The following is a 57,488-nucleotide window of genomic DNA, read 5'->3' on the forward strand; positions in this document are numbered from 1 at the left end:
GGCTCGCCCCGATACGCCCAGTATCGGGGCGACCCTCCGCCTTGCGATCGCACGCACCAGACGCCGCCAGGCCCGCCCTACGGGCGGACGACGCTCCTTTCGAAACACGCACTAGTCCTGCCGGCTCCGCAGCTCCTGGGTGCAGCACTTCACGCTGCCGCCGCCCTTGAGCAGCTCGCTCAGGTCCATCGGGACCGGTTCGAAGCCGCGCACCCGAAGCGGGTCGAAGAGGCCCGCGGCGCCCTGCGGCACCAGCACGTGGAGCCCGTCGCTGACGGAGTTCAGGCCGAACGCGGCGGCGTCCGCCTCCTCGGCGATCAGTGCGTCGGGGAAAAGCCGCCGCAGCACCGACCGGCTGCCCGGCGAGAACGCGCCCGGGTAGTACATGATCTCGTCGCCCGCCTCGTCGAGCACGCAGAGGGCCGTGTCCAGGTGGTAGTAGCGCGGGTCCACCAGATCGAGGCCGATCACCGGCCGGCCGAAGAACTCCTGTGCCTCGTTGTGCGAGAGCGGACTGGACCGGAAGCCGCGCCCGGCCAGGAGGTACGAGGAGGTGACCGCGAAGTCGCCCTCGCCCTCGTTGACATGGTCCGGCTCACGGATCTCGGTGAAGCCGCGGTCCCGGAACCAGTCCCGGTGCGCCTCCGCCTCCGCGTACCGCTCCTGGTAGGCGAACCGGGCGCCCAGCACCCGCCCGTCGACGACGGTGGCGCCATTCGCGGCGAAGACCATGTCGGGGAGCTCGGGGCGCGGGGTGAGCAGCTCGACGGTGTGGCCGAGCGCACGGTAGCGGTCGCGCAGGTCCTCCCACTGGGCCTGCGCCAGCGGCAGATCGACCGGCTTGGTCGGGTCCATCCACGGGTTGATGGAGTAGGTGACCTTGAAGTGGGCCGGGGCGCACATCAGGTAGCGGCGCGGCGTGGCTGTACGGGGCGCCGGAGCGGTGGCTTCGCGAGGCAAGGGGACGGCGGCTTCACGAAGCGAGGAGGGTGTGGCTTCACGAGGCAATGAGGGCTCCTCACGGACGGCAGGGGTTGCCTGCAGGGTGCCGGGGCTCGCACGGGTCTGTGCGTGAGCTCATGGTGCGCCGTTCGGAGCTACCGCGCAGTGAACCGATCGGGTGGTTCTGCGGGATGCTCCGTGACGTCTATGGAGAGATACGGAGACGATACGTCTCGCCTCGCTCCGCTGCTACCGTGACGGGCATGGCAGAAAACCGGCCGCCCGACCCAGGCCGCCGCAGCGAGCGCTCCCGCCGGGCGATCTACGACGCGGCACTCGGCCTCGTCGGCGAGGTCGGCTACCCGAGGACGACGATCGAGGCCATCGCCGCCCGCGCCGGTGTCGGAAAGCAGACGATCTACCGCTGGTGGCCCTCCAAGGCCGCCGTCCTGCTGGAGGCCTTTGTCGACCTCGGCAACCGGGCCGCCGAGCAGGCCGGAGCGGCAGGGTACGCCATCCCGGACACCGGCGACCTGGCGGCCGACCTGAGGACCGTCCTGCGGGCCACCGTCGACGAGCTGAACGATCCGGTGACCGAGGCACCCACCAGGGCGCTGGCCGCCGAGGGGATCGTCGACGCCGCGCTCGGCGCCGAATTTGTCGAGAAGCTGCTCGAACCGCAGCTGCAGCTCTACGTCACCAGGCTGCGCGCCGCCCAGGAGGCGGGCGACGTACGCGCCGAGATCGACCCGAGGATCGCCCTCGAGCTCCTCGTCGCCCCGCTCACCCACCGCTGGCTGCTGCGGACCCGGCCGCTCACCCACGCGTACGCGGACGCGCTCGTCGACTACGCCCTGCACGGTCTGGCCGCCCGCTGAGTCACGTCGCGCGACACAGTCACACCGAGCCGACCACGGCCACGCCTGTCATTCCCGGACAAAAGATCACAAAGATCCCTGCTCAGGGCATCGATCGACGCCCCCGCTTCAGGACTCTGGCCACCCGGGGCGCAGGATGGTGGGACCATAGGGGCAGGGGCAACGCTGAGGTAAGGGGATAGATGGGCGCCGATTTCGGCCGTTCTCGCGGCACAGAGAGCAAGTTTTCCCAATGGCTGCGCCGGCGACCCAAACCGCAGCAGCGCGCGGTCGACGACACCGCCCGGGAGGCGCTGCTCCTGGCCGTCGCCGAGGCCGGAATGCCGATCGCGCCCGCCGCCCACCCGATCGGCTACCGATGTTCGTGCGAACGCATCGGCTGTCCCACTCCCGCCAGGCACCCCGTCTCCTTCGCCTGGCAGACGCAGTCCACCACCGACCGTGCCCAGATCGAGCGCTGGGCCCGCAGTCAGCCGCAGGCCAACTTCATCACCGCGACCGGCATGATCCATGACGTCCTCGACGTGCCGTTGACCGCGGGCAGCCAGGCACTGGAGCGGCTCATTGCCGCGGGTATCGACGTCGGCCCGGTGGCCGTGTCCGGCGAGGACCGGATGCTCTTCTTCACCGCCACCCGCGGCACCCCCGAGGACGAGGACGAGTGGTGGCCCTGCGAGCTGGACTGCCACCCCGAGACCATGGACGAGCATCCGGGACTGCGCTGGCACTGCCGCGGCAGCTACGTGCTCCTGCCGCCCGCCCTGCTCCCCGGTGAGCTGGACGTGCACTGGGTCCGCGGGCCGGAGAACCCGCTGCCGGACCCGCTGACGCTGCTGGAGACGCTCACCGACGCCTGCGCGCAGTACGCCGATGCGGCGGACCAGAGCGATTTCGACCACGGGTCGGTGGCCTGGCCGCTCAGCCGCTGAAGCCGGAGCGCGGGGCCTGACGAGCCCTGCGCCCTTGTTTCCCGGCTCACGGCCACCGGATCGCGGGGCCCGGCTCCCGGGCCCACAGCGTTACGGCGTCACGAGCCCTTCGCCGCCGTGAGCCCCGGCAGTCGGTTCAGCATGATCACCTTGGCGCCGTTCGTGGCGCCCTTCTTCGGGACGTACACCAGCTGGCTGGAGACGCGCTCCTTGGTGAGGGTGGTCTTCACCTCACCGGTCAGCAGCGCCTGCACATCCGCGTTGACCGGCGGACGCAGCCCCTTCGCCGCGGTCTGCTGTTCGAAGTGCTTGCTGCTGAAGAAGACCAGCGCCCCGCCGTCCTCGGTTTCGAGGCCGAGCGGACCGAACGCACCGCTGTCCAGCGGCTGGTCGATGTACTGGTACGAGAAGCCCGCCTGGCGGGTGGTCCTGCGCGCGTCCCGCCAGCCCGAGGTGGCGACGCCGGGGGCGAACACGTCCGGCGTGCCCTTCTGCAGATACTCCGTGTACTGGGTGCTCAAGTCCTTGGGCGCCACGGAGAGTTCACTGCTGTCCGTGGCCACCGGCCGGGCCCGCCCGTCGCTGTCCTTCGCGAAGGCGGGCACCGCGGCGGGCGCCACGACCGACAGATAGGCGGCCCGCCACCCGGCGTCGGGCCCGGACCGCAGGAAGACGATCAGCCAGCGGGTGTCCTGCTTCCCGCTGTCCTGGTCGCGGTTGGAATCGGTGTCCGCGACGAACCAGCGCGGCCAGTCTGCCTTCTTCGGGATGACGTAGGTGGCGTCGGTCAGCTCCAGCGGCCTGTGGTTGGCATTGCCGCCGGGGTAGTTCTTCTGCCGCGCCTTCAGGCCGGCCTGGTTGATCGCGCCGAGCGAACCGGTCACCCGGTCCGCGTCGAGCGCGGGATCGTAGGCCTTGTCCGCCGCGTTGTACGCGGCGGTGAAGTCCGCGAGGGCCTTCGCGGCCTCAGACTTCGTCGCCGCCGGTACGACTTCCAGCTCGCCGTGCACCGTCATGCACCCGCTCGCCGTCATGCTCAGCACTGTCGCTGCCGCGAGCCCCGTCGCCAGCCGAATCGGCCTCAGGCTTCTCATCCGTTGCTTTCTGCGCCTTCTGATCCGTCGCCCCCACTGACCGTCCGAACCCTACCGGGGCCAGGAACAGTGCGAGCGTGGGGATCAGATACAGCGCCCACACCGTGACTTGAAGAACGGTCGGGTCGGGCTGGAAGTTGAAGGTGCCCTTCAGCAGCGTGCCGTACCAGCTGTCCGGCGGAATCGTGGCGCTGATGTCGAACGCCTGGTTGTGGATACCGCCCAGGAACTCGGCCTCCTGCAGGTCGTGGACGCCGTACGCGAGCACACCCGCCGCGACGACCACCAGCATGCCGCCGGTCCAGGTGAAGAACTTCGCCAGGTTGATCTTCAGCGCACCTCGGTAGAACAGCCAGCCCAGCACCACGGCGGCGGCGAGCCCGAGGAACGCGCCGATCACCGGATGCCAGCCGTCGCCCGCGGCGTGCACGGCGCGCCAGACGAACAACGAGGTCTCGAGCCCCTCCCGGCCGACCGCGAGCAGCGCCGTCGCGACCAGCGCCCCGGTGCCCATCGCGAGCGCCGCGTCCAGCTTGCCGTGCAGCTCCTTCTTCAGATGCCGCGCGGTGCGCCGCATCCAGAACACCATCCAGGTGACCAGACCCACGGAGATGACCGACAGTGAACCGCCGAGCGCCTCCTGCGCCTTGAACGTCATCTCCTGCGAGCCGAATTCGAGACCGGCGCCGAACGCCAGGCTGACGACGACCGCGATGCCGACACCGACCCAGATCGGCAGCAGTTTGCTCTTGTTGCCGGTCTTCACCAGATAGGCGATGAGGATACAGACGACCAGGCTCGCCTCAAGGCCTTCGCGCAGGCCGATCAGGAAGTTGCTGAACACGTTTCGGTTCTCCTTATGTCCGCTTCGAGTCCCGTTACGAGAACAGCGCCCGGCCCCACCAGTCGTCCTTGTCGCGGACGCCCGGCGGGACGGCGAAGTGCGCCGAACCCACGTGCTGGATGTACTCGTTGAGTGCGTCGTGTGCCGCGAGGCGGCGCTGCAGCGGAATGAACGCCTTACGGACATCGCGCTGGTAGGCGAGGAAGAACAGCCCGGCGTCGAGCCGGCCCAGACCGTCCGTACCGTCCGTGAAGGAGTAGCCGCGGCGCAGGATCGTCGCACCGTCGTTGCTGTCCGGGTGGGCGAGCCGCACATGGGCGGTCGGCAGCATCGCCTTGAGGAACGGCTCGTCGCGTTCCTTCGCCTTGCCCACCGGGGCACCCTCGCCCTTGTCCCGGCCGAAGACGTCCTCCTGCTCCTGGAGCCCGGTCCGGTCCCAGGTCTCGATGTGCATGCGGATGCGCCGGGCCACCAGGTACGAACCCCCGGTCATCCAGCCCGCGTTGTCCTTCTCGCCGACCCACACGTGCTTGTCCAGGGCCGCGGTGTCGGTGCCGGATATGTTCCGGGTGCCGTCCTTGAAGCCCATCATGTTGCGCGGGGTCTGGGCGTCGGGCGTCGTCGAGGATGTCTTGCCGAAGCCCAGCTGCGACCAGCGGATCGCGGTGCGGCCCATGCCGATCCTGGCGAGGTTGCGGATGGCGTGCACCGCGACCTGCGGGTCGTCCGCACACGCCTGGATGCACAGGTCGCCGCCGCTGCGGGCCGTCTCGAGGTTGTCGCGGGGGAACGTCGGCAGATCGACGAGCGCCTCCGGGCGCCGGTCCTCAAGACCGAACCGTCCCTTGGCGAACAGCGAGGGACCGAAGCCGATGGTGAGGGTGAGCCGGGACGGCTTGAGCCCCAGCGCCTCGCCCGTGTCGTCCGGCGGGGCTTCGGCGAGGCCACCGTATGCGCCGTCGCCGACCGCATGACCGGCCGTCATCCGCTCGGCCGCCCGCGTCCACTCCTTGAGCAGCGCGATCAGCTCGGCCCGGTCCTTCGTCGTCACGTCGAACGCGGCGAAGTGCAGCCTGTCCTGGACGGCGGTGGCGATACCGGCCTGGTGCACACCGTGGAACGGCACCGCGGCGCCGCTGTCCGCGGTCGGCACGGTATCGCTCTTCGGGCGCACCGCGGCGACCGCGCCACCGGCCGCGACCGCGCCGAGCGCCAGCCCGGCACCGCCCCAGCCGAGCAGGGCGCGGCGGGACGGGGCACGTCCACCGGCCGCGGCAGCGGCCTCTTCGCCGTCGACGGTGTTCTGCGTCTCCTCGGACATGTGCGAAACCTCCCCGCTCGTTACTTCGTCACCGCGGCAGCGAGCTGCGACAGCGGCTCGGCCAGGGCGTTGACGGCGTCCGACAGTTCCTTGCGGTCCGCCTTGCCGACCTTCTCGTACGAGGTGAACTCGTAGGAGGTCTTGTCCGCGCGGTACTTGTCCAGCAGTGTGTTCAACGACGCGAACTGCTTGTCCAGGGAGGCGGTCAGCGCCGGGTCGTTCTTCGACGCGATCGGCTTCAGCAGCTCGTACGACTTCTGCGCACCTTCGACGTTGCCCTTGAAGTCGATCAGGTCGGTGTGGCTGTAGCGCTCCTCCTCACCGGTGACCTTGCCGGTGGCTACCTCGTCGAGGAGTTCCTTGGCGCCGTTGGCCATCGAGGTCGGGGTGATCTCCGCCGTGCCGACCCGCTTCTGCCAGTCGAGCAGGTCCTTGTAGAGGACCGGGGCGAGAGCCTTCTCCTCGGCGCCGAGCTTCTTGTCGTGCCACAGCGCCTTTTCCAGCCGGTGCCAGCCGGTCCACTTCTGGCCGGCCTCCAGGCCGTCCTCGCGGAGGTCGACCTTCGGGTCGATGTCACCGAAGGACTCGGCGACCGGCTCGGTGCGTTCCCAGCCGATGCGGGACTCGGCGTACGCCTTCTTCGCGGCCTCGATGTCACCGGCGGCGACGGCGTCCGTGAAGACCTTGGCCTTCGGCAGGGTCTCGTCGGCCTGCGCCTGCACATAGGTGCGGAACTCGGTGACAGCCTTGTCCATCTCGGGGCTGCGCTTGGCCCCGGTGCCGCCGGTGACCTCTATCCTCTGCCGGTAGCCGGCGCCCTTCATGCCGGGCTTGCAGACGATGTCGTAGGAGCCGGCCTTGACCTCGGCCGTGATGGTGGCCTTGGTGCCGGGGCCGATGTTCTCGCGCTCGGCGGCGATGCGGGCATCCGGGAAGAGCAGGTAGACCTCGGTGACCTTGGAGCCCTTGTTCTCGACGGCCAGTTCGACGTGGCCGGCCGGGAGCTTCTTCTTGGACACCGTGCAGGAGTCGTCCTTCGCGACGACGCTCAGAGCGCCCTCGCCCTTGCCGTCACTCTTCTCGGCGCAGCCCGTGACGGCGGTCAGGGCTGCCACGGTGGCGGCAGCGGTGACTACGGAGAGACGAACGGCTCGCATACGGGCTCCACACAGGCTGAAGAGAGAAAGGACTCGAACGGGACAAAGGCAGGACAGGTGAGGCGAACCTAACTTAACCTAGGCTTGCCTGACTGATGCCCACTCGTGCAGTGATTCAGCTCTCACTTGGGGTGCGGGGGAACGAGGTGATCACGGGCGACCCATGGGTGACCCAAGGGATGGTCAAGTAGCCGGGTTTCTTCTCGGCGTGCAGGTCGAGGGCGGTGGTCGGCGCCCGCGCGGTGCTTGAATGCGCACGTGAATGACTTCGACGTACCCGCGGGCATCGACGTACTGCGGGTGTTCTGCGGCCCCGACGGCCGGCACGGCAACGCCCTCGGGGTCGTACGCGACGGGAGCGCGTACCCCGACGAGGCGTCCCGGCAGTTGCTCGCCGGACAACTCGGTTTCAGCGAGACCGTGTTCGTCGACGACCCCGAGCGGGGGCGCATCGACATCTACACGCCGGGACTCCGGCTGCCCTTTGCCGGGCATCCGCTCGTCGGTACCGCCTGGCTGCTCGATCTGGAGATTCTGGAACTGCCGGTCGGGGAGATCTTCGCCCGCCAGGACGGTGAGTTCACCTGGATCACCGCACGCCCCGAGTGGGCGCCGCCGCGCACGCTGGAGCGCTACGCATCCGTCGCCGAGGTCGAGGCACTGACCGGACCGCCGCCCGGGGAGGGCTGGCTCTACGTCTGGGCGTGGGAGGACGAGGCGGCGGGGCGGGTCAGGGCGCGGGCGTTCCCGCGGCGCGACGAAAGGATCGTGGAGGACGAAGCGACGGGCGCCGCGGCGTTGCTGCTCAGCGCGCAGCTGGGCCGCGCCCTCAACATCACCCAGGGGTGCGGCTCCCAGATCCTCACCGCACCCGCACCGGACGGCACGGTGGAGATCGGGGGCCGCGTCCTGCTGTCCACCCGCGGCTGAGCGTCCGGCGGAGCGCAGACCTCCGGGTCGCCGCGGGCTGGGCGGGAAGGCCTCTCCCGGCTCCCGGAACACCGCTGACCGGTGGGAAAGATCGCGTACGGGGGCTACGGAAGGGTGAGGATCTCCGCGCCCGTCTCCGTCACCACCAGTGTGTGCTCGAACTGGGCGGTGCGCTTGCGGTCCTTCGTCACCACGGTCCAGCCGTCGTCCCACATGTCGTACTGGTGCGTCCCGAGCGTCAGCATCGGCTCGATGGTGAAGGTCATGCCGGGCTGCATCACGGTGGTCGCGTGCGGGCTGTCGTAGTGCGGAATGATCAGGCCGGAGTGGAACGAGGAATTGATCCCGTGCCCGGTGAAGTCCCGGACCACGCCGTACCCGAAGCGCTTGGCGTACGACTCGATGACCCGCCCGATCACATTGATCTGGCGCCCGGGGCGGACCGCCTTGATGGCGCGGTTCAGGGATTCCTCGGTGCGCTCCACGAGCAGCCGGGACTCGTCGTCCACATCGCCGCAGAGATAGGTGGCGTTGTTGTCGCCGTGCACACCGTTGATGTACGCGGTGACGTCGAGGTTCACGATGTCGCCGTCGCGCAGCACCGTGGAGTCCGGGATGCCGTGGCAGATGACTTCGTTGAGCGACGAGCAGAGCGACTTGGGGAAGCCGCGATAGCCGAGCGTCGACGGATAGGCGCCGTGATCGCACATGAACTCGTGGGCGACCCGGTCGAGTTCGTCCGTCGTCACGCCCGGGGCGATGTGCTTCGCGGCCTCCGCCATCGCCTGTGCGGCGATCCGGCCCGCGATGCGCATGCGCTCGACGGTGTCGGCGTCCTGGACCTCCGGGCCGGTGTACGGCGTGGGAGCGGGCTTGCCCACGTACTCGGGGCGCCGGATGTTTCCGGGTACGGAACGGATGGGAGTGATCTCCCCTGGTACGAGGAGCGACTGGCCAGACATATCAGCGAGTCTAACCAGCGCGCTTGGGGCAGCATGGCCCCGAGGAAAGGAGTCGATGATGGCCCTGTTCAAGAAGCGCACGGTCGGCAAGCCGGGCGAGTGGTACTACTGCCTGGAGCACAAGAAGGTCGAGGAGGGCCCGGAGTGCCCGGCGAAGGACCGGTTCGGGCCGTACACCACGCCCGAGGAGGCCCGGCACGCCATGGAGACGGCGCAGGAGCGGAACCTGGAGTGGGAGAACGACCCCAAATGGCACGACCGCTCCGAGCCTCCGGAGCCCGACGCGTAGGCCCGGCCCCGGGGCTCCGCCCCGGACGGCGTTTCTCACGCGCCGGAGGGGCTTGACTGTCCGGACGCCGGGTGACCGGACGCTCTCGCCTGCCGCCGCCGTTCGGCGTCCTCGTCCGTCCCGGAGTCGTACGTGAGCAGCTTCGGCAGCGCCGCCGCCAGCAGCGCGACCGAGGCCACGCACGCCACCCCGCCCGACCAGATCGCCGAGCGGGTGCCCGTCCAGCCCGCCATGGCGCCCGCCCGCACCTGACCCAGCTGCGGCCCGACGCTGTACGACAGCACCTCGATGCCCGCCAGCCGCCCGCGCAACTCCTCCGGGATGGTCTGGTTCCAAATCGTGGAGCGGCCGAGCCCGCTGAGCATGTCGCCCGCGCCCGCCGCCGCCAGGCAGCCCAGCACCAGCCACACATTGCTGAACCATCCCGCCGCGGCGATCGCCAGCCCCCAGGCGGCCGCACCGAAGACCACGAACAGTCCGTGCCGTCGCACCCGTGAGGTCCAGCCGCTCGTCAGCCCCAGCACCAGGGACCCGACCGACCCCGCCGCGTACATCAGCCCCAGCGACCACTCGGCGTGCAGCTCGTCCGCGAGGAACGGGAAGATCGTGTTCGGGAAGGCGAAGAACATCGCGGCCAGATCGATCGCGTACGTCCCCAGCAGCACCGGCCGGCTCCACGCGTACCGCGCGCCCTCCGCGATCCCGCGCAGCGACGGCTTCCGCGCGTGTTCGGCGGGCGGTGCGGGCGCCAGCCGCAGACACAGCAGCACGGAGACGGCGAACGTGACCACCGTGACCGCGTACGCCGTGGCGTGCCCGGCATAGGCCACCACCAGACCGGCCACCGCCGGCCCCGTGATCGCGCCGAACTGCCAGCGCAGCGAGTTCAGCGCGGCGGCCGCGGTGAGCTGGTCGTGCGGCACGATCCTGGCCATCAGCGAGTCCAGCGCGGGCCGCTGCAGCCCGGCGAGCGCGGAGACACCGCCCGCGACGAGATAGAGCGGCCAGAGCGCGGGATCGGGCAGCGCGGCATTCGCCAGCAGGACGACGGCGAGCAGCCCCAGCCCCGCCTCGGTGCCCAGGATCACCTTGCGGCGGTCCGCGGAGTCGGCGAGTGCCCCGCCGTACAGACCGAAGACGACCAGCGGCACCAGCTCGACCGCACCCATCGCGCCGACGGCGAGCGGCGAACCGGTGAGCTCCTTGATCTGGAGCGGCAGCGCGATCAGCGCCATGAAGCTGCCGAAGTAGGTGATCAGGCCCTGGACCCACAGCAGCCGGAAGTCGGCCGAGGACCGCCAGGGCGAGAGGTCGGGCAGCAAGGCGGAGAGCCGGGCGGGCAGGGCGGAGGTCACGAGGGGTCATGATCCGGTGCCGTATGTGCCGCCTGCAACCGGTTTTGGCCGCGGTGCGCGGCCCTTCACCACCTCGGTGGCGGTGGCGCGGTCAGCTGGTCGGCGAGCCGGGACAGCCGGTCCCGGAAGCCGCGCCGACCGCGCGGCGCCGGGGCGCTGTTCTCGCCGGCCGCCGCGCTCACCAGATGCTGCACGGTGTCCAGGTCCACATCGTCGGTGCCGGTCACCGCGAGCGTCTCATGGGCCAGCCCGCCCACCTCCGGGTCACCGTCGTCCAGCGACAGCACCGTCGCCCCGGCCCGGCGCGCATCGTGCACCCGCTCCAGCAGCCCGGCCCCGGGCCGCTCCGGGGCCACCAGGAGCAGCGTCTCACCCCGCCCGGCCGCCTCGATCCGGCCCAGACCGACGGCCAGATGCGCCGGATCGCCCGGTCCCACCCGGTGCCGCACAAGCGTGGGAGTCAGCTCCGGCAGCCCGGACCAGGTGGACTCGTCGACGAGATGGGCCGCCACGTGCCACGGCTCGTACGCCGCCGTCCCCACCAGCAGCAGCCCGCCGCCGTGCGCAGCGACGGACGAGCGCAGCGTGCCCGCGAAGCGCCGGGCCGCCGCGGGCCACTCGGTCCCGGCGAGCACTTCTCGGAGCAGGGCGACGCGTACGGCATCCATGGCCCGGCATCATGCCGCAGAGCCCGTCCCCGGCACCGGCGAACGCCACCGAACCAGCCGAACGGGGCCCGAGCTCCTCTGAGTGACGGATGTCGCAGGAGATCGACCTGGCCTTCCCTTCCAGGGCGGGCAGTAATGTCGGCGCCATGACTACGAACGACAGTGGCAGCGCGCCCAAGCCCCCCGCCAAGGACCCCTGGGACCTTCCCGACGTATCCGGGCTGACCGTCGGGGTGCTCGGCGGCACCGGTCCGCAGGGCCGCGGTCTCGCCTACCGGTTCGCCCGCGCCGGGCAGAAGGTGATCATCGGCTCGCGCGTCACCGACCGCGCCCAGGCCGCCGCCGGCGAGCTGGGCCTCGGCATCGAGGGCGCGGACAACGCCGACTGCGCCCGGCGCAGCGACGTCGTGATCGTCGCCGTGCCGTGGGACGGCCACGCCAAGACCCTGGAGTCGCTGCGCGAGGAGCTCGCCGGGAAGCTCGTCATCGACTGTGTCAACCCGCTCGGCTTCGACAAGCAGGGCGCGTACGCCCTGAAGCCCGAGGAGGGCAGCGCCGCCGAGCAGGCCGCCGCCCTGCTGCCCGATTCCCGGGTCACCGCCGCCTTCCACCACCTCTCGGCGGTACTGCTCCAGGACGAGGCGATCGAGGAGATCGACACCGATGTGCTGGTGCTGGGCGACGCCCGCGCCGACACCGACCTCGTCCAGGCGCTGGCCGGCCGGATCCCCGGCATGCGCGGCATCTTCGCGGGCCGGCTGCGGGGCGCCCACCAGGTCGAATCGCTCGTCGCCAACCTGATCTCGGTCAACCGCCGCTACAAGGCGCACGCAGGCCTGCGTACCACCGACGTCTGAGCCGGCGGACGCCCACGGACGCACCCTGCGGAGAGCGGAACGGGGCATGAGGGACACTGGACGGGACCGTGCACCGCCCCGGACAGGAGCTGCCCCCATGCCCCGCCTCGCTCTCTACGCCCTCGCTGTCTGCGTCCTCGCCGTCGGTGCGGCCGTGGCCTCCTTCGTCCAGGGCAGCTGGCTCGGGATCGTCTGGGTGCTGCTGGCCGGGCTCTCGTCCAACATGGCGTGGTACTACCTGCGCAGGCAGCGCGCCGGGGCCGCGGGCTGAGGGCTGTCCTCGGGGGACAGCCCTCAGGGCCTGTCGACGGCGCAGGCCGGATTCGCCGTGCTCCAGAACTGGTAGGCATCGCGTCCGCAGTACGTCCTGAATTCACTCACGCCCAGTGACTGCAGCAGGCTGTGGATCGCGTCGAAGAACACGTGGTTGATCTCCGGGATCCACAGCACGCCGAAGACCGCGATCAGTCCGAACTGTGCGAACGGCTCGACCTGACGGCGAATCCGGTACGACAACCAGGGCTCGATCACCCCGTACCCGTCCAGGCCGGGGACCGGCAGGAAGTTCAGGATCGCCGCGGTGACCTGAAGCAGTGCCAGGAACGCCAGCGCGTACCGGAACTCCCTCGGGACCCCGTCCAGGGCGTGCAGCCAGAACGGTGCCGTGCAGACGAGCGCGAACAGTACGTTCATCAGCGGGCCCGCCGCGGAAATCAGGCTGTGCTTCCAGCGGCCGCTGATCCGGCCCCGCTCGATGAAGACCGCGCCACCGGGCAGACCGAATCCACCCATGATCACGAACAGCACCGGCAGGACGATGCTCAGCAGCGCATGCGTGTAGGCGAGCGGGTTGAGGGTGAGATAGCCCTTCTCCCCGATCGAGATGTCCCCGCTGTGCAGTGCGGTGCGGGCGTGCGCGTACTCGTGCAGACAGAGCGAGACGACCCACGCCGCCGTGACGAAGAGGAAGACCGCGAGCCCCGGGGTAGACCCGAAGTCCGTCCACACCGCCCAGCCCGATACCGCCATGACGGCGACGATCCCGAGAAAGACCGGGCTGATCCGCCGGTCGCTCCGGGCTGCTGCAGTGGTCATCAGCGGACTCCAGGTGGCTGGGTGCGGGGAGTGCGTCAGGGCAGGCGCGAGCCCCGACCGTACCGGTGGCACGGAGGAAACGTCTCGCGCCGACGCGGTGGTTCCGGACAGGGCGGGGACACGGCAAGCAGGGCGCGCACCACATGGACCGCGCGCACCACATGGACCGCGCGCACCACGGAGCGAGACCTCTCTTCGGACAGGGGAGCAGTCAAGGAGAATAGGCGCGTGCGCTACAGCATCCTCGGCACCACACAGGCACTCCGTGACGACGGCACGGCCGTCGTCATCGGTGGGGCGCGGCTGCGCGCCCTGCTGACCGTTCTCGCGCTGCGCCCCGGCCGTACCGTCCCGGCCACCGTGCTCGTCGACGAGGTGTGGGACGGCGATCCGCCCGCCGACGCGGTCGGTGCCCTGCAGGCGCTCGTCGGCAGGCTCCGCCGCGCCCTCGGCCATGAGGCGATCACCTCGGCGGAGAGCGGCTACCGGCTCGCCGCCGACCCGGACGCGGTCGACCTGCACCGCTTCGGGCGGCTCGCCGGGGACGGTACGCGAGCACTGGAGGAGGGCGATCCGGCGAAGGCCGTGGCGGTCCTCGACGACGCCCTCGCCCTTTGGCGCGGACCGGTTCTCGCCGATCTGCCGGACCGGGGCGCCGTCGCCGCCCGCTGGACGGCCCGCCGCCTGGACGCCCGCCGCGCCAGGCTGACCGCGGCGCTGGCGCTGGGCCGGGCCGATGAGGTCCTGCCCGACCTGGTCGCGCTCTGCGCGGACCACCCGATGGACGAACCCCTTCAGGCGCTGCGGCTGCGGGCGCTGCGGGACACCGGACGTACGGCGCAGGCGCTGGCGGCGTACGAGGAGGTGCGCACCGTGCTCGCCGACCGCCTCGGCGCCGACCCGGGCCCCGAACTGCGCGCACTGCACGCGGAGTTGCTCCATCAGGAGCCGGTGCGCAGACCGCCGGGACAGGAGCCGGCCCACGGCACGGACCGGACGCCTGCTCCGGGCCGGGCGCCTGCGCAACCGGCCCGCACCCACACCCACCACGCCCACGGCAACCTGCGCGCCAGGCTCACCAGCTTCGTCGGGCGCGAGGACGACATCGACGCCATCCGTGACGACCTCGCGCAGGCCCGGCTCGTCACCCTTCTCGGGCCCGGCGGCGCGGGCAAGACCCGGCTCTCCCAGGAGGCGGCCGAATCCGTCGCGCGCGCCTGGCCGGACGGTGTCTGGCTGGCCGAACTAGCCCCCGTCGACGACCCGGAAACCGTGCCCGAAGCCGTACTGACCGCGCTCGGTGCCCGCGAGACCGTGCTGCGCGGCGCCGGTGCCGAAGAGCTCCGGGCCGCCGAGCGCGGCGCGGGCGACCCGCTCGTCCGGCTCACCGAGCACTGTTCCCGGCGCCGCATGCTCCTCCTCCTCGACAACTGCGAGCACGTCGTCGAGGCCGCCGCCGCGCTCGCCGACCATCTGCTCGCCCACTGCCCGGACCTCACCGTCCTGGCTACCAGCCGCGAACCCCTCGGCGTACCCGGCGAGTTCGTCCGCCCCGTCGGCCCGCTGCCCGACCCGATGGCGCTGCGCCTGCTCGCCGATCGCGGCGCCGCCGCGAAGCCGGGGTTCCGGACCGACGTGGACGAGGAGACCGCGGCGGCCGCCGCCGAGATCTGCCGCCGGCTCGACGGACTGCCGCTCGCCATCGAACTCGCCGCCGCCCGGCTGCGCATGCTCAGCCCGCGCCAGATCGCCGACCGGCTCGACGACCGGTTCCGCCTGCTGACCAGCGGGGCCCGTACCGTGCTGCCGCGCCAGCAGACGCTGCGTGCCGTCGTCGACTGGTCCTGGGATCTTCTCGACCCGTCCGAACGCGCCGTCCTGCGCAGGCTGTCGGTCTTCGCGGGCGGCTGCACGCTCGTCGCGGCCGAAGCGGTCTGCGCGGACGGGCCGCAGGACGCGCGCGAGGTCGCCGGACTGCTCGGCTCACTCGTCGACAAGTCCCTCGTTGTCGCCGCACCCGCCGACGACGGCGAAATGCGCTACCGGTTACTGGAGACCGTCGGCGAGTACGCCGCCGAGCGGCTCGACGAGGCCGGGGAGCGGGCCACCGTCGAGCGGCACCACCTGGTGCACTTCCGGGAACTGGCCCGTACCACCGACCCCGAACTCCGAGGTGCCGGACAGCGGGCCGCCATCGACCTCCTGCAGCGTGAGTACGAGAATCTGCGCACCGCGCTGCGCCACGCCGTCGCCGCCCGCGACGAGCAGGAGGCGCTCTGCATGGTGCTCTCGCTCTCCTGGTACTGGCAGATGCGCGACCTGCGGGCGGACGCCCTGCACTGGGCGGACGCCGCCGCCGCGCTGGGCCCCGACCCCTTCACCTCACCCGCGACCCCCGCACCGTCGATCCACGAACGCTGCACCGACGCGCCGCCGCCCATGTCGCCGGAACTGCTCGAGGAGGCCAGGCGCGAGGTGGCGCTGGTCCAGCTGGTCAGCATGGACCACGCCATGGACGAATGGACCAACGAGGCGAGCATGGCGCGGCTCCGTGTCATCGCCGACACGTATCACCCGGGCCAGCCGCAGACCTGCCGCGCTCCGGCATCACTCTGGTTCTTCGCGGTCATGCTCACCGGGGACATGGGCGAGCTGCGCGAGCTGCTGGACGAGACGGTCCGCTCCTGCCGCGAGCTGGGCTACGACTGGGAACTGGCCGCCGCGCTCCAGATGCGTGCCAATATGCTGGCCAACCGCCCCAGTTGGTCGGACGAGGCGCGCATCGACGCCGACGAGAGCCTGGAGATCTTCAGCCGGCTCGGCGACGACTGGGGCGCCGCCGAATCACTCTCCTCGCGGGGCGAGGCGAACGAGCGGTGCGGCGAATACGCCCGCGCCGCCGAGGACTTCCTGGCCGCGATCGGCTATGCCGAGAAGCTCGGCGCGCAGTCCCAGGTGGCGGTGCTCCGTACCCGCTACGCCTCAGTGCTCACCGAGCTCGACCGCGGCGCGGAGGGCGAACGGATCCTGCGGGACGTGCTCTCCCAGGGACCACAGGCGGGCCACGAGACGATGCCCACAGCCCGGCTCTTTCTCGCCATGTGGCTGGGCCGCTCCGGCCGGACGGCCGAGGCCCGCGAGCATATGCTCACCCTGCTTGACCACTTCCGCTCGGAGACCATGGCCATCTTCGAAGGCTTCGTGCTGGGAGGCATGGCCTGGCTGGACAACGAGGAGGGGCTGTACGCCGATGCGCTGGCCCGCGGCAGGACGGCGCTGGCCCGGTCCGGTGACCCGCTCTCGCAGATGGTCGCGCCGCAGATGACCGTCATCCATCTCGTCACCGTGGCCCGGTCCCTGGCCGGACTCGGCGACGAACGGGCGGCCGGGCTCGCCGCACGGCTGCTGGGCGCGGGCTCGCGACTGTTGCCGGCCGGACATGTGCCGACGTCGGTGGAGCGGGACAACCTGGCGCGGGCAAAGGCCCTGGCCTCGGCGGTCCTCGGCGAGGCCGCGTACGACTGTGCGTACGCCGAGGGCGACGGCCTCGCACTGGAGGAGGCCGTCGCCCTGGTCGACGCGTACCGGGAGTGAACCGGGCGCGTCAGGTCCTCTTGCGGAACTTGGCGACCGCGAGCGGCGCCGTCACCAGGGTGATGGCTGCGGCCCAGCCGAGCGTCAGCCACACCGAGTGCGCCACTGGACCGCCGAGCATCAGCCCGCGCGCGGCGTCCGCGAGATTGGACAGCGGGTTGTAGTCGGTGAACGACCGGAGCCAGCCCGGCATCGTCGTCGGCGGCGCGAAGATCGAGGAACCGAACTGCAGGGGCATCATCACCAGGAACCCCATTCCCTGAACCGCCTGGGCCGTTTTCAGGGACAGCCCCAGCAGCATGAAGATCCACATGATGGCGACGCCGAACGCCGCCGAGAGACCGACAGCCGCGAGCAGACCGAACACCGAGGTCTTGAGCTGCATGCCGATCAGGAAGCCCATCCCCAGAAGGATCATCGTGGCGACCATCATCCGGCCGAGCTCGACCACGATCTTCGCGATGAGCACGGAGGAACGGGCGATCGGCATTGTCCGGAACCGGTCCATGACGCCCTTGCGGAAGTCGTCATTGACACCGGTGCCGACCGCCATGGCGATGTTCATGCCCATCATCGCCATCAGCCCGGGGATCACGTAGTTGATGTACGTCTGCCGGTCCCCGCCCAGGCTCGCGCCGACGGAGCCGCCGAAGACGTACACGAACAGCAGTGTGAAGACGATCGGCATCAGGAGCGCGTCGAACATCGACTCCGGGTCCTGCTTGATCTGGAGCAGATTGCGCCGCACCAGCGCGCCGATGTGCCGCAGATTGCTGCGCAGCCCGATCCGGCCCTCGTCGGGGAGGACCTTTGCCGGTGCGGAGCCGGTCGGGGCGTCGGGTGTCAGAGTCGCCGTGCTCATGCCGGGACCTCCTCGGGGATCGTGTCGGTCACGGACGGCGCGGTCTTCTCGCCGGTGATGGCGAGGAACACCTCGTCCAGGCTGGGCAGCGCGGTGGCGATGTGCGCGATGGAGAGACCGCGGCCGGCGAACAGGCCGATAACGGCGGTCAGTTGGTCGTCGCTGAGGATCGGCACGTACAACATGCCCTCGTCCGGGACGGCCTGTGAACCAGCCACCCCGTCGAGACCGGCCTCGGCGAGCGCCCGGGCCATGGCGGGCAGTTGGCCCGGGTCCGTGGGCCGGATCTGCAGGGTACGGCCGCCGACCTTCGCCTTGAGCTCGTCGACCCCGCCGCTGGCGATGATCCTGCCCTTGTCGATGACGGTGAGCTCATTGGCGAGCTGCTCGGCCTCTTCCATGTACTGGGTGGTGAGCAGCACGGTCGCCCCCTCCGCGACCATCCGCTGCACCTCGTCCCAGACCTCATTGCGGGTCCGGGGGTCGAGCCCCGTCGTCGGCTCGTCCAGATACAGCACGGCCGGGCTGCCGATCATCGAGGCGGCCAGGTCGAGCCGGCGCCGCATGCCGCCGGAGTAGTTCATCGCGGGTCGCTTGGCCGCGTCGGTGAGCGAGAACCGCTCCAGGAGCTCGTCGGCCCGGGACCGGGCGGTCTTGCGCGGCAGGTCGAGCAGCCGCCCGATCATGTAGAGGTTCTCCCAGCCGGAGAGCTTCTCGTCGACCGAGGCGTACTGGCCGGTCAGGCCGATGATGCGGCGCAGCTGCCGCGGCTGCTTCACCACGTCGTAGCCCGCCACGGTGGCGTGTCCGGCATCGGGAACGATCAGTGTGGACAGGCAGCGTACGAGGGTGGTCTTGCCGGCGCCGTTGGGGCCGAGCACACCGAGGACGGTGCCCTCGCGCACATCGAGGTCCACGCCGTCCAGAGCCTTGGTCGAGCCGTAGTGCTTGACCAGCCCCCGCACCTCGACGGCGTTGCCGCCGCTCCTGGGGTTCTTGTCGATTCGCGTCATGTCCACCATGGGACCAGCCGCCACCGACAGCCCACCGACATTCTGCCGACAGGGCCGCCTACAGAACGCCTGCAGCGGCCGGCACACGCCGACAGCCCGCCGATGGGGGAAGTCGGCGGGCTGTCGTTGTGCGGGCAGTGGCCAGTGATCCCCCGGAGGGGACCGGTCATGTCCTGGGGCCTCTCGTCCGGAAGGCCTTAGTGGAAGGTGTGCTCCGGCTGCGGGAACGTGCCGCCGACGACCTCGTCCGCGAACTCCTTCGCCGCGTCACCGAGCACCTTGCGCATGTTCGCGTACTGCTTGGTGAAGCGCGGGACCTTGCCGCCGGTCAGCCCCACCATGTCGGTGTAGACCAGCACCTGGGCGTCGGTGTCGGGACCGGCGCCGATGCCGACGGTCGGGATGTGCAGACTGCGGGTGATCTCGGCGGCGACCTCGGCCGGTACGAGCTCCAGGACGACGGCGAACGCCCCCGCGTCCTGCGCAGCCTTGGCGTCCCTGATCAGCCGGTGGGCGGCCTCGTCGCTGCGCCCCTGCACCCGGTAGCCCATGGTGTTCACGGACTGCGGGGTCAGACCGAGGTGCGACATGACCGGGATGCCGGCCGAGACGAGCAGCTCGGTCTGGGGGAGCGACCGCTCGCCGCCCTCCAGCTTGACCGCCCCGACGCCGGACTCCTTGACCAGCCGGGTGGCGTTGCGCAGGGCCTGGACGGGCCCTTCCTGGTACGCCCCGAAGGGCAGGTCGCCGACGATGAGGGCGCGCTTGGTGCCCCGTACGACGGCGGCGGAGAGGATGGCGATCTCGTCCATCGTGACGGGCACGGTGGTCTCGTAGCCGAGGTGACAGTTGCCCATGGAGTCGCCGACGAGCATGACCGGGATGCCGGCCTCGTCGAAGACGGACGCGGTCATCGCGTCGTAGGCGGTGAGCATGGGCCACTTCTCGCCGCGCTCGGTGGCGGCGGCGATGTCGTGGACGGTGATGCGGCGAGTGCTCTTGCCTCCGTACAGCGCCTTGTTGCTGTCGGCAGGGGCCCCCGCGGGGGTTGCGGGCTGGTTCTGCGCAGCCTGAAGCGTCATGGTCAACGGCTCCTTCGTCATCTCGAGGCGCCCTGACGGCGTCCCCGGATCCCGTCCATGGTGGCATCCCGGGCCGTCCACGGGAAGTGGACACGACTGGGCAAAGACTTTCCAATACGAGACGGTCTCGTATCGAAATGAGATACGCTCGCCGCCATGTCAATACCGTCCGGCCCTCCGGCCGCCGTGCCCCGTGTTCCCGAGGCGATCCACCGTCGCCGTTGGGTGATCCTCATCGTTCTGATGTTCAGCCTGCTCATCGTGGTGCTGGACAACTCGATCCTGAACGTCGCGGTCAAGACCATCGCGAGCCCGTCGCCCACCGGGCTCGGAGCCACCCAGAGCGAGCTGGAGTGGGCGATCAACTCGTACACGCTGGTCTTCGCCGGACTCCTCTTCACCGCCGGTCTGCTCGGCGACCGCATCGGCCGCAAGAAGGTCCTGCTCTTCGGCATCCTGCTGTTCGGTATCGGCTCGGCGCTCGCCGCGATGTCCGGTTCGCCCGGCGAACTCATCACCTGGCGCGCCGTGATGGGCTTCGGCGCCGCGTTCGTGATGCCCGCCACACTCGCGATCCTGATGAACGTCTTCGAGCGTGACGAGCAGCCCAAGGCGATCGGCATCTGGGCCGGCAGCGTCGGCCTGGGCATCGCCATCGGCCCGATCACCGGCGGACTGCTGCTCGAACACTTCTGGTGGGGTTCGATCTTCCTGGTCAACGTGCCCGTCGTCGTCATCGCGCTGATCGCGATGGCGGTGCTGGTGCCGGACTCCCGGGACCCGAAGCCGGGCCGGATCGACCCGCTCGGGGTCCTCCTCTCCATCGTCGGTCTGGTCCTGCTGGTGTTCGGCATCATCCGCGGCGGCGAACTCGCCGACTTCGGCGACGCCGTCGTGCTCCTCTCGATCTTCGGCGGTCTCGTCGTCCTCGCCGGATTCGTCTGGCACGAGAAGCGGAGCAGCCACCCGGCCATCGACATCACGTACTTCAAGAACGGCGCGTTCTCCGCCGCCGTCGCCGCTGTGGCGCTGGTCTTCTTCGCGCTGATGGGCGTGACCTTCTTCTCCGCCTTCTACCTGCAGAGCGTGCGCGGCTACAGCGCCCTGCAGTCCGGACTCCTGATCGTGCCACTGGCCGCCGCGCAGATGATCTTCGCGCCGCGCGCCCGGCTGGTCGTCGAGCGGTTCGGCTCCCGTGCGGTGTGCACCGCCGGCATGCTGCTGGTCGCGGTCGGACTGTCGGCGTTCGCACTCTTCGACGCCACCACACCCATCTGGGTGATGTGTCTGGTCTTCTTCGTCCAGGGCACCGGCATGGCGCATGTCATGCCACCCGTCACCGTTGCCGTGATGCAGGCGCTGCCGCGCGAGAAGGCCGGCTCCGGATCGGCCATCAACAACACGTTCCGGCAGGTCGGCGGGGCGCTCGGGATCGCCGTCCTGGGCTCCGTGCTGTCCACCGTCTACCGCGGTGACATCGAGGGCCACCTCGGTACGCTCCCGGCCGCGGCCAGGGACGCGGCGGGGGAGTCGATCGAGGCGACCCTCGGCATCGCGGAGAAGCTCGGTCCGGCGGGCGCGCCGCTGGTCGGCGCGGCCAACGACGCGTTCGTCAGCGCCATGCACGTCACCGCACTCGGCTCCGCGTGCGTCGCCCTGGTCGGTGCGCTCGTGGTCGGAATCTTCCTGCCGGGCAAGCCGCCCGCCGGGCAGCGGTCCGAACAGGGCGACGACGACCGGGCCGTGCCCGCGGGCGCGCGCCGATGACACCATGACGGCCACGGGCCCGGACGGCTGACAAGCCCCGCCCCGGTCACCCCGGACACACCGGGCCGGCCGGGGCGGGGAGCAGGACACCGCCCGGTCGGTGAGAATCGGGACAGGGACCGTACGGGCGCGGCGAAGAGGTGGAGCCAGGTGCAGGCGCAGGCGCAGAACGAGGACCAGGAACCGCGGCGCGGCCGACCGCGCAGTGCGGCGGCGGAGCGGGCGATCCTGGACGCCGTCGTCGAACTCCTGGAGGCCGGCGAACCGCTCGCCGGGCTGTCCATCGAGCGCATCGCCCGGACCGCAGGCGTCGGCAAGGCCACCATCTACCGGCGCTGGAGCGGCAAGGAAGAGCTCTTCGTCGATGTGCTGCGCGACATCGAACCCCCGGAACCGAAGATCTCCGGCACCGCCGGGCTCGGCGACCTCCGCGTGATGCTGGAGTCGCTGCGCAGGCGCGGACTCGCCCAGCGCTCCTCGGTCCTCCTCCACAACGTCTTCGCGCAGATGAAGAGCCACCCCAAGCTGTGGGCCGAGTACCAGTGCACGGTGATAGCACCGCGGCGGGTCGCGATGGTGGCGGCCGTGCGGCGGGCGGTCGAAGCGGGCGAACTCCGGGGGGACCTGGACGTGGAGCTGATGGACGACCTGTTCGTCGGTCCCATGCTCGTACGGACCGTTCACCGGCCCGACGCGCCACTCCCGGAGGACCTCGCCGACCGGATCATCCGGACGCTGGTCGAGGGCCTGGCGCCGCGCCCGGCATCCGACACCACCCCGGTCCCCGCCCGGGCAACCGCCCCCGCCGCCCTTCTGTCCGGCAAAAGCGCAGGCCAGGCATGACATGCCCGGCTCTGCCCGAGTGTGAGCGTTGTGTCACAACGCTCCACAAGATCCCTCCGGCCGGAACTCGCCGGACCGCGTCCTTCGTCCTCGTGACAGTACGGCCGCCGTGGGCGGCAGGAAAGGCGTTGCTCATCGCCTAGGGTCGGGGAGCGCGGCGATGGGTACGGCGAAGCAGTGAGGACGGCGCAATGGTGCAGGCGTACAGGGCGGACACCGGGAACGGCAGCGCGGGACCGCAGCGCACCGGGTCCCGCTTCCGGAGCCTGCGCGACAGATGGACCAGTGGCAAGGGGATGTGGCGGCGCGGCATCGTCCTCGCCGCCTGCGCGGTGATCCTCACTCTCGTGATGGCGTTCCACGCGGAGATCCCGAACACCATCGGCAACCTCGGCAGCCTCAGCGAGACGTTCCTGCCGTGGTTCGGCGTGTTCGTGCCGCTGCTGCTGATCCTGGGCCTGGTGCGTCGCTCGGCGACCGCGCTGATCGCCTTGCTGTTGCCGGTCATGGTCTGGCTCAACCTCTTCGGCGGGCTGCTCACCGACAAGTCGGGCAGCGGCGGCGACCTCACCGTGGCCACCCACAACGTCAACGCCGACAACCCCGACCCCACGGGCACCGCCCGGAAGGTCGCGGGCTCCGGCGCCGACATCATCGCCCTGCAGGAGCTGCCGAGCGGCCAGGTGTCGACGTACGAGGCGGCGCTCGCCGACCGCTTCCCGTACCACTCGGTGCAGGGGACCGTCGGCCTGTGGAGCAAGTACCCGATGAGCAGCACCCGGCCGGTCGACATCAAGATGGGCTGGACCCGGGCGATGCGTTCCACGGTGACGACGCCCAAGGGCGAGGTCGCCGTCTACGTGGCCCATATGCCGTCCGTACGAGTCAAGCTGCACGCCGGATTCACCGCCAACCAGCGCGACGACAGCGCGGACGCCCTGGGTGAGGCCATCGCCCACGAACGCCTCGGCAAGGTGATCCTGCTCGGTGACCTCAACGGCACGATGAACGACCGCTCGCTCAACGAGGTCACCTCGCAGATGAGGTCCACCCAGGGCGCGGCCGGCGACGGCTTCGGCTTCAGTTGGCCGGCGTCGTCCCCGATGGCCCGGATCGACCAGATCATGGTGAAGGGGGTCGAGCCGATGTCGTCGTGGACGCTCCCGGCGACGGACAGCGACCACCTCCCGATCGCCGCCCGCGTCGAACTGTGAGACCTCCCCCGTCCGGGGCTTGTGCAGGGTGAGCATAGGGCGAAGGGGGCGTGGAGGTCGCGGATAATATTGCCCTCCGTGTCCATAAATACTGCACTCATCGAGTGGAGCTTCTCTGTCGTCGAACGGCGTGCGGATCGGCTGAGCAAGTACTTCTACGCCCACCTGTTTCACCACAACCCTGGCATCCGCCACATGTTCCCGGAGCAGATGGACGAGCAGCGGGACCGGCTCTTCGCCGCCCTCACTGCGGCAGCCATGAACGCCGCCGACCCCGAAGCCCTCGTGGCGTACCTGCGCCCCCTCGGCTTCGACCACCGCAAGTTCGATACCCGTCCCGAGCACTACCCGGCCGTGGGCGCCAGCCTCATCGCGACGCTGAAGGTGTTTGCCGGCGATGCCTGGACGCAGGAGGTCGAGGAGGCGTGGGTCGCGGCGTACGGCCTCATCTCGCAAGTGATGATCGCTGCGGCCGAAGAGGTCCCCGCGTCGACGCCCCGCTGGTGGGACGCGGAGGTCGTCCACCACGAGCTGCGCACCGAAGACATCGCGGTTCTCACGGTGCGCCCGCACCTTCCCTATCCCTTCGAGGCCGGTCAGCACGCGGCGCTGACCGTGCCCGAGGCGCCCCAGGTCTGGCGCCCGTACTCGATCGCCAACGCTCCGCGCACCGACGGCACCTTGGAATTCCATGTGCGCCGCGTCGAGCGCGGCCGACTGAGCACCGCACTGGTGGACCGGGTCCGCTCCGGAGGCAGCGTCCGTCTCGGCCCCGCGATCGGCAGCATGACCCTGCCGCCCGATTCCGGTCACGGTCTGCTGTGCGTGGCCGGGGGTACCGGCTGGGCGCCGGTGAAGGCGATCATCGAGGCGGCCGCGGCCCTGCCCCGGCCGGGCGAAGTGAGGCTCATCCTCGGCGCCCGCACCGAGCGCGAGGTCTACGACCTCGACGGCCTGGAGCGGTTGGCCAAGACGTACGACTGGCTGGACGTCACAGCGGCGCTGCCACCGGAGGGCGGGGAACCGGAGGAGGCCGACGCCGAACTGCTGCGACAGGTCGGTGAGTACGCCCGTAACCGACCTGGCCGCCAGGTCTACGTCAGCGGACCCTCGGGCATGGTGCGCGCTGTCGAGAAGCAGCTCGGGGCGCTCGGCTTCGATCCTGACCACATACGCCACGACGCCTACAACCACCAGCACGGCACCGACAGGCCCACGTCCCCGGCGGAGTGGTTCCTGAGCAAACGCGACATCCCATGGATTCGCTCCCGGTAGACACGCGAGGGATGCCGCCGCTCACCCCGACTCAAGGGGACCGTCGGCCTGTGGAGCACGTACCCGATGAGCGACACCCGGCCGGTCGACATCACGATGGGCTGGATCCGGGCGATGCGTTCCATGGTGACGACGCCCAAGGGTGAGGTCGCCGTCCATGTCGCCCATATGCCGTCCGGACCGGCCGGGCACGGCCCGGTGGTCTCAGTCCTGCGCGGGCCGGGCGTCGGGAAGGGTGAGTCTGCCCGTACGGGCGAGGAAGGCGACCAGGGCGGCCATGGCGATCCAGCCGGGCCAGCCCGCGAGGCTCATCTGCAGCGGCTTCAGCGGGGCGTCCGGCTCGGCGAATTCCTTGACCATGCTCATGCTGACCGTGCTGACGAAGGCGTGGCCGACGACCGCCGGGATCACCGATCCGGAGGCCAGCCGCAGCCAGGTGAACACCGGCAGCGCGAGGCCGCAGCTCACCAGCATGGCCGGCACGGCGACGTACCAGGGCTGACCGGGATACTGCCCGCCCATCAGCAGGGTCGGCAGATGCCAGAGCGCGAAGGCGGCACCCGTGCCCAGGTAGGCCGTCAACGGACGTGTGCGCCCTTTCCGGTATGCCAGCCGGGGGAGCAGATAGCCCTGCCAGCCCAGCTCCTCACCGAAGAACAGTGGCAGGGCCAGCAGCATCTGCACGAGCGCCGTCCCGGCCCAGGCGGCCGTGCCGCTCCAGCTCGCACCGCCGAAGGGATAGACGCCCGCCGCCGTGCCGATGGCGAGCGCGACGACGGTGAGACCGGCGGGGACCAGGACGGCCGCCAGCAGCCACCGCACCGCGTGAGGCCACGGCTTCGGGATGCGCAGGGCGAGCACATCGCGCACCCCGCCGCCGCCCTCCACCCACCGCACCACCACGACCGCGGCGACGGCCGGAGCCATCATGGCCGCCGATATACACAGGTTCTCCAGGTCACCGGGGCTTGCCCGGCCATCGGTGCGACGGAAGCCCTTGATCAGAAGGGGTGACATGGCCACCCACATGCCTGTGTAGGCGATCGTCAGATAGGTGAGCAGCCCACGGAGTCGGGTGCGGTGCGGAAGGGCCCGCGGTGCGGTCATGGTCATGCTGGCGACGCTAGAAGCGTCCGTGGCGGGACAGAAGGAAGCCCGCTCCCGTCTCGGTGGTGGAGCCTGCTCCACCACGACGACGGCCCATGGTGGAGCTGAAAGCGGACCGGGTGCTTCCCGGGACCCGTCCGGCAGCCGCATCGACGCCGGTCGCCGGACGGGCCCGAACCCGGCCCGCCCGGCGACCGACCGTCGGGGTTCAGCCCGATTCGCGCCACCGGTTGGTGATCGGCAGCCGCCGGTCCTTGCCGAAGCCCTTCGGGGAGATCTTCGTGCCCGGCGGGTACTGCCGCCGCTTGTACTCCGCCGTGTCCACCATCCGCAGCGTCCTCGTCACCAGCGTCTCGTCGAACCCGGCCGCCACGATCGACTCCAGCCCCAGATCCTGGTCGACGTACAGCTCCAGGATCCGGTCCAGCACGTCGTAGTCGGGCAGCGAGTCCGTGTCGACCTGGTCGGGCCGCAGCTCGGCGCTGGGCGGCTTGGTGATGGACGCCTCCGGGATCGGCGGGGTCTGGCCGCGTTCCTCGGCGGCCCGGTTGCGCCACTTCGCCAGCCTGAAGATCGACGTCTTGTAGACGTCCTTGATCGGCCCGTACGCGCCGACGGAGTCCCCGTACAGCGTCGAGTAACCGACCGCCAGCTCCGACTTGTTCCCCGGCGCGAGGACGATCTGGCCCTCCTGGTTGGAGACGGCCATCAGCATCGTGCCGCGCAGTCGCGACTGGAGGTTCTCCTCGGCGAGACCGGTGAGCCCCAGCGACTTCATGTACGCGTCGAACATCGGCTCGATCGATACGGTGCGGAAGTTCAGCCCGGTACGGCGCGCCAGCTCCGCCGCGTCGCCCTTGGAGTGGTCCGAGGAGTACTTCGAGGGCATCGAGATGCCGTACACGTTCTGCGCGCCCAGCGCATCGCACGCGATGGCCGCGACGAGAGCCGAGTCGATCCCGCCGGACAGCCCGATCAGCACACTGCTGAAGCCGTTCTTGGCAGCGTACGCACGCAAGCCCACGACCAGCGCCGAGTACAGCTCCTCGTCGTCGTCGAGCCGCTCCGCGTAGCCGCCGGTCAGCTCCGCCTCGTAGGCGGGGAGAGGCTCGTCGGAGAGGACCACGTGATCGATCCGCAGTCCGTCGTTCACCACCCCGGACGGCGCCTCGGGCGCCGCGGCGGGCAGCTCCAGGTCGAGGACGACGCAGCCCTCGGCGAACTGCGGGGCACGGGCGATCACGTCGCCGTCCTTGTCGACGACGATCGAGTCGCCGTCGAAGACCAGCTCGTCCTGCCCGCCGATCATCGCCAGATAGGCGGTGGTGCAGCCGGCCTCCTGCGCCCGCTTGCGGACCAGTTCCAACCGGGTGTCGTCCTTGTCCCGCTCGTACGGCGAGGCATTGATCGACAGCAGCAGCCCGGCCCCGGCGGCGCGGGCGGCCGGCACCCGGCCGCCGTCCTGCCAGAGGTCCTCGCAGATCGCGAGCGCCACATCGACACCGTGGACCCGTACGACGGGCATCGAATCGCCCGGCACGAAGTACCGGAACTCGTCGAAGACCCCGTAGTTGGGCAGGTGGTGCTTGGCGAAGGACAGCGCGACCCGCCCGCGGTGCAGCACCGCGGCGGCGTTCTGCGGAGAGCCGGCAGGCTGGCCGTAGCGCGGCTGGGCCTTCTCGGAACGGTCGAGGTAGCCGACGACGACCGGCAGCTCCCCGAAGCCCTCCGCGTCGAGGCGGGCGGCGAGCGCAAACAGCGCGTTCCGCGACGCCTCGACGAAGGACGACCGCAGGGCCAGGTCCTCGACGGGGTAACCGGTCAGCACCATCTCGGGGAACGCCACCAGATGGGCGCCCTGTTCGGCGGAGTGCCGGGTCCAGTGGACGATCGCCTCGGCGTTGCCGGCGAGGTCACCGACGGTCGAGTCGATCTGATTCAGTGCGAGGCGTAGTTGAGGCACGCGCCTCAGTGTAATCGTCTTTCTGACGCGATATCCTGGCGGGCCGCACTTCCGCTGCCGCGGCCGACGCGGCCCGCCAGGACCGGGTCAGCGGCGGTAGCCGAGGACCGTCATCATGTTCATGTTCGAGTGGTAGACGTTGTGGCAGTGGAGCATCCACAGCCCCGGGTTGTCCGCGTCGAGCTCCACGGCCACCGACCTATTGGGCAGAACGATCGCGGTGTCCTTGCGCGCCCCCGGAACCCTGCCCAGCACCGAGCGCGGTCCCGCACGTCCCGCGAGGCCGAACGTGTGCCCGTGCAGATGGATCGGGTGCCACATGTCCGTGATGTTGTAGAACTCCAGCCGGACCCGCTCGCCCGCCCTGACCGCATGGCGCTGATCGGGGTCGTACTTCCTGTGGTCGAAGCCCCAGTCGAACGCCCTCATGGTGCCGGTCATCTTGATCCGGATCGTCCGGTCGGGCTTGCGGGCGGCCAGCTCCACCGACTCGTCCGCTTTCAGCTCGAAGGCCGACACCAGCTGCCCGGTCAGCTCCTCGGGCAGCACGGAGGCGGCCGGCGCCGCGCCACCGCCGGTACGGAGCAGGGCCAGCGCCGACGCCTTCTTGCCCTCGGCGACCGCCGTCAGCGGGAACACCCCGTCCCGGGCGGTGACCAGCACGTCGTACCGCTCGCCCATACCCAGCAGCAGTGCGTCCGTCGTGGTGTGCCGGACCGGGAAGCCGTCCGCGTGGGTGATGGTCATCCGGTGGCCGCCGAGCGCGACGCGGAACGGGGTGTCGCCGCCCGCGTTGATGATGCGCACCCGGATCCGGTCGCCGGGCTTCGCGGTGAACGTGGTCGGGTCCTTCGGGACGCGGCCGTTGATCAGGTAGTACGGGTAGTCGACATTGCCCGCGTCACCGCCGAGCAGGTCGCTCGGGGCGCCCCTCAGCACCCGCGAGGGCCCGGACCCGGAGCGGGGCTTGTCATCGCCCCCGGAAGACCCGTGATCCATGCCGCCCATGCCGTGGCTGAGCTCGGCGAGTACCCCCTCCGGAGTGGAACCCTCCACTCCGTCGACCCAGTCGTCGAGCACGACGACCCACTCCTTGTCGTACGACAGGGGCTCCTTCGGATCATCGATGATCAGTGGTGCGTACAGACCGCGGTCCTGCTGGACGCCCTGGTGCGGATGGAGCCAGTACGTCCCCGACTGTGGCACCGCGAAGCGGTACGTGAACTCCGCGCCCCGTTTGATGGCCGACTGGGTCAGCTCGGGAACACCGTCCATGTCGTTGCGCACATGGAGGCCGTGCCAGTGCACGGTGGTCGACGTCGGCAGGTGGTTCGCGAGGGTGACTGCCAAGGTGTCGCCCGCGGTGATCCGGACTTCTTTGCCGGGCAGCCGGTCCCCGAAGGACCAGGAGCTGACGGTGAGCCCGCCGCCCAGATCGAGGCGGCCCGGGGTGGCGGTGAGGTTGATCTTCCGTACGGGGCCGGAGCCTCGCTTCGCCTCGACCGCCGTGACCTCCGCGTCGCCGGGAGAGATGTACTCCCCGCGGCTCCCCGACGCGGGCGACGGGCGGTGGTTCATGGCGTCGTGATGCGCGGGGCCAGGGTTCGCGGCGTGCCGTTGCGGGTCCGTACCACTGGAGCAGGCGGCCAGAACTCCCGTGCCGGCCATGGCGATTCCGGCGCCGAGCACGGCTCGTCGAGTGGGTTGAGTGGGCATGGCTGGAACACCTCTGATGCTGTCGGCGTGGGCTGAAGGAGGGATGCGGAGCGACCCGCTCCTATATCCGAAGCGCCGACAACCGGCCGGGAACCGTCATCGCGGGCGAGGGGCCGGACCGCGGCGCACGCGACAACAGCGCTCCGCCGGCCACGAGGAGATGCTCCGCGGTCCGGAGCGCCATCAGCCGGCCGGCGAGCAGAGCGAGACCCCAGGCGCCCAGCACGGCGAGACAGGCCGCCATCGGGTCCGTGCCGTCGCTCATCGGCAGGGGCGGGACGGAGGCGTGCTCCATCGAGGGCTCCGTCATGGCGCTCGCCGGGTCTATCCCCTGAGCTCCCTGGTCCCGCACGTGGCCTGTCGTCACCACGGCCTCATGGCCGCTGTGTTCCGCCGGATGCCCGACGGTGTGCATGGTGAAGATCCCGAACAGCAGCGCGGCAAACAGCAACAACTGTCCGTCTGTCGCACTCCGTTTCGGGCCCATGTCGGGCACCCTACCCCCGCTGGGTATACCTCGCACGCGGGCCCGGCACCCCCCGTTGTCATGGGTGCCGGGCCCGCGGTGGCGCGCTGCCGAACGCCGGTCAGGCGCGGGCGTAGACCTTCTCCGCCCAGCCGGCGATCTGGTCCTCGGAAAGGTGCTGGGCGAGGTCGGCCTCGCTGATCATGCCGATCAGCACCTTGTTCTCGACCACCGGGAGCCGGCGGATCCGGTGGCTCTGCATCTCCTCCAGAACCTCGTTCACCTCTGCGTTCGCATCGATCCAGCGCGGCGTTCCCTGGGCGAGTTCACCCGCGGTCACCTTCGACGGATCGTGGCCCATCGCCACACAGCCGACCACGATGTCGCGGTCCGTGAGGATGCCGACCATCCGGTCCTTCTCGCCGCTGGCCGAGATCGGCAGTGCGCCGACGTTGTGTTCGCGCATCATCTGGGCGGCGCGGTCGAGCGTCTCGTGCGCGGGGATCCAGTGGACCCCGGTGTGCATGATGTCCTTGGCGGTGGTCATGAGGAATTCCTCCTGGTGCCGACGGGCACTGCGGTCCGACCCCGAGCGAACCCATCGTCATGGGCCCGTTCGGGGTGCGCGACCGCTATCACCCATTCGGGTGCATCCCTACCGCTTCGGGGCCGGCGGAATGCCTCAGGACCTGGGGTTCGCCCCGCGCGTCGCCAGCATCTGCGCCATCGTGTCCAGCTCGGACTGCTGAGCCTCGACCATGCCTCGGGCGAGCCGCTTCTCCGCCTTCACCGTGCAGAGCTCGGCGCAGCCGCGCGCCATGGCGACGCCGCCCTTGTGGTGGTCGGTCATCAGCTGCAGGAACAGGATCTCGGCCTGCTTGTCGCTCGCCTTCCTGAGCCGGCCGAGTTCGGTCCGGGTGGCCATGCCGGGCATGAGGGCGCCGTCATGTGCGGTGAAGGCGCCGTCCGACCTGCCCGTGTCCCCCATGCCTTCCATGCCGTGATCACCGTGCATGCCGTGTCCACCGTGGGTCGTCATCCACCCCATCGGCTCCTGCCCGGCGGCCACCTTCGGCAGCTCCCACAGATCCAGCCAGCCGAGCAGCATGCCCCGCTGATTGGCCTGGGTATTGGCGATGTCGTACGCGAAACGGCGTACCTCCTCGTCCTGCGTACGGTCACGGACGATGAAGGACATCTCCACGGCCTGCTGATGGTGGACCGCCATGTCGCGGGCGAACCCTGCGTCGGCCGAGTCCGGGCCGGGCACCCGGACGGCCGCGGCGGCCGCTCCGGGCTGCTTCCCGTCCGCCGTGTCGTCCCGCGCCGAGGCGATCGTCGCCACCCCCGCGAGGAGCAGTGCGAGGGCGACGGCGGAACCGGCCACCCACTGTTTCGTACCGGTCACGGGGACCCCAGCCCGCCCGTGCACGCCGCACCCGGCTCCGGGGTCTGTTCCCCCTGCACGAACTTGGCGAAGAACCGGCCGACCCGCGGGTCATCGGCGCTGTCCACGGTGACCTGCTTGCCCCAGGCACTCAGCATGATCGTGCCGGCCTGGTCCTGGTACGGGCTCATCAGCGAGTACGGCGTCTTCCCGACCAGGGCCGCGAGCTCGGCCACGTCGGCCGCCGACGCCTTGTCCGTGTACGTCACCCACACCGACCCGTGCTCCAGCGAGTGCACGGCGTTCATGTCGGGGATCGCCTTTTTGTACACCTCGCCGTCGCAATTCATCCAGACGGGGCTGTGGTCACCGCCGACCGGAGGCTTCATCGGGTATGTGACCGTCTTGGTGACGTGGTTGCGGGTCAGCTTCTTCGCGTCCCACGTCTTGAGCCCCTCGATCGGCTCGGCGGCCAGCACCTTCTTCTCCGCCGCGGACGGCGTCGCTTCATCGGCCGCGACGGCGTCCCTCTTGTCCGCAGCCTCGGAGCTGTCCAGCAGCGCGTAAGAGCCGAAAGCGACCAGACCAGCGACGACAAGGGCGCTCAGCCCTATGGCGAGGGCACGGTTGCGACGGTCGCGTGCACGGTCGGTGTTGCGCATCTGCTCTATGCGGGTCCTGCGGTCGAAGCTCATGTCGTCTGGTCCTTCGGTCCTTCTGCGAACGGGCGGGGAGGGACAGGAACGGATCGGGAAACCGGCGCGCACGGGGCAGCTGCGACGCCGCTCCGCCCCTGGGCCCTCTCCTTCGAAGGCCCGCACACCGTGGCCGCCGATCGTAGTGGGTGGCCGAGTGCTCCATCTCACGTCGAGTGCGTAATCTGGGTGAAATCCCGGGTCGTGATACTGGAGCTTCTCCCCTATCCCGGGCGGTGGTGCACAGACCGTCTGAACTGCAAGGATGTGGCTATGGACAAGCAGCAGGAATTCGTCCTCAGGACACTTGAGGAGCGCGACATCCGCTTTGTGCGCCTGTGGTTCACCGATGTGCTCGGGTATCTCAAGTCCGTTGCCGTGGCCCCTGCCGAGCTGGAACAGGCGTTTGACGAGGGAATCGGCTTCGACGGCTCGGCCATCGAGGGCTTCGCCCGGGTGTATGAGTCCGACATGATCGCCAAGCCGGATCCGGGCACCTTCCAGATCCTGCCCTGGCGTGCGGAGGCCCCCGGCACCGCGCGCATGTTCTGCGACATCCTGATGCCCGACGGTTCGCCGTCCTTCGCCGACCCGCGCTATGTGCTCAAGCGCATCCTCGCCAAGACCTCCGACCTGGGTTTCACCTTCTACACCCACCCGGAGATCGAGTTCTTCCTGCTGAAGAACAAGCCGGTCGACGGCAGCCGCCCGACCCCCGCCGACAGCTCCGGCTACTTCGACCACACCCCGCAGAACGTCGGCATGGACTTCCGTCGCCAGGCGATCACCATGCTCGAATCCATGGGCATCTCCGTCGAGTTCAGCCACCACGAGGGCGCCCCCGGCCAGCAGGAGATCGACCTGCGGTACGCGGACGCGCTCTCGACCGCCGACAACATCATGACCTTCCGTCTCGTCATGAAGCAGGTGGCGCTTGAGCAGGGTGTGCAGGCGACGTTCATGCCGAAGCCGTTCTCGGAGCACCCCGGCTCCGGCATGCACACCCACCTCTCCCTCTTCGAGGGCGACCGCAACGCGTTCTACGAGTCGGGCGCCGAGTACCAGCTCTCCAAGGTCGGCCGCTCCTTCATCGCGGGCCTGCTGAAGCACGCCGCGGAGATCTCAGCCGTGACGAACCAGTGGGTCAACTCGTACAAGCGCATCTGGGGAGGCTCCTCGCGCGCTGCGGGCGCCGGCGGCGAAGCCCCCTCGTACATCTGCTGGGGCCACAACAACCGTTCCGCGCTGATCCGCGTCCCGATGTACAAGCCCGGCAAGACCGGTTCGGCCCGTGTCGAGGTCCGCTCCATCGACTCCGGCGCCAACCCCTATCTGACGTACGCGGTGCTGCTCGCCGCGGGCCTCAAGGGCATCCAGGAGGGGTACGAACTCCCGGCGGGCGCCGACGACGACGTGTGGGCGCTGTCCGACGCCGAGCGCCGCGCGATGGGCATCGAGCCGCTGCCGCAGAACCTGGGCGAGGCGATCTCGCTGATGGAGAAGAGCGAACTGGTCGCCGAGACGCTCGGCGAGCACGTCTTCGATTTCTTCCTCCGCAACAAGAAGCAGGAGTGGGAGGAGTACCGCTCCGAGGTCACGGCCTTCGAGCTGAAGGCACTGCTGCCGGTGCTGTAACCGCAGGTCGGCGCTGTCCGAGCGAACGTACGCGGCTTCGGGCCGACGGCTTCGTACCGTCGGCCCGAAGCCGTTTCACCCGCCCTGGGCGGTGCGACGGGGCAGAGCTTGCCGGGAGGGGCACTGGGCGTGGCCGAAGTGACGGTCGACCTGTACCGGTGCGGCATGATGCCGCTGATCGTCTTCACGGGTGCCACGAGCCGAACTGCGAGTGAGCGGATGCGATGTGAACCGACGGTGACTCGCGTCGCGACGGTTTTCCAGAGGGTGCTGCGGGCAGCGTCTTCGGCCTGCATGACCTGCGCGTTCCCCCACCTCTGGGGCAGCACTCATAGCCACTGGCGGTCCACACCTGGTCCACTGGCCAATCACGTGCCGCGGGGCAGATGCTCAGACAGGGCCGGTGTCCGGGTGATCTGAATCTTCCACAGACAACACACCCCCGGTCCGCATCGGACTCGGGGGCGTGCGCTGGGCTAGGCCGAGTAGTAGGGGTGGTCAGCTGAACGCCTTCTCGATGGCCTCGAAAATGTCCGCGTCCGTCTCCTGCTGCCAGGAAGGGAGGTCGGGCCAGTCCGCCACGTAGCCCGACTTCGGGTCCTCGAAGTGCTTGAACATCTGGGCCGTCCAGCACGTTGCGACGAACCGGCTCTTCTGCTCGCGGGACAGCCTGGCCGTCTTGCCGTCGCTGATCTCGATGAACTGGCGGACCTGCTCGTATACGGAGCCTGCGGCCTCGCGTTCCCACTGCGGCGTGTCCCCCCACGGGGTCACGTAGCCCGCTTTCGGCTCGCCGGGGAAGTGCTGGTGCACTCCCTCGATCCAGGCTTCCCGGAACAGTCGTGCGCCTTCGGTTTGCGACATGCCAACCCCTCTCGTCACGGCGTCCTCAGCGTGGCGATCTCCGCCCCCAGCTCCACTACGCGGTGGTCCCGGCTCAGGGGGCCGAACTCGTCGCACAGGCTTTGGAGTCTACGGGCGACGTACCCCGACGAAGACGCGTGGGCCAGGTCAAGGGCTTCGCGGGCGTACGTCACCACCTGGGCCGGGTCACGGCGCTTCGCCCCGATGACGGCCAGGTCGGCCAGTACGGCCCCTCTTCGCCGGTACGAGTGGCCGGAAGCAAGCGCCGTCTGGTCCAGTGCCTGCTTCAGTGTCTCCTCTGCCAGATCGAGGCGGCCGAGCTGTACGTACCGTGCTCCGCGCTCCTCAGCCAACCGGGCGCCGTCGAACCGGAGCCACCCGCTGTTCGTGCTGTCATCGGCGAGGTTCTGGACTTCCTCGGCCTGGGCGAGCGCTCGCTCGCACCCTGTCAGGTCTCCGAGGCCGGCGCGTACCTCCGCCTGCACCGACGCCACCCAATGCCGGGTGGCCAGGCTCTTGTTTCCTCGCGCCGCGATGCGTTCCGCCGCGCCAAGGACCTCAGCCGCCTGCTGGTACCTCTGTTCGGACATGTCCACGTAGCCATGGCGTACGAGCGCGCAGGCCCACAGGTCGTAGGCTCCGGCCTCCTTGCTGACGGACGCCGCGAGTGCATAAGAGGCGGCCGCGTCGGTGTACCGGTTGGCGTCGTACGCGACCTCCCCGGCTAGCTGGAACAGGTCGGCTGCCGCGTTGAGGAGCGGGAGGGAGCCATCCCGGCTGCCACCGGCCAGGGCCTCGTTCAGCGTGGCCAGTTGATCGCGGACGACGGGGTAGACCGACCTCTTGGACCGTGCGAGCTGGTACACCTGCCATAGGTGGCTGTTCATTCGGGCGAAGTCCGCCGGGCTGCCCCTACGCACGCCGTCGGCAACGGCCTCCGCCTCGTCGAACGATAAGGCGGTCAGCGCCCCGCTGACGGTCAGGATGCGGAGGAATTCGCGGCGGATCATCTCGTCGGGGTCTCCCGTGCTCGGGTGGTCACTGGACTTCTGCCCTGCGGCCCCCTGATCCTCGGCTCGTGGCGGTCTCAGAAGGGCATCAAGCTCTTGAAGGCTGATCTCGAGGGCGGCGGCCAAGCCGGGCCGCTGAGGTGGCTGCGGTGCGATCTTGCCGCTCTCCCAGCGCCCGACCGTTGTGCGGTCCACGCCAAGCAACTCAGCCAATTTCTCCTGACTGTAACCCAGGGTCCTGCGCCGTTCCGCCAGTCCCATGACGCCCCCTTCCCGTGACTTTGGACCCCTCGGCTCCCGTGCACGGATCTGCGTCAAGCCTGCCGCATGGATGCCGTGGAGGCTCCCGACTCGGCGATGTTTCCTGGGTGTTGTCGCGAACGACGTGGGCACGGGACTACGGAAGGGTGCAGATATGGCAACGCTCGACAGCGGTCAAGGTGACGGATTGGGCGGTGCCTCCCGCTCACTGGACTCCGAGGCCGAGGGTCGCGTTCTCATGACCCTTCGTGTCTCACGGGACTCCGGCCGCTCGTGGTCGCAGCCCACCCGCGTCCGGGAGGGTGAGCCGCTGGCCATCCTGTCCTCGCCCGGCCGCTTCCCGCCGTGCGAGTGCCCGCGCTGCGGTGAATCATCAGCCCTGTCAGCCCGAGCCCTCCACGCGATGCCCGCCGTCCCGGACTTGCTGCGGTAAGCGGCTTAAGGCAGATGGATTCTGCGCCGCTTCGGGCGGTACACCGGGCTCTTTTACCTCGTGATGGTGATCGGCTCCGTGTGCCTGTACGCCGTCGGCATCTACGCCATGTCGTAGCGGGCCGACCTCAGTCTTCCCGCCGGGCATCCGGCGGGAGTTCCCCGAGTAGAGAGGAAAGTTCGATGGTGGAAGAGAACACCGGCTCCGTGGCCGCCGAGGGGGGTGGCCTGCTCGTCGCGAAGCGGAAGATCGTCGCGGCGCGGACCCGCGCCGAGCAGGAGTCCGACGTCAGCAGCGGCCGTTCCGACGGCAACGACTGACGGGGCCGCCCACGATGCTTGATGCCGCCTCGTGGGCGGGGCGTCTGGGCGGGGACACGTTCCTCGCCCAGACGTACCACCGCTCCTACGCGCACTTCCCCGGCGCCGCCGACGTGGCGCGCCTGTTCACCTGGGACGACCTGAACCGAATCATCGCCACGCAGCGCCTGGAGCCGCCTCGGCTTCGCCTGTCGGCCGACGGCGAGACGGTACCGCTGCACCGCTACGCGGTCCCGACGACCAACCGCCGCGCAGTGACCTGGTCCCGCATCCAGCCGGCCGAGCTGCACACCCAGCTCAAGGACGGCGCCTCGCTGGTCCTGGACGCGGTAGAGAAGATCCACCCCGCCGTGGGGGCGGCGGCCGAGGGTCTGGAACGCTTCCTCGGCACCCCCGTGCAGGCCAACGCATACGCCTCCTGGACCGAGCGGGAGGGCTTCGGTCTCCACTGGGACGACCACGACGTCGTGGTCGTGCATCTGCGCGGCTCAAAGCGCTGGCGCCTGTACGGGGCCACCCGCCAGGCCCCCACCTTCCGGGACGTCGAATCGCCGGACCAGCCGGAGGACGATCCGGTGGCGGACATCGTGCTCTCGGCCGGTGACGTGCTCTACCTGCCGCGCGGCTGGTGGCACGCGGTCGCCGCCGACCAGGGCACGGAATCCCTCCACCTGACCTTCGGCATGGTCCCGCACACCGGCGCCGATCTCATGCTCTGGGCTGTGGACCAACTCCGGGCCACGTTCGCCCTCCGTGCGGACATCCCGCGCTTCGCCTCCCTGCCGGAACAGTCGGACTTCATCGACGCTGTACGCCGCGAGGTGGTCGACATCCTGGCCGATCCCCGGCTGATCGAGCGCTGGGCGGAGTCCATCGACACGACCGACCTGGGGCACGCCATCCCGTCCTTGCCGTACGTGAACGGGCTCCCCGCAGCGCCGGAGATCTCCGTACGGCTCACCGCCCCACGGGCGCGCGTCACGGAGAACGACGGGCACAGCACGGTCACGTTCTCGGCGGCCGGAACGGCCTGGGACTTCGCGGACTCCGCCTCGCCGGTCCTTCGCACGCTGCTGCTCGGTCGGCCGGCGACCCTGCGGGACCTCGCCGCCTCCGCCGGGTTGGAGGTCAAAGCCGTGGCCGAACTGGTCTGGGTCCTCATCGAGGGCCAGGCCGTCGCCGTCGTGGGGACGGGGCTGTGACGGCGGCCCTGGCATTGGGCACCTACCGTGTCCGAGATGTTCAGAAAGCGGCTCGCATGGCCGTGGAGGCCGGGACGCCGTGGATCGATACCGCGCCGAACTACAGCGACGGTCAGGCGCTCCACGACCTCGGCTCGGTCTTGCGGGAGTCCCCCAGCGCTCCGCTCGTCGCCACGAAGACCGGCTTCTTCACGCGCGGCCAGGGGCGAGTGGCTCTCGGGCGGGGCGTCCTCACCGAGCACGACGTCTCCGCCGGCCATTGCCTCGACCCCACGTTCGTCGGCTACCAGGTGGAAGAAGCACTGGACCTCCTCGGCCATGTGGACTTGGTGTTCGTCCACAACCCTGAACGGGCTGGTCGCGGCGTAGAACGGGCAGTGATGCACTGGCGGCTGAGGGAGGCGTTCACCGCCCTGGAGGACCAGGCCCAGGAGGGCAACATCCTCGGCTATGGGGTGGCTACCTGGTCGGGCCTGCGGGAAGGAGCCTTCAGTGTGCCGGAGCTGCTGGCGCTCAGCCGGGAGGCTGCGGGCTCCTCCGATCACCATCTGATCGCGGTACAGATGCCCGTCAGCCTGATCGATGACACCCCGATCACGCAGGCCCTGGGCGGCGGCGGTCCGCTGGTGCAGGCGAAGGACGCCGGGCTGATCACGTTCGGCTCCGCCCCGCTGCACGGCGGCGAACTGCTGGATGCGATGACACCCGAACTGGTGGATCTGATCTGCCCCGGGCTGTCGGCCGGCGCCGCCGGAGTCCTGGCCGCCGCGTCCTGCCCGGCCCTGGACTTCGTGCTGGTCTCCACCACAAGACGTGATCACTGGGACGACGCTGCCAAGGCTCTGGCCTCGCCCCTCGCTGCCGAACAGCTCAGGAGAGTGACCGATGAACTCGCCACCGGATGAGGGCATCCGAGCCCTCATGGAGGCCGCGCACGACCACGCAGCCCAGGCTGTAGGGCTCACCTGCACCGGCCCTCCGGCGTGGGGCTTCGCCGGGTTCACGCTGGGCCGCCGATCGGGCGACTACTGGCTTCGGGTCAGCCGCAGCCTGGCGAAGAACGCCGGGCGCACGCATGGGGAAGGAGTCGTGGGTGCCTCCCTCCTCGTCCCTCATGCCGTGCCTCGTCCGGCGGTGCACGGCGTCCACGACTGGGTGGACGGCGAGTGGTCGTTTCAGTCCGAGGTCCTGGACCTCGTGCCGCATCCGGTGGTCTCACCCGCGCGGGCGGATCTCATCCGCGACCCCGCTCTCCCTGAGCAGTGGTGGGGGCTACTGCGGCGCTCCCTTGACCGCCTGGCCAGAGTGAAGGGCGTCAAGGAGACGGTCCGGGACTCCTGGATTGAGCGGGCCTTCCCTCAGTTTCTCGGCATCCCTGCCCCGGCGAGGATCGAACGCGTCACCGGCCACGGTGACCTGCACTGGGGCAACATCACCGGACCGCCGCTGACGCTCCTGGACTGGGAGCGCTGGGGCCGCGTCCCCGTCGGTTACGACCCGGGACTTCTCCACGCTCACAGCCTCCTCGTGCCCGCCGTCGCCAAGCGCATCCGGACCGATTTCGCCGAGGTCCTGAACACGCCAGCAGGCCGTATCGGTGAGCTGGCCGCACTTGCCGAACTTCTCCAGGCCGTCGCCCGCGGCTTCTACCCCGAGCTGGCCCCCCGCCTCCTCGACCGGGCCGAGGAACTGACCGGGGTCCGGCCACCGGTCTCGGCTCCCGCTGAGGTCAATGTCTGACTCCTGTCCTCTTCCTTCCCCATGGCCCTGGCGTGCTCATCCCGCGCCGGGGCCATGTGCGTGAAAGTTCGCCCCCTTCTTGGAGAGTTGGCGGGTGACCGGCGCCAGGCGACCTCGCGGCCAGCCGGAGCGGCTTTGGCCGGTCTGGGGCAAGCGATTGCGCTGCTGATCGTGGTCCATGCCCGGTCCACACACGACGATCCAAGACGGCGCAGGTGCGATCCTTGGTGAGACAGGGCCACACGACGAAGAGGTGCCCTGGTCGGGGCACCCCTTCTGATCAGCGGCTTCACTGAGCTGCTGCGGTGGGTGTGGGATGTGAACCGACGGTGACTCGCGTCGCGACGGTTTTCAAGAACTCAGTGCTGGAGCGCGACCTTGGCGGCCACGATGATCAGCCCGAGCACCAGGTTGACGGCAGCGACGGATGCCACCGCACCGCGAGAGGCGCCGACCCGGATGACAGCAGCACTGGCCCAGCTGACCTGCTGGGCCACAGCGACGCCCAGCGCGAGCCAAGCCGCCCCTTCGAGACCCAGGCCCAGGAACGGACTGGTCGCGACAGCGGCGGCCGGCAGGAAGGCCGACTGCACGATCGGCCACTCGCGAGCGCAGACATGGCGGATCTCCCGCCACGTCATGGCCTCGTGCCTCAACCGGTCTCCGACAAAATCGGCGTAGACGTGCGCGGCCCAGAACACCCCACCGGTGCACAGCAGAAGCACCACGAGCTCAAAGCGCGGATAGTGGCCGAGCGTGCTGGCCCCGGCCACCACTGATGCGGCCAGGAGCGAACCGTAGATCGCGCCCGTGTAGTCGGTCCGGACCGTATCGGGCGGTTGACGGGCGTTCGGTTCATCCGGAGAGGTGCGGTGTGCCACCTGCCCAGGATCGCAAGAGAGGCCGGATCCCGCCATTGCACCGCTGCGGCTCGCTCCGGGCCCGGAGCGGATGCGCGCCGACACCACCAGCAGTCAGGATCAAGCTGGACCGGTTGAGCCGTCGGGGTGATCAACGACGACCACTGACGGCCCCTCTTGCCTCCGGCCGGCACTGGTGTCCCGAGGATCGGGCGAGGCTGAGGATCGGGCACGGCTGTGGAGAACCCGCGCAACTTCGGCCCCGAACTCCTGAACTCTGGACGACGTGTGTCCTGTGGGCGACACTGCGGACAGAAGGTCTGATCAGACACGGGGGATTCATGGCACACGTGCTCATGCTGCTCGGCGGGCTGCTGGCGTTAATCGTCGCGCTCATCGTCAAACTGCAGCTGAAATCGCGGCGCAGGACCGAGAACTTCGACGGCCAGCAGATCGAGCGGCAGCATCGCGAAGCGATCCGGCACACCCGCGCGAACAACACCTCTGTGGCGGTCCACAACCGGTTCTACGACGGCGGTGGCGGCCGCCGCTCGTGACCGCCCGTCCACGCGTACCGCCCGGCCCGGCCCGTGGCAGGCACCGGGACTCGATTCAGGTAGTGTTACCGACCCCAGCACGGGGACGGATTGAGGAGGTGAGACCCATTACCGCTGTATCAGGCTGGGTGCTCACCTCTCACGATTGCGTGGTCGGACCGGTATAGGCGGACCGCGGAGCACCCATCGGCATTCCGAAAGGCTCCGCTCCATGTCGCTTTCCTCGACACCGCTCCCTTACTCCGTCATCGTCACCAGACTTCGCGCCGCCGGCTGTGTATTCGCCGAGGACGAGGCGGAGTTGATCCTCTCCACAGCCGTGGACCCGGCCGAACTCGCGGCCATGGTCGAACGGCGGACAGCCGGGCTCCCCCTCGAACACGTCCTGGGCTGGGCCGAGTTCCGCGGTCTGCGGATCAGCGTGGACCCCGGTGTCTTCGTCCCCCGGCGCCGTACCGAATTCCTTGTCGACCAGGCTGTCGGCCTCGTCCGTCCCTCGGACGGACCCGCCGTCGTCGTCGATCTGTGCTGCGGTTCTGGTGCGCTGGGCGCCGCGCTCGCCGCCGCCCTGGACGTGGTCGAGCTGCACTCCAGTGATGTCGAACCCGCCGCGGTGCGGTGCGCGCGCCGCAATGTCGCCGGCGTGGGGGAGGTGTACGAGGGTGACCTCTTCGAACCGCTGCCCGCCTCGCTGCATGGCCGCGTCGGGATTCTGCTCGCCAATGTGCCGTACGTACCCAGCGAGGACGTCGAACTCCTGCCCGCGGAGGCCCGGGTCCATGAACCGAGGGTGGCGCTCGACGGTGGGGGTGACGGGCTCGACGTGCTGCGCAGAGTGACTGCCGAGGCGCCTCGGTGGCTGGCGCCGGGCGGGCATCTGCTGGTCGAGACGAGCGAACGGCAGGCGGCGCGGGCCGAGGAGACCGTCGCCCGGAGCGGGCTGATTGCGCGGGTGGTCACCTCCGACGAGCTGTACGCGACCGTCGTCATCGGTACGAAGCCCGTTGCCGGCAACGGCAGGTAGCCGGTTCCGGGGCGCCTGAGCGGTTCCCGCTCAGGCGCCGCCTGATCCGTCGGCGTGCTTCCCCCTGGACTGCGGTGGTACGGGACCGGCGTGGAACACGGCCGTCCCCGTGTCCAGATCCACCCCCATCCGGGGCGGTGCGCCGTCCGGGGCGTCGTCCTTGAGGACCTGCTCCTCCACCCGGTGCTCGATCTGCACGCGCTTGGCCGAATTCAGGAACGCGTGCAGTTCGTCGGCGACCGAGGCCCCCACGCCCAGCCCGTGACGAGGGGTGCGCGCCGCGAGGATGCGGCGTAACCAGTCGGGGCGGCCGGTGCGGACGACCACATAACGGGCTGATGCCAACAGGAATGGCACCATGACCAGTACGGCCATGAACAGCAGACTCGACATCATCACCATGTTCCGCCAACGCCCTGGCGGCCCGCGCGGTTCCGCTGCGCGGGCCTGCGCCAGGCGCCGGCGCTCAGCCGAAGAGCCAGCGCGTCTGGCTGTACGGCTCTCCCTTGCCGAAGCCGAATGCCTTGCGCGGGGTCACCCCGAACACCTCGGCCCGGCCGCCCGCAGCGTTCGCGAACGCGCCCGCGTGGACCTCGAAGTGCCAGTCCGCGCCGTACTTCTCCTCCCAGAGCTTCGCCAGCCGGGTCAGCCGGGGTTCGTCCGTCACCGGGACCGCCCGGCCCTCGACCACCACGTCGAAGCCCCGGGACAGCGTGTTGGTGCCGGTTGTCAGCACGACCTCCGGGTTCTCCGCCAGGTTCCGCGCCTTGCGCTCCGTCGGGCCCGTGCAGAAGTGCAGCGCGCCGTCCGTCCATAGCCCGATCAGCGGAGTGACGTGCGGGCGACCGTCCGGGCGGACCGTGGACAGCCAGAACACTTCTGCCCGCGTCAGCACACCCACGGCTTCCGACCACGGGCGGGCAGTGGCCCCCTTCTCGCTGTACTCGTGATGCAACTCGGTGACGGGTTCGGGTCCGGCCATGGTCGCGCCTCCTGATACAGGTTCTGCAAGCGATCGTGCCTGCGAAGTATGGACGGCGCACGCGCTACGAATTCATCGGCGCCGGGCTAGGCTCGGAATGCTGGGATGGGAACGGGCGGCGAGCAGGAGAGCACGGAATGACGACGGTGCCGGGGCGCAGAAGCAGTACGTTCACCCGACTGCTGCGGCACGGTTTCACCGACCCCGCCGCCGCCGAGCGGCTGCTCGACCTGCCCGCGCTGGCGTCCGTACGCACCGATCCGGTGCTGCTCGACGCGCTCGGGGCGACCGCCGACCCCGATCTGGCGCTGCGCGGACTCGTCCGGCTGGTGGAGGCGGAGGACGCCGACGAGCGGCAGATGCTGCTGGACACGCTCGTCTCCGCCAAGCCGCTGCGGGACCGGCTGCTCGGGGTGCTCGGGGCGTCCGAGGCGCTCGGCGACCATCTGGCCCGGCACCCCCGCCACTGGCAGGCGCTCGTCATGTACGAGGCGACGGACCTGCACCCCGGGGTCGCCGAATTCGAGCACGAGCTCGGGGACGCCCGCGACCCGGACACGCTGCGCATCGCCTACCGCCGGTGTCTGCTGGCCATAGCGGCCCGGGATGTGTGCGGTACGACGGACGTCGCCGAGACCGCCGCCGAACTCGCCGACCTGGCGACCGCGACCCTGCGGGCCGCGCTCGCCATCGCCCGGACGGCCGCACCCGCCGACGCCGCGCTGTGCCGGCTGGCGGTCATTGCGATGGGCAAGTGCGGCGGACACGAACTGAACTACGTCTCCGACGTCGACGTCATCTTCGTGGCGGAACCTGTCGACAGCTCGGAGGAGAGCAAGGCCGTCCAGGCCGCCACCCGGCTGGCCGCGCACATGATGCGGATCTGCTCCGAGACGACCGTCGAGGGCACCATCTGGCCGGTCGACGCCAACCTCCGGCCCGAGGGCCGCAACGGACCGCTGGTACGGACGCTCTCCTCACATGTCGCGTACTACCAGCGCTGGGCCAAGACCTGGGAGTTCCAGGCGCTGCTCAAGGCCCGGCCGGTGGCCGGAGACCCCGAACTGGGCGCGGAGTACGTCGAAGCCGTCTCGCCGATGGTCTGGCAGGCAGCTGACCGGGAGAATTTCGTCGGCGACGTACAGAAGATGCGCCGCCGCGTCGTCGACAACATCCCCGCGGACCGCGTCGACCGCGAGATCAAGCTCGGGCCCGGCGGGCTGCGGGACGTCGAGTTCGCCGTACAGCTGCTGCAGCTCGTGCACGGCCGCAGCGACGCGTCCCTGCACAGCGGCTCGACCCTGGACGCCCTGCGGGCGCTCGCCGGGGGCGGTTACGTCGGCCGGGTGGACGCCGCGCAGTTCGACGACGCGTACCGCTTCCTGCGCGCCATGGAGCACCGCATCCAGCTCTACCGGCTGCGCCGCACCCACCTCGTGCCCGAGGACGAGTCGGACCTGCGGCGGCTCGGGCGCTCCCTCGGGATGCGTACGGACCCCATCGCCGAGATCAACCAGGCGTGGAAGCGGCACACGTCCGTGGTGCGGCGGCTGCACGAGAAACTGTTCTACCGGCCGCTGCTGGACGCCGTCGCCCAGCTGGCACCCGGCGAGACCCGGCTCAGCGCGAAGGCCGCCGGCGTCCGGCTCGAAGCGCTCGGATACGCCGATCCGGCCGCCGCGCTCCGGCACCTGGAGGCGCTGTCGTCCGGGGTGTCCCGCAAGGCGGCGATCCAGCGGACGCTGCTACCGGTGCTGCTCGGCTGGTTCGCGGACTCCGCCGACCCGGACGCCGGGCTCCTCGGCTTCCGCAAGGTGTCCGACGCGCTCGGCAAGACCCCCTGGTACCTGCGGCTGCTGCGCGACGAGGGCGCGGCGGCGGAGAACCTCGCCCGCGTCCTGTCGGCCGGCCGGCTCGCCCCCGACCTGCTGCTGCGGGCGCCCGAGGCGGTGGCGATCCTCGGCGACCCGCAGGGGCTGAAGCCGCGGAGCCGGAATCACCTGGAGCAGGAGGTGCTGGCCGCGGTGGGGCGGGCCGAGGGCGCCGAGTCGGCGGTTGCGGTGGTCCGTGGCGTGCGACGGCGCGAACTGTTCCGTACGGCGGCGGCGGACCTCATCGGCTCGTACGGTACGGAGGAGAACCCTGCGGAACTCGACCACGGCGCACTCGTCGACCGGGTCGGTAACGCGGTCACGGACCTGAACGCGGTCACCATCGCGGGCGCGCTGCGCGCCGCTGTACGCGAACAGTGGGGTGACACCCTTCCCACCCGGTTCGCCGTCATCGGCATGGGTCGCTTCGGTGGTCATGAACTCGGTTACGGTTCCGACGCCGACGTCCTGTTCGTGCACACACCGAGGGAGGGCGTCGACGAGCAGGAGGCGACCCGGGCCGCCAACACCGTCGTCGCCGAAATGCGCAGACTGCTGCAGCTGCCCACTGCCGACCCGCCACTGCTCATCGACGCGGATCTGCGGCCGGAGGGCAAGAGCGGACCGTTGGTGCGCACATTGAAGTCGTACGACGCGTACTACCGGCGCTGGTCGCTGGTCTGGGAGAGCCAGGCCCTGCTGCGCGCCGAACCCATGGCGGGTGACGCGGAGCTCGGCCGCGACTTCGTCGAACTGATCGATCCCCTGCGCTACCCGATGGAGGGGCTGGGGGAGGACGCGGTCCGCGAGATCCGCCGCCTCAAGGCCAGGATGGAGTCCGAACGGATGCCACGCGGCGCCGACCCGACGCTCCACACGAAGCTGGGGCGGGGCGGGCTGAGCGACGTCGAGTGGACGGTCCAGCTGTTGCAGATGCAGCACGGCTGGGTGGAACCGGGGCTGCGCACGACCCGCACGCGCGAGGCGCTGGCCGCGGCGTGCGCGGCGGAACTGATCTCCGGCGAGGACGCACAGACGCTGGACGAGGCGTGGGTCCTGGCGACCCGGGTGCGCAACGCGGTGATGCTGGTGCGCGGACGCCCGGCGGACACGTTCCCTTCGGGGCCGCGGGAGCTGACGGCGGTGGGGCGATACCTGGGGTACGAGCCGGGGCACGTGGGGGACATGCTGGACGACTACCGGCGGATCACGCGTCGGGCGCGCGCGGTGGTGGAGGAGCGGTTCTACGGGGCGTGAGGGGACGTGGCGGAAAGGCGTCCTCACAAGGGAGAACCGGAGGTGTTCACCGGTGCACCGGTGCCTCCGTGGCCGGGTGACCCGCCCGGATCGGCATCCCCGCGCTCAGCCCTGCCAGGCGTGCCCGCCCCCGCGGCACCTGTACCCGCTTCGCGAGGTGGTGCGGCAGCGCCCCGTACCAGGCGTACGACATCGCGAAACCGAACGTCAGGCAGGCTGTCCCGCCCATCGCGTCGAGCCAGAAATGGTTGGCGGTCGACACGATCACGACCAGGGTGACTGCCGGGTAGAGCAGGCCCAGGATCCGCGCCCAGGGCGCAGACGCCAGCGCGAAGACGGTCAGCCCGCACCACAGCGACCAGCCGATGTGCATGGACGGCATCGCCGCGTACTGGTTCGACATGTTCTTGAAGTTGCCCGAGGCCATCGAACCCCAGGTGTGGTGCACCAGCACGGTGTCGATGAAGTGCCCGCCGTTCATCAGACGCGGCGGTGCGAGCGGATACAGGTAGTAACCGAGTAGTGCGACACCCGTCGTTGCGAACAGCGCCAGACGCGCTGCCGCGTAACGGCCGGGATGGAAACGGAACAGCCACACCAGCACACCGATGGTGACGATGAAGTGCAGTGTCGCGTAGTAGTAGTTCATCGAGATGACCAGCCATGTCACGGAATTCACCGTGTGGTTGACCGTCTGTTCGACGGCGATGCCCAGGAACCTCTCCACCGACCAGAGCCGGTCGGCATTCGCCAGGGCCGCGGCCTTCTGCTCGGGGACGGCGTTGCGCACCAGTGAGTAGAGCCAGTAACTGGCCGCGATCAGCAGGACTTCGAACCAGATGCGCGGCCTGCGGGGGGACCGCAGCGAGCGCAGTCTCGCCGGCCTGTCGTTCCGCTTCGCCTCAAGGGCCGCCTCGTTCACGATGGGGGACGGGGGGACCGCCGTTCGGCCTTCCTGTGACTTCACGCTCAATTCACCCATAGGCATCGATTCGCCAGATGCGTTCCTCTACCCGATCATCCTCCCGTTGGGTTCCGGCTGCACATGATGCACCCTATGGGCGGGTGTGCGACCCTGGGCCCATTCCGGAAGCGGACGACGGATCCGGGCCGGGGCCCGCGGCAGTGGAACCGCGTACGACCAGTTCCGGCATGAAGACGAACTCGCTGTGCGGAGCCGGTGTGCCACCGATCTCCTCGAGCAGGGTGCGGACCGCGGCCTGCCCCATCGCCGTGACCGGCTGCCGAATCGTCGTCAGCGGCGGATCGGTGAACGCTATGAGCGGCGAATCGTCGTAGCCGACCACCGACAGGTCGCGCGGCACCTCCATCGACAGCCTGCGCGCGGCCCGGATCGCTCCGAGCGCCATCATGTCGCTCGCGCACACCACCGCCGTGCACCCGCGCTCGATCAGTGCGGAGGCGGCCGCCTGGCCGCCCTCCAGCGTGTACAGCGAGTGCTGAATCAGTTCCTCCACCTCGTCCGAGGTGAGGTTCAACTGCTCCTGCACGGTGGCGCGGAAGCCCTCGATCTTCCGGAGTACGGGAACGAAACGCTTGGGTCCGACCGCAAGACCGATCCGCTGATGGCCGAGTGACACCAGATGCGTCACCGCGAGCCGCATGGCCGCCCGGTCGTCGGGCGAGATGAAGGGCGCCCGGACTTTCGGCGAGAATCCGTTGAGCAGGACGAAAGGGACGCCCTGGGCGCGCAGTTGCTCATACCGCTGCATATCGGCCGAGGTGTCGGCGTGCAGCCCCGAGACGAAGATGATGCCGGAGACGCCACGGTCGACGAGCATCTCGGTGAGCTCGTCCTCGGTGGAACCGCCGGGCGTCTGCGTGGCCAGCACCGGGGTGTAGCCCTGCCGGGTCAGCGCCTGGCCGATCACCTGGGCGAGCGCCGGGAAGATGGGGTTCTCCAGCTCGGGCGTGATCAGCCCGACCAGCCCCGCGCTGCGCCTGCGCAGCCGTACCGGCCGTTCGTAGCCGAGGACGTCGAGCGCGGCGAGTACGGATTCGCGGGTGGCCGCAGCAACACCGGGCTTGCCGTTCAGTACACGGCTGACCGTAGCTTCGCTGACCCCCGCCTGAGTTGCGATATCGGCAAGCCGTGCGGTCATGGAAGTGGACTGTACCGGGCGTATGTCGGATTGCCCACCATGCGCAGGAATCGGGCGACCGGACCCGTACGGCCATGCGCGGCAACCGCGCGCGCCGGTGAGCGGCCTCGTCCCGGAGCGTCGTCGCAGACACGGCTGTCGCAACATCTTGCAAGGACTTGCGAGGGCGCCATGCCGCCCGCGGTCGGATCGTCGCACTGCGGAATCCGCCGCCTGTGCCTTTTCCTGTCGGGCTGGGGCGGTCGCGTCAAGAGGCTTGACGGCAACCTTGAGGACACGTGAATGTAACGATCGCCGAAGCTTGCAGAAATCTTCCGCAAGGACTTTCGGCCTTCTTGCATCCTTGTTACGTTCACGTCGACCCGGCGCCGCGACGGAGCGGTACGGCAGTTGAAGGAGTTCACAGATGCGACGTGGCATAACGGCCACCGCCCTGGTCGCGGCCCTGGCGCTCGCGGCGACCGCCTGCGGCGGTGACGACAAGTCCGACGGCACCAGCAAGGGCTCGGGCGAGCTCTCCGGGACCGTGACCTGGTGGGACACCTCCACGGTGGGCAGCGAGGACAAGGTCTTCAAGAAGATCGCCGAGGACTTCGAGAAGAAGCACCCGAAGGTGGACGTCAAGTACGTCAACGTGCCCTTCGGTGAGGCGCAGAACAAGTTCAAGAACGCTGCCCAGTCCGGCTCCGGCGCCCCCGACGTGATCCGCTCCGAGGTCGCCTGGACCCCTGAGTTCGCGGACCTCGGCTACCTCGCCCCGCTCGACGGCACCCCCGCGCTGCAGAAGCCGGACGACTTCCTGAAGCAGGCCGCGGCCTCCACCAAGTACAAGGGCAAGACGTACGCGGTGCCGCAGGTCATCGACTCCATGGGCATCTTCTACAACAAGAAGATCTTCAAGGAGGCCGGCGTCGAGGTCCCCACGACCATCGCCCAGCTGAAGACCGTCTCCAAGAAGATCAAGGACAAGACCGGCAAGACCGGTCTGTACCTGCGCGGCGACGACGCGTACTGGTTCCTGTCCTTCCTGTACGGCGAGGGCGGCGACCTCGTCGACGCGTCCACCAAGTCCGTCACCGTCGACAACGCCGATGGCGTCAAGGCGATGAAGGTCGTCAAGGACCTCGTCGACTCCGGTGCGGCCAAGACCGACGCGACGGACGGCTGGGAGAACATGCAGTCGTCCTTCAAGGACGGCAAGGTCGCCATGATGATCAACGGCCCGTGGGCCGTCGCCGACACCTACGCCGGCAAGGAGTTCAAGGACAAGGCCAACCTGGGCGTCGCCCCGGTCCCGGCCGGCTCCGCCGGGCAGGGTGCCCCGCAGGGTGGTCACAACCTGGCCGTCTACGCGGGCTCCAAGAACCTCGACGCCTCCTACGCCTTCGTCGACTACATGACGTCCGCGGAGACCCAGGCCAAGGTCACCAAGGAGCTGAACCTCCTGCCGACCCGTACCTCCGCCTACACGAGGGAAGAGGTCGTCGACAACGAGATCGTCACCTTCTTCAAGCCGGTCGTCGACACCGCCGTCGAGCGTCCCTGGATCCCGGAGACCGGCAGCCTCTTCGCCCCGCTCGTCACCGAGTACACCAAGGTCCTGACCGGCCAGACCACTCCGGAGAAGGGCGCCAAGTCCACCGGTGACTCCTACCGCAAGCTCCTCAAGGGCTGGAAGTAACTCAGGAAGGCAGGCCGACTGATGGCTGTCCACACCAGCCAGTCGGTGGCGAAGGCCGCGGGCGACGACGTCGCCCGCGGCCGCAGCCGCGGTACTGGTAACCCTCCACCGCCGAGCCGGCTCCGGCGGGCGCTGTCGACCCACTGGTACGCCTGGACGATGGTCGCCCCGGTCGTCGTCGTCATCGGCGTGATCATCGGCTACCCCCTGGTCCGGGGCATCTACCTGTCGATGACGGACGCCAATGAGCGCAACGTCGAACGGTCCATCGGCGTCAACCACATGCCCGCGACGTACAAGTTCGTCGGTCTGGACAACTACACCGACGCGCTCACGGGCGACCAGTTCCTCGGCACGCTCGGGTGGACCCTGGTGTGGACGGTCTCCTGTGTGAGCATCACCTTCGCCCTCGGCATGGCCCTCGCCAACATCCTCAACCGCCGGATCGCCGGCCGCTCCGCGTACCGGATGGCGCTGATCCTGCCCTGGGCCATTCCCGGTTTCGTCTCCGTCTTCGCCTGGCGCTTCCTCTACAACGAGGACCGCGGGCTGCTCAACAAGATCCTCTCCGGTGCCGGTATCGACGGCATCCCGTGGCTGAACGACCCGACCTGGGCGAAGTTCTCCGTCATCGCCGTCAACGTCTGGCTCGGCGTGCCGTTCATGATGGTCGCCCTGCTCGGCGGTCTGCAGTCCATCCCCAGCGAGCAGTACGAGGCCGCCGAGATGGACGGCGCCACCGCCTGGCAGCGGTTCCGCCACATCACGCTGCCCGGGCTGCGGCCGGTGTCCACCACGGTGATCCTGCTGTCGACCATCTGGACCTTCAACATGTTCCCGGTGATCTTCCTGCTGACCCGCGGCGGACCCGGCGAGGCCACCCAGATCCTGGTCACCCAGGCGTACAAGTTCTCCTTCGAGATCAGCCCGCGCGACTTCGCGCAGTCCTCCACGTGGGGCGTGCTGATCCTCGTCCTCCTGATGCTCTTCGCCGCGGTCTACCGGCGAGTCCTCCGCACGCAGGGAGATAACTGGTGACCACCGCCCCCGCGCCCACCGCGCGCCACTCGGCGCGCAAGGCCAAGGTCCGGCTCCGCGGCGAACGCTCGCCGCTCGCCTCCGTCGGACTGCACCTCACGCTGATCGTGGCGTCCGTCATCGCCGTGTTCCCCGTGCTGTGGGTCCTGCTGACCTCGCTGAAGCCCGCCGCGTACGCCACCACCACGGACTTCTTCAAAGAGACCACGTTCGAGAACTACACGAACCTGATCAAGGACACCGAGTTCCTGACCTGGTTCGGCAACTCCCTGCTCATCGCCGGGCTCACCACCGTCCTCGGCGTCTTCGTCTCCGCCACCACCGGCTACGCCGTCAGCCGCTTCCGGTTCCCCGGCAAGCGCGGGCTGATGTGGACGCTGCTGATCACCCAGATGTTCCCGGTCGCCGTCCTCATCGTGCCGATCTACAACATCATGTCGGGCCTGGGACTGCTCAACCAGCCCGCCGGCCTCGTCATCACGTACCTCACCATCGCGGTGCCGTTCTGCGCCTGGATGATGAAGGGCTTCTTCGACACCATCCCGCGCGAGATCGACGAGTCGGGGCAGGTCGACGGCCTCACCCCGTTCGGCACGTTCTGGCGGCTGATCCTGCCGCTCGCCAAGCCCGGCCTCGCTGTCACCGCGTTCTACTCCTTCATCACCGCCTGGGGCGAAGTGGCGTACGCCTCCGCCTTCATGGTCGGCGACGAGAACCTCACGCTCGCCGGCGGACTGCAGAAGTTCGTCAACCAGTACGGAGCCCAGTGGGGGCCGATGACCGCCGCGTCCGTGCTCATCGCGATACCCGCGGCCCTGGTCTTCCTCTTTGCCCAGCGTCACCTGGTGACCGGCATGTCCGCCGGAGCCGTCAAGGGCTGACGTCCGCAGCAGCACGACCGTACGACCGCACGCACCACGTCACGGCGGCGCCGGATCCCCAACCCGGTCCCGGCGCCGCTCCCCACCCAGACACCTCAGGGACGACATGACCCAGCACCTCGCTGCCCCCTCCACCGGCACGTCCGACGACGCTCCGGGCCACCGCACCGGCTGGTGGCAGGACGCGGTGATCTACCAGGTCTATCCACGAAGCTTCGCCGACGGCAACGGCGACGGCATGGGCGATCTCGCAGGCGTACGCGACAGACTCCCGTACCTCAAGGACCTCGGCGTCGATGCGGTCTGGCTCAGCCCGTTCTACGCGTCGCCGCAGGCGGATGCGGGATACGACGTCTCCGACTACCGCGCCATCGACCCGATGTTCGGCACGCTGCTGGATGCCGACGGGCTGATCCGGGACGCTCACGACCTGGGCCTGCGGATCATCGTCGACCTGGTGCCCAATCACTCCTCCGACCAGCACGAGTGGTTCAAGCGCGCCCTTGCCGAGGGCCCCGGCTCCGCACTGCGCGAGCGCTACCACTTCCGCCCCGGCAAGGGCGCGGACGGTGAACTCCCGCCGAACGACTGGGAGTCCATCTTCGGCGGCCCCGCCTGGACCCGGACCACCGACCCGGACGGCACCCCGGGCGACTGGTACCTCCACCTCTTCGCGCCCGAGCAGCCCGACTTCAACTGGGAACACCCGGCCGTCGCCGACGAGTTCCGCTCCATCCTGCGGTTCTGGCTCGACATGGGCGTGGACGGCTTCCGCGTCGACGTCGCCCACGGCCTCGTCAAGGCCGAGGGCCTGCCCGACCTCGGCACCCACGACCAGCTCAAGCTGCTCGGCAACGACGTCATGCCGTTCTTCGACCAGGACGGGGTGCACGAGATCTACCGCTCCTGGCGCACCATCCTCGACGAGTACTCCGTAGAAAAGGGGCCCGAAGGGCCTTCGTCAGAAGGGCGGTGGTGGGAGACGGGCGGGCGGATCCTCGTCGCCGAGGCCTGGACCCCCACCGTCGAGCGCACCGCCAACTACGTGCGCCACGACGAGATGCACCAGGCGTTCAACTTCCAGTACCTCTCCACTGCCTGGGACGCCGCCGAGCTCCGCAAGGTCATCGACACCTCGCTGGACGCGATGCGCCCGGTCGGCGCCCCCACCACCTGGGTGCTCTCCAACCACGACGTCACGCGGCACGCCACCCGGTTCGCCAACCCGCCCGGCCTCGGCACCCAGATCCGCACCGCCGGCGACCGCGAGCTCGGCCTGCGCCGGGCCCGCGCCGCCACCCTGCTGATGCTGGCGCTGCCCGGCTCCGCGTACGTCTACCAGGGCGAGGAGCTCGGCCTGCCCGACGTCACCGACCTGCCCGACGAGGTCCGCCAGGACCCGTCGTTCTTCCGCGCCGAGGGCCAGGACGGCTTCCGCGACGGCTGCCGGGTGCCGATCCCGTGGGCGCGGACCGGCTCCTCGTACGGCTTCGGCAGCGGCGGCAGTTGGCTGCCGCAGCCTTCGACCTGGTCCGAGCTGAGCGTCGAGGCGCAGACCGGTGACCCCGACTCCACCCTGGAGCTCTACCGCGCCGCCCTCGCCGCGCGCCGCGAACATCCGGGGCTGGGCGCGGGCTCGGACGTGACCTGGCTGGACGCGCCCGAGGGCGTGCTGGCTTTCGCCCGCGACGGCTTCATGTGCACCGCCAACACGACCGGTGCGGCCGTGCGGATCCCTGCGCCCGGCGTTGTCCTTATGGCCAGCACGCCCGTGACCACGGCCGACGGCATCATCGAACTACCCGCGGACAGCACGGTGTGGTGGACGGTGTGACAGCCGCACCCCTTCGGCTGGCGGACATAGCGGCACATGCCTTGGTCAGCGAGGCAACCGTCAGCCGGGTGCTGAACAACAAGCCGGGCGTCTCCACCGCCACCCGGCAGCGGGTGCTCGCCGCCCTCGACGTACTCGGCTACGAACGGCCCGTACGGCTGCGGCAGCGCAGCGCCGGGCTGATCGGGTTGGTGATCCCCGAGCTCACCAACCCGATCTTCCCCGCGTTCGCCCAGGTCATCGAGCAGGTCCTCGCCGGGTACGGCTATACGCCGGTGCTGTGCACCCAGGTCCCCGGCGGGGCCACCGAGGACGAACTCGTCGAGCAACTGGAGGAGACCGGCGTCAGCGGCATCGTGTTCCTCTCCGGCCTGCATGCCGACACCACAGCCGACCCCGCGCGCTATGACCGCCTCGCTGCGCGCGGGGTCCCTTTCGTCCTCGTCAACGGCTACAACGAGCGCATCGATGCCCCCTTCGTCTCGCCCGACGACCAGATGGCGATGCGCATCGCCGTACGCCATCTCGCCGACCTCGGCCATGAGCGCATCGGCCTCGCGGTCGGCCCCCTGCGCTACGTCCCCTCGCGCCGCAAGACGGAGGGATTCCTCGACGCAACGGGCCCGGACGCCGGCCGTCTCGTGCGCCACACCATCTTCAGCGTCGAGGGCGGCCACGCGGCCGCCGCCGAGCTGCTGGACGCCGGCTGCACCGGCATCGTCTGCGGCAGCGACATGATGGCCCTCGGCGTGATCCGCGCGGCACGCGAGCGCGGTCTCGACGTGCCGCGGGACGTGTCGGTGGTCGGCTTCGACGACTCCCCGCTGATCCCGTTCACCGACCCGCCACTGACCACGGTCCGCCAGCCGGTCCAGGCGATGGCGACGGCGGCGGTGGGCGCGCTGCTGGAGGAGATCGGCGGCAACCCGGTGCAGCGAACGGAGTACGTGTTCCAGCCGGAGCTGGTGGTACGGGGGTCGACGGCCCGGCGTCACTCAGAGCGGTGAAGCCGGCCGCTCGGCATGGCGCCGCGCAGGGGACATCAGTAAGGCACCGCCAGGCCCAGCTGGACCGACTGCTGAAGGGCTGTGATGTTGCGGACCTGGACCAGGGGCTGGCCCGGAGCGTGGGGGAGCTCCTTGGCCGCTCCGGCATCTCCGACCCCGTTGACGATGCCGTCGCAGTGATTGCGGCGGATACAGGGGCAGTGGTTCTCACCTCGGACCCGGACGACATCCGCGACCTGCTGTCCCACCTGGGCTCGGCGGGTAAGCGGGCCGAAGTGGAACCGATCCGTGCGTAGCCCCTCCAGCAGCCTTGCATCTGTTCGGGCGTGGGGAATTCGGGTGGCCCTGCGCCGAACCCCGAAGCGCGCCGCGCGACCGGGGCCGAGATCGGCTGCCTGATCGCCGAGGCCGAACGCGCGCCGGGGGCGTGGGGGTTGGTGTGGGTGAGTGGTTTCCACGGGGGCGACGGCGGTCATCCGGGTACGGGGCGGACGGGGCCGGGGGCGTGGGGGGTTGGTGTGGGTGAGTGGTTTCCACGGGGGCGACGGCGGTCATCCGGGTGCGGGGCGGACGGGGCCGGGGGCGTGGGGGGTTGGTGTGGGTGAGTGGTTTCCACGGGGGCGACGGCGGTCATCCGGGTACGGGGTGGACGGGGCCGGGGGCGTGGGGGTTGGTGTGGGTGAGTGGTTTCCACGGGGGCGACGGCGGGGAGTGAGCGGCTCCCGGTGCCTCTCTTGTCCGTGACCGGCCCGGCCGGCCGGGCGCGTGGGGCCCGGGTTACCGGGACCCCCGACCGGCCGGACCGGAGTCGGGAGAAACGTAACAGCGCTGCAATGTTTTGCGTAAGATCTTGCAGAAAGAAAACTGCAGCATTTCGCCGATGTGAGCGGGCGGTGTCCAAGGGGTTGACCGGAACCTGACGGACTCGTACGGTCTCCCCCGCGGCAAGGTTTGCATTCTTGCAGCAAGAACCTTCAGGAGCCTTGAGGGCAGGGCGCGTTGCCATGTGAGGCTGCACCGTCACCCGCATTTCCCCCACAGCAGGAGGAAAGACATGGCACGCAGACACCTGTCTGCAGCGCTCGCCCTGATAGCAGGCGTCGCCGCTCTCGTGACCCCCACCACGACCGCCCAGGCCTCCACGCCGGGCGACAAGGACGTCACCGCAGTCCTTTTCGAGTGGAAGTTCGACTCCGTCGCGAAGGCGTGCACGGACTCCCTCGGTCCCGCCGGCTACGGCTACGTACAGGTCTCGCCGCCGCAGGAACACATCCAGGGCAGCCAGTGGTGGACCTCGTACCAGCCCGTCAGCTACAAGATCGCAGGACGGCTCGGCGACCGCACCGCCTTCGCCCGGATGATCAGCACCTGCCACAGCGCGGGCGTCAAGGTCGTCGCCGACTCCGTCATCAACCACATGGCGGCAGGATCCGGCACCGGCACCGGCGGCTCCTCGTACACGAAGTACAACTACCCCGGCCTGTACTCCTCGTACGACATGGACGACTGCACCGCGCAGATCAGCAACTACCAGAACCGTGCCAACGTTCAGAACTGCGAACTCGTCGGGCTCGCCGACCTCGACACCGGTGAGGACTACGTCCGCGGCAAGATCGCCGGATACCTCAACGACCTGCTTTCCCTCGGAGTCGACGGCTTCCGCATCGACGCCGCCAAGCACATCCCCGCGGCCGACCTCGCCAACATCAAGTCGCGGCTGAGCAACCCCGGCGTCTACTGGAAGCAGGAGGCGATCTACGGCGCGGGCGAGGCCGTCCAGCCCGACGAGTACACCGGCACGGGGGACGTCCAGGAGTTCCGCTACGCCCGCAGCCTCAAGCAGGTCTTCAACAACGAGAACCTCGCCAATCTGAAGAACTTCGGCGAGGGCTGGGGCTTCATGGCGTCCTCGAAGACCGCGGTCTTCGTCGACAACCACGACACCGAGCGCGGCGGCGACACGCTGAACTACAAGGACGGTGCCAACTACACCCTCGCCAACGTCTTCATGCTGGCCTGGCCGTACGGTTCGCCCGACGTCCACTCCGGCTACGAGTGGTCCGACAAGGACGCGGGGCCACCCAACGGTGGCACGGTCAACGCCTGCTACAGCGACGGCTGGAAGTGCCAGCACGCCTGGCCGCAGATCTCCTCCATGGTCGGTTTCCGCAACACCGCACGCGGTGGGGCCGTCACCAACTGGTGGGACAACGGCCGAGACCAGATCGCGTTCGGCCGCGGCGCCAAGGCGTACGTCGCCATCAACCACGAGAGCTCGTCGCTGACCCGTACCTTCCAGACGTCGCTGCCCGCCGGTGACTACTGCGACATCCAGTCCGGCAACGGCGTGAGCGTCGACGGTTCCGGCCGGTTCACCGCGACACTCGGCGCCAACACAGCCCTCGCGCTCCAGGTGAACGCCCGTACCTGCGCGGGCGGCGGCACGACGGACCCGGACACCAGCACCTCCGGAGCCTCCTTCGGCGTCAACGCCACCACCCAGCTCGGCCAGAACATCTACGTCGTCGGCAACCAGTCCGCGCTCGGCAACTGGAACACCGACAGCGCGCTCAAGCTGGACCCGGCGACGTACCCGGTCTGGA

The 57,488-nt window shown here is 69.7% G+C and carries 52 protein-coding genes and 1 pseudogene (1 of these 53 running past the window's edge); 27 read left to right on the forward strand and 26 right to left on the reverse strand.

The window, feature by feature from the left end:
• Positions 1–111: 111 nt before the first annotated feature.
• Positions 112–903, reverse strand: coding sequence for a dimethylargininase (gene ddaH, locus AB0915_RS04915; protein WP_366689831.1), 792 nt, complete (start codon positions 901–903; stop codon positions 112–114).
• A gap of 302 nt (positions 904–1,205) precedes the next feature.
• Here ddaH and AB0915_RS04920 point away from each other — a divergent pair, with 302 nt between their 5' ends.
• Positions 1,206–1,820 (forward strand): TetR/AcrR family transcriptional regulator, encoded by a 615-nt coding sequence (locus AB0915_RS04920; RefSeq protein WP_366689741.1) that lies wholly within the window; start codon positions 1,206–1,208, stop codon positions 1,818–1,820.
• 182 nt (positions 1,821–2,002) lie between these two features.
• Positions 2,003–2,749, forward strand: coding sequence for a bifunctional DNA primase/polymerase (locus AB0915_RS04925; protein ID WP_366689742.1), 747 nt, complete (start codon positions 2,003–2,005; stop codon positions 2,747–2,749).
• A gap of 98 nt (positions 2,750–2,847) precedes the next feature.
• Here AB0915_RS04925 and AB0915_RS04930 read toward each other — a convergent pair whose 3' ends face one another.
• Genes AB0915_RS04930 through efeO form a run of 4 tightly spaced genes read right to left on the reverse strand, consistent with a single transcriptional unit; the run spans position 2,848 to position 7,165 of the window.
• The gene (locus AB0915_RS04930) at positions 2,848–3,783 is read right to left on the reverse strand and encodes a hypothetical protein (protein WP_366689743.1); all 936 of its coding nucleotides are present in this window, start codon (positions 3,781–3,783) and stop codon (positions 2,848–2,850) included.
• On the reverse strand, positions 3,716–4,687 hold the full coding sequence (gene efeU, locus AB0915_RS04935) for an iron uptake transporter permease EfeU (protein WP_366689744.1): 972 nt from the start codon (positions 4,685–4,687) through the stop codon (positions 3,716–3,718). Before efeU ends, AB0915_RS04930 begins: the two co-directional genes overlap by 68 nt.
• 34 nt (positions 4,688–4,721) lie before the next feature.
• Positions 4,722–6,008: an iron uptake transporter deferrochelatase/peroxidase subunit gene (efeB, locus tag AB0915_RS04940; protein ID WP_366689745.1), complete on the reverse strand. Its 1,287-nt coding sequence runs from the start codon at positions 6,006–6,008 to the stop codon at positions 4,722–4,724.
• Between the two features lie 20 nt (positions 6,009–6,028).
• Entirely contained in the window at positions 6,029–7,165 is a 1,137-nt protein-coding gene (gene efeO / locus AB0915_RS04945; protein WP_366689746.1) for an iron uptake system protein EfeO, read from the reverse strand.
• Between the two features lie 258 nt (positions 7,166–7,423).
• On the opposite strand from efeO, the gene AB0915_RS04950 reads away from it, so the two are divergent.
• On the forward strand, positions 7,424–8,095 hold the full coding sequence (locus tag AB0915_RS04950; protein WP_366689747.1) for a PhzF family phenazine biosynthesis protein: 672 nt from the start codon (positions 7,424–7,426) through the stop codon (positions 8,093–8,095).
• A gap of 104 nt (positions 8,096–8,199) precedes the next feature.
• Here AB0915_RS04950 and map read toward each other — a convergent pair whose 3' ends face one another.
• On the reverse strand, positions 8,200–9,057 hold the full coding sequence (gene map, locus AB0915_RS04955) for a type I methionyl aminopeptidase (RefSeq protein WP_366689748.1): 858 nt from the start codon (positions 9,055–9,057) through the stop codon (positions 8,200–8,202).
• Positions 9,058–9,115: 58 nt separating this feature from the next.
• Between map and AB0915_RS04960 the strand changes: the two genes are divergently transcribed.
• Positions 9,116–9,346 (forward strand): hypothetical protein, encoded by a 231-nt coding sequence (locus tag AB0915_RS04960; protein ID WP_366689749.1) that lies wholly within the window; start codon positions 9,116–9,118, stop codon positions 9,344–9,346.
• Positions 9,347–9,381: 35 nt separating this feature from the next.
• Here the strand turns inward: AB0915_RS04960 and AB0915_RS04965 are convergent, their stop codons facing one another.
• Together AB0915_RS04965 and AB0915_RS04970 are read right to left on the reverse strand one after the other, a co-directional pair.
• Positions 9,382–10,701, reverse strand: a complete 1,320-nt coding sequence (locus tag AB0915_RS04965; protein WP_366689750.1) for an MFS transporter — start codon at positions 10,699–10,701, stop codon at positions 9,382–9,384.
• 65 nt (positions 10,702–10,766) lie between these two features.
• Positions 10,767–11,369 carry a hypothetical protein gene (locus AB0915_RS04970; protein WP_366689751.1) on the reverse strand — a complete coding sequence of 201 codons (603 nt, stop codon included), beginning with the start codon at positions 11,367–11,369 and terminating at the stop codon, positions 10,767–10,769.
• A 146-nt stretch (positions 11,370–11,515) separates the two neighbouring features.
• On the opposite strand from AB0915_RS04970, the gene npdG reads away from it, so the two are divergent.
• A complete protein-coding gene (gene npdG, locus AB0915_RS04975) occupies positions 11,516–12,226 on the forward strand; it encodes an NADPH-dependent F420 reductase (protein ID WP_366689752.1) in 711 nt (236 codons plus the stop codon).
• Between the two features lie 46 nt (positions 12,227–12,272).
• Entirely contained in the window at positions 12,273–12,497 is a 225-nt protein-coding gene (locus AB0915_RS04980; RefSeq protein WP_366689753.1) for a hypothetical protein, read from the forward strand.
• A 23-nt stretch (positions 12,498–12,520) separates the two neighbouring features.
• Here AB0915_RS04980 and AB0915_RS04985 read toward each other — a convergent pair whose 3' ends face one another.
• Positions 12,521–13,321, reverse strand: a complete 801-nt coding sequence (locus AB0915_RS04985; RefSeq protein WP_366689754.1) for a site-2 protease family protein — start codon at positions 13,319–13,321, stop codon at positions 12,521–12,523.
• Between the two features lie 228 nt (positions 13,322–13,549).
• Between AB0915_RS04985 and AB0915_RS04990 the strand changes: the two genes are divergently transcribed.
• On the forward strand, positions 13,550–16,915 hold the full coding sequence (locus AB0915_RS04990) for a BTAD domain-containing putative transcriptional regulator (protein WP_366689755.1): 3,366 nt from the start codon (positions 13,550–13,552) through the stop codon (positions 16,913–16,915).
• 10 nt (positions 16,916–16,925) lie between these two features.
• On the opposite strand, the gene AB0915_RS04995 is transcribed toward AB0915_RS04990, so the two are convergent.
• From AB0915_RS04995 to panB, 3 genes are all read right to left on the reverse strand, one after another.
• Positions 16,926–17,777: an ABC transporter permease gene (locus tag AB0915_RS04995; protein WP_366689756.1), complete on the reverse strand. Its 852-nt coding sequence runs from the start codon at positions 17,775–17,777 to the stop codon at positions 16,926–16,928.
• A complete protein-coding gene (locus AB0915_RS05000; protein WP_366689757.1) occupies positions 17,774–18,799 on the reverse strand; it encodes an ATP-binding cassette domain-containing protein in 1,026 nt (341 codons plus the stop codon). Before AB0915_RS05000 ends, AB0915_RS04995 begins: the two co-directional genes overlap by 4 nt.
• 188 nt (positions 18,800–18,987) lie before the next feature.
• On the reverse strand, positions 18,988–19,872 hold the full coding sequence (gene panB, locus AB0915_RS05005; protein ID WP_366689758.1) for a 3-methyl-2-oxobutanoate hydroxymethyltransferase: 885 nt from the start codon (positions 19,870–19,872) through the stop codon (positions 18,988–18,990).
• 156 nt (positions 19,873–20,028) lie between these two features.
• Here panB and AB0915_RS05010 point away from each other — a divergent pair, with 156 nt between their 5' ends.
• From AB0915_RS05010 to AB0915_RS05025, 4 genes are all read left to right on the forward strand, one after another.
• Complete coding sequence (locus AB0915_RS05010; RefSeq protein ID WP_366689759.1) at positions 20,029–21,639, forward strand: MFS transporter; 1,611 nt, start codon at positions 20,029–20,031, stop codon at positions 21,637–21,639.
• A 150-nt stretch (positions 21,640–21,789) separates the two neighbouring features.
• Positions 21,790–22,482, forward strand: a complete 693-nt coding sequence (locus tag AB0915_RS05015; protein ID WP_366689760.1) for a TetR/AcrR family transcriptional regulator — start codon at positions 21,790–21,792, stop codon at positions 22,480–22,482.
• Between the two features lie 191 nt (positions 22,483–22,673).
• On the forward strand, positions 22,674–23,696 hold the full coding sequence (locus tag AB0915_RS05020) for an endonuclease/exonuclease/phosphatase family protein (protein ID WP_366689761.1): 1,023 nt from the start codon (positions 22,674–22,676) through the stop codon (positions 23,694–23,696).
• A gap of 78 nt (positions 23,697–23,774) precedes the next feature.
• Positions 23,775–24,971: a globin domain-containing protein gene (locus AB0915_RS05025; RefSeq protein WP_366689762.1), complete on the forward strand. Its 1,197-nt coding sequence runs from the start codon at positions 23,775–23,777 to the stop codon at positions 24,969–24,971.
• Positions 24,972–25,175: 204 nt separating this feature from the next.
• Here the strand turns inward: AB0915_RS05025 and AB0915_RS05030 are convergent, their stop codons facing one another.
• From AB0915_RS05030 to AB0915_RS05060, 7 genes are all read right to left on the reverse strand, one after another.
• On the reverse strand, positions 25,176–26,084 hold the full coding sequence (locus AB0915_RS05030) for a CPBP family intramembrane glutamic endopeptidase (RefSeq protein ID WP_366689763.1): 909 nt from the start codon (positions 26,082–26,084) through the stop codon (positions 25,176–25,178).
• A 202-nt stretch (positions 26,085–26,286) separates the two neighbouring features.
• Positions 26,287–28,041 carry an NAD+ synthase gene (locus tag AB0915_RS05035; protein ID WP_366689764.1) on the reverse strand — a complete coding sequence of 585 codons (1,755 nt, stop codon included), beginning with the start codon at positions 28,039–28,041 and terminating at the stop codon, positions 26,287–26,289.
• 87 nt (positions 28,042–28,128) lie between these two features.
• A complete protein-coding gene (locus tag AB0915_RS05040) occupies positions 28,129–29,757 on the reverse strand; it encodes a multicopper oxidase family protein (protein WP_366689765.1) in 1,629 nt (542 codons plus the stop codon).
• A gap of 61 nt (positions 29,758–29,818) precedes the next feature.
• Complete coding sequence (locus AB0915_RS05045; protein ID WP_366689766.1) at positions 29,819–30,244, reverse strand: hypothetical protein; 426 nt, start codon at positions 30,242–30,244, stop codon at positions 29,819–29,821.
• Positions 30,245–30,344: 100 nt separating this feature from the next.
• Entirely contained in the window at positions 30,345–30,770 is a 426-nt protein-coding gene (locus AB0915_RS05050) for a CBS domain-containing protein (RefSeq protein WP_366689767.1), read from the reverse strand.
• Between the two features lie 135 nt (positions 30,771–30,905).
• Entirely contained in the window at positions 30,906–31,631 is a 726-nt protein-coding gene (locus AB0915_RS05055) for a DUF305 domain-containing protein (RefSeq protein WP_366689768.1), read from the reverse strand.
• Positions 31,628–32,305: a DUF3105 domain-containing protein gene (locus AB0915_RS05060; RefSeq protein WP_366689769.1), complete on the reverse strand. Its 678-nt coding sequence runs from the start codon at positions 32,303–32,305 to the stop codon at positions 31,628–31,630. The genes AB0915_RS05055 and AB0915_RS05060 overlap by 4 nt, the downstream gene beginning before the upstream one ends.
• Positions 32,306–32,578: 273 nt before the next feature.
• On the opposite strand from AB0915_RS05060, the gene glnA reads away from it, so the two are divergent.
• Positions 32,579–33,940: a type I glutamate--ammonia ligase gene (gene glnA / locus AB0915_RS05065; protein WP_358858499.1), complete on the forward strand. Its 1,362-nt coding sequence runs from the start codon at positions 32,579–32,581 to the stop codon at positions 33,938–33,940.
• A gap of 84 nt (positions 33,941–34,024) precedes the next feature.
• Positions 34,025–34,162, forward strand: a pseudogene (locus AB0915_RS05070) (YdcF family protein); the annotation flags it as partial.
• Positions 34,163–34,438: 276 nt separating this feature from the next.
• Here the strand turns inward: AB0915_RS05070 and AB0915_RS05075 are convergent.
• Both AB0915_RS05075 and AB0915_RS05080 read right to left on the reverse strand, forming a co-directional pair.
• Positions 34,439–34,804: a hypothetical protein gene (locus AB0915_RS05075; RefSeq protein ID WP_366689770.1), complete on the reverse strand. Its 366-nt coding sequence runs from the start codon at positions 34,802–34,804 to the stop codon at positions 34,439–34,441.
• Between the two features lie 14 nt (positions 34,805–34,818).
• The gene (locus AB0915_RS05080) at positions 34,819–36,075 is read right to left on the reverse strand and encodes a helix-turn-helix transcriptional regulator (RefSeq protein WP_366689771.1); all 1,257 of its coding nucleotides are present in this window, start codon (positions 36,073–36,075) and stop codon (positions 34,819–34,821) included.
• Positions 36,076–36,690: 615 nt separating this feature from the next.
• Here AB0915_RS05080 and AB0915_RS05085 point away from each other — a divergent pair.
• The 4 genes from AB0915_RS05085 to AB0915_RS05100 are packed head-to-tail and all read left to right on the forward strand — an operon-like array spanning position 36,691 to position 39,770.
• Complete coding sequence (locus AB0915_RS05085) at positions 36,691–36,828, forward strand: hypothetical protein (RefSeq protein ID WP_366689772.1); 138 nt, start codon at positions 36,691–36,693, stop codon at positions 36,826–36,828.
• 14 nt (positions 36,829–36,842) lie between these two features.
• Entirely contained in the window at positions 36,843–38,030 is a 1,188-nt protein-coding gene (locus AB0915_RS05090; protein WP_366689773.1) for a cupin domain-containing protein, read from the forward strand.
• Positions 38,027–38,935: an aldo/keto reductase gene (locus tag AB0915_RS05095; RefSeq protein ID WP_366689774.1), complete on the forward strand. Its 909-nt coding sequence runs from the start codon at positions 38,027–38,029 to the stop codon at positions 38,933–38,935. Before AB0915_RS05090 ends, AB0915_RS05095 begins: the two co-directional genes overlap by 4 nt.
• Positions 38,916–39,770: a hypothetical protein gene (locus AB0915_RS05100; protein WP_366689775.1), complete on the forward strand. Its 855-nt coding sequence runs from the start codon at positions 38,916–38,918 to the stop codon at positions 39,768–39,770. Before AB0915_RS05095 ends, AB0915_RS05100 begins: the two co-directional genes overlap by 20 nt.
• A 359-nt stretch (positions 39,771–40,129) precedes the next feature.
• Here the strand turns inward: AB0915_RS05100 and AB0915_RS05105 are convergent, their stop codons facing one another.
• A complete protein-coding gene (locus tag AB0915_RS05105; protein ID WP_366689776.1) occupies positions 40,130–40,651 on the reverse strand; it encodes a hypothetical protein in 522 nt (173 codons plus the stop codon).
• Positions 40,652–40,971: 320 nt separating this feature from the next.
• Between AB0915_RS05105 and AB0915_RS05110 the strand changes: the two genes are divergently transcribed.
• Together AB0915_RS05110 and AB0915_RS05115 are read left to right on the forward strand one after the other, a co-directional pair.
• Positions 40,972–41,187, forward strand: a complete 216-nt coding sequence (locus AB0915_RS05110; protein ID WP_366689777.1) for a hypothetical protein — start codon at positions 40,972–40,974, stop codon at positions 41,185–41,187.
• Between the two features lie 211 nt (positions 41,188–41,398).
• Entirely contained in the window at positions 41,399–42,211 is an 813-nt protein-coding gene (locus tag AB0915_RS05115; RefSeq protein ID WP_366689778.1) for a putative protein N(5)-glutamine methyltransferase, read from the forward strand.
• Between the two features lie 30 nt (positions 42,212–42,241).
• Here AB0915_RS05115 and AB0915_RS05120 read toward each other — a convergent pair whose 3' ends face one another.
• Together AB0915_RS05120 and AB0915_RS05125 are read right to left on the reverse strand one after the other, a co-directional pair.
• Positions 42,242–42,604 carry a DUF6191 domain-containing protein gene (locus AB0915_RS05120; protein WP_366689779.1) on the reverse strand — a complete coding sequence of 121 codons (363 nt, stop codon included), beginning with the start codon at positions 42,602–42,604 and terminating at the stop codon, positions 42,242–42,244.
• A gap of 73 nt (positions 42,605–42,677) precedes the next feature.
• A complete protein-coding gene (locus AB0915_RS05125; RefSeq protein ID WP_366689780.1) occupies positions 42,678–43,193 on the reverse strand; it encodes a pyridoxamine 5'-phosphate oxidase family protein in 516 nt (171 codons plus the stop codon).
• A 137-nt stretch (positions 43,194–43,330) separates the two neighbouring features.
• On the opposite strand from AB0915_RS05125, the gene AB0915_RS05130 reads away from it, so the two are divergent.
• Positions 43,331–46,321: a bifunctional [glutamine synthetase] adenylyltransferase/[glutamine synthetase]-adenylyl-L-tyrosine phosphorylase gene (locus tag AB0915_RS05130; protein ID WP_366689781.1), complete on the forward strand. Its 2,991-nt coding sequence runs from the start codon at positions 43,331–43,333 to the stop codon at positions 46,319–46,321.
• Positions 46,322–46,367: 46 nt separating this feature from the next.
• Here the strand turns inward: AB0915_RS05130 and AB0915_RS05135 are convergent, their stop codons facing one another.
• A complete protein-coding gene (locus AB0915_RS05135; RefSeq protein WP_366689782.1) occupies positions 46,368–47,303 on the reverse strand; it encodes a phosphatase PAP2 family protein in 936 nt (311 codons plus the stop codon).
• A 73-nt stretch (positions 47,304–47,376) separates the two neighbouring features.
• Positions 47,377–48,444, reverse strand: a complete 1,068-nt coding sequence (locus AB0915_RS05140) for a LacI family DNA-binding transcriptional regulator (protein WP_366689783.1) — start codon at positions 48,442–48,444, stop codon at positions 47,377–47,379.
• Positions 48,445–48,850: 406 nt separating this feature from the next.
• Here AB0915_RS05140 and AB0915_RS05145 point away from each other — a divergent pair, with 406 nt between their 5' ends.
• From AB0915_RS05145 to AB0915_RS05175, 7 genes are all read left to right on the forward strand, one after another.
• Positions 48,851–50,125, forward strand: a complete 1,275-nt coding sequence (locus tag AB0915_RS05145; protein WP_366689784.1) for an extracellular solute-binding protein — start codon at positions 48,851–48,853, stop codon at positions 50,123–50,125.
• Between the two features lie 21 nt (positions 50,126–50,146).
• A complete protein-coding gene (locus tag AB0915_RS05150; RefSeq protein ID WP_366689785.1) occupies positions 50,147–51,163 on the forward strand; it encodes a sugar ABC transporter permease in 1,017 nt (338 codons plus the stop codon).
• A complete protein-coding gene (locus AB0915_RS05155; RefSeq protein ID WP_366689786.1) occupies positions 51,160–52,044 on the forward strand; it encodes a carbohydrate ABC transporter permease in 885 nt (294 codons plus the stop codon). Before AB0915_RS05150 ends, AB0915_RS05155 begins: the two co-directional genes overlap by 4 nt.
• Positions 52,045–52,150: 106 nt before the next feature.
• Entirely contained in the window at positions 52,151–53,878 is a 1,728-nt protein-coding gene (locus AB0915_RS05160) for an alpha-amylase family glycosyl hydrolase (protein ID WP_366689787.1), read from the forward strand.
• Positions 53,866–54,885, forward strand: a complete 1,020-nt coding sequence (locus tag AB0915_RS05165; RefSeq protein WP_366689788.1) for a LacI family DNA-binding transcriptional regulator — start codon at positions 53,866–53,868, stop codon at positions 54,883–54,885. The genes AB0915_RS05160 and AB0915_RS05165 overlap by 13 nt, the downstream gene beginning before the upstream one ends.
• Entirely contained in the window at positions 54,882–55,181 is a 300-nt protein-coding gene (locus AB0915_RS05170) for a hypothetical protein (protein ID WP_366689789.1), read from the forward strand. The genes AB0915_RS05165 and AB0915_RS05170 overlap by 4 nt, the downstream gene beginning before the upstream one ends.
• A gap of 758 nt (positions 55,182–55,939) precedes the next feature.
• On the forward strand, positions 55,940–57,488 hold the 5' portion of the coding sequence (locus AB0915_RS05175; RefSeq protein ID WP_366689790.1) for a carbohydrate-binding module family 20 domain-containing protein. The gene runs 158 nt beyond the window's last position; the window shows 1,549 of its 1,707 coding nt (coding positions 1–1,549); its start codon is at positions 55,940–55,942; its stop codon lies off the right edge, out of view.

Source organism: Streptomyces sp. NPDC048411 (genome assembly GCF_040704695.1).
Classification (GTDB): Bacteria; Actinomycetota; Actinomycetes; order Streptomycetales; family Streptomycetaceae; genus Streptomyces.

Coding starts and splice junctions, on each gene's coding strand:
- AB0915_RS05085 (WP_366689772.1), top strand. CDS start 36,691: ATGGTGGAAGAGAACACCGGCTCCGTGGCCGCCGAGGGGGGTGGCCTG.
- AB0915_RS04960 (WP_366689749.1), top strand. CDS start 9,116: ATGGCCCTGTTCAAGAAGCGCACGGTCGGCAAGCCGGGCGAGTGGTAC.
- AB0915_RS05050 (WP_366689767.1), bottom strand. CDS start 30,770: ATGACCACCGCCAAGGACATCATGCACACCGGGGTCCACTGGATCCCC.
- AB0915_RS05060 (WP_366689769.1), bottom strand. CDS start 32,305: ATGAGCTTCGACCGCAGGACCCGCATAGAGCAGATGCGCAACACCGAC.
- AB0915_RS05125 (WP_366689780.1), bottom strand. CDS start 43,193: ATGGCCGGACCCGAACCCGTCACCGAGTTGCATCACGAGTACAGCGAG.
- AB0915_RS05100 (WP_366689775.1), top strand. CDS start 38,916: ATGAACTCGCCACCGGATGAGGGCATCCGAGCCCTCATGGAGGCCGCG.
- AB0915_RS05040 (WP_366689765.1), bottom strand. CDS start 29,757: ATGCCCACTCAACCCACTCGACGAGCCGTGCTCGGCGCCGGAATCGCC.
- AB0915_RS05090 (WP_366689773.1), top strand. CDS start 36,843: ATGCTTGATGCCGCCTCGTGGGCGGGGCGTCTGGGCGGGGACACGTTC.
- AB0915_RS05030 (WP_366689763.1), bottom strand. CDS start 26,084: ATGACCATGACCGCACCGCGGGCCCTTCCGCACCGCACCCGACTCCGT.
- AB0915_RS05075 (WP_366689770.1), bottom strand. CDS start 34,804: ATGTCGCAAACCGAAGGCGCACGACTGTTCCGGGAAGCCTGGATCGAG.
- AB0915_RS05115 (WP_366689778.1), top strand. CDS start 41,399: ATGTCGCTTTCCTCGACACCGCTCCCTTACTCCGTCATCGTCACCAGA.
- efeB (WP_366689745.1), bottom strand. CDS start 6,008: ATGTCCGAGGAGACGCAGAACACCGTCGACGGCGAAGAGGCCGCTGCC.
- AB0915_RS05150 (WP_366689785.1), top strand. CDS start 50,147: ATGGCTGTCCACACCAGCCAGTCGGTGGCGAAGGCCGCGGGCGACGAC.
- AB0915_RS05140 (WP_366689783.1), bottom strand. CDS start 48,444: ATGACCGCACGGCTTGCCGATATCGCAACTCAGGCGGGGGTCAGCGAA.
- AB0915_RS05020 (WP_366689761.1), top strand. CDS start 22,674: ATGGTGCAGGCGTACAGGGCGGACACCGGGAACGGCAGCGCGGGACCG.
- glnA (WP_358858499.1), top strand. CDS start 32,579: ATGGACAAGCAGCAGGAATTCGTCCTCAGGACACTTGAGGAGCGCGAC.
- AB0915_RS05110 (WP_366689777.1), top strand. CDS start 40,972: ATGGCACACGTGCTCATGCTGCTCGGCGGGCTGCTGGCGTTAATCGTC.
- AB0915_RS05080 (WP_366689771.1), bottom strand. CDS start 36,075: ATGGGACTGGCGGAACGGCGCAGGACCCTGGGTTACAGTCAGGAGAAA.
- ddaH (WP_366689831.1), bottom strand. CDS start 903: ATGTGCGCCCCGGCCCACTTCAAGGTCACCTACTCCATCAACCCGTGG.
- AB0915_RS05000 (WP_366689757.1), bottom strand. CDS start 18,799: ATGGTGGACATGACGCGAATCGACAAGAACCCCAGGAGCGGCGGCAAC.
- AB0915_RS05045 (WP_366689766.1), bottom strand. CDS start 30,244: ATGGGCCCGAAACGGAGTGCGACAGACGGACAGTTGTTGCTGTTTGCC.
- npdG (WP_366689752.1), top strand. CDS start 11,516: ATGACTACGAACGACAGTGGCAGCGCGCCCAAGCCCCCCGCCAAGGAC.
- efeO (WP_366689746.1), bottom strand. CDS start 7,165: ATGCGAGCCGTTCGTCTCTCCGTAGTCACCGCTGCCGCCACCGTGGCA.
- AB0915_RS05135 (WP_366689782.1), bottom strand. CDS start 47,303: ATGGGTGAATTGAGCGTGAAGTCACAGGAAGGCCGAACGGCGGTCCCC.
- map (WP_366689748.1), bottom strand. CDS start 9,057: ATGTCTGGCCAGTCGCTCCTCGTACCAGGGGAGATCACTCCCATCCGT.
- AB0915_RS05010 (WP_366689759.1), top strand. CDS start 20,029: ATGTCAATACCGTCCGGCCCTCCGGCCGCCGTGCCCCGTGTTCCCGAG.
- AB0915_RS05120 (WP_366689779.1), bottom strand. CDS start 42,604: ATGTCGAGTCTGCTGTTCATGGCCGTACTGGTCATGGTGCCATTCCTG.
- panB (WP_366689758.1), bottom strand. CDS start 19,872: ATGACGCTTCAGGCTGCGCAGAACCAGCCCGCAACCCCCGCGGGGGCC.
- AB0915_RS04970 (WP_366689751.1), bottom strand. CDS start 11,369: ATGGATGCCGTACGCGTCGCCCTGCTCCGAGAAGTGCTCGCCGGGACC.
- AB0915_RS04930 (WP_366689743.1), bottom strand. CDS start 3,783: ATGACGGCGAGCGGGTGCATGACGGTGCACGGCGAGCTGGAAGTCGTA.
- AB0915_RS04920 (WP_366689741.1), top strand. CDS start 1,206: ATGGCAGAAAACCGGCCGCCCGACCCAGGCCGCCGCAGCGAGCGCTCC.
- AB0915_RS05145 (WP_366689784.1), top strand. CDS start 48,851: ATGCGACGTGGCATAACGGCCACCGCCCTGGTCGCGGCCCTGGCGCTC.
- AB0915_RS04980 (WP_366689753.1), top strand. CDS start 12,273: ATGAGGGACACTGGACGGGACCGTGCACCGCCCCGGACAGGAGCTGCC.
- AB0915_RS04995 (WP_366689756.1), bottom strand. CDS start 17,777: ATGAGCACGGCGACTCTGACACCCGACGCCCCGACCGGCTCCGCACCG.
- AB0915_RS05160 (WP_366689787.1), top strand. CDS start 52,151: ATGACCCAGCACCTCGCTGCCCCCTCCACCGGCACGTCCGACGACGCT.
- AB0915_RS04985 (WP_366689754.1), bottom strand. CDS start 13,321: ATGACCACTGCAGCAGCCCGGAGCGACCGGCGGATCAGCCCGGTCTTT.
- AB0915_RS04925 (WP_366689742.1), top strand. CDS start 2,003: ATGGGCGCCGATTTCGGCCGTTCTCGCGGCACAGAGAGCAAGTTTTCC.
- AB0915_RS05130 (WP_366689781.1), top strand. CDS start 43,331: ATGACGACGGTGCCGGGGCGCAGAAGCAGTACGTTCACCCGACTGCTG.